Raw genomic sequence first — 57,671 nt, forward strand, 5'->3', positions numbered from 1 at the left:
CATGTTTGCTGGCCAAAGCCACGAGAATGGCCAGGTGATGAGAATCGAGACGATCAATGCCCAGGGATCGACGATTCCAACACAGGTGGTTCACTACACTTTCTTTCACAAGACGGCTGGAGGCAATCTCCAGCCGCTTTTGTCCGCATCTACCTGTACCCTGACGTCACGTACTGCCCACTTTTTTCTCGCAATAGAGGCAAGGCTCTACACCATAATTGCCTCAACGAAATATTCAGGATTTCCGCAGCTACAGTCCGCCCTATAAATACTATTGATGCAGCTGACGAGTGAGATTGCGGAACTTTTTTCGCATCTCTGGCTCCCAGCATAGTTGTGCACGATGGACGGCCTAAGCTATTTTTAGCAGTTCTTCGACCATAAATTTGTCGACTTCCCTGAAGACTACTTCTATTTCGCGCCATTCGTCACCATTCCAATCAAGTACGGAGTCACGCAAAACCTCAAGATATACCTGGAGATCCTTTCTTGGCAATCCTGGAAGAGCCGCATGCACAAAGACGATTTTTTGGCATGGAATCCAGCCGAGATCTCTCAAGCAGTCATATAAGGCATTCCAGTTAAATCCAAAACACCCTGGCAACCAAAGCAAATAATACAGCGCCTTTATCAATTCCTCTGCATTCCCAATGGCAGGGTCAACCCGCACATAAAAGACCTCAGCCGCATCATATGAAGGTGGGATATCCACAAACGTGAATGGCAACATTTTCGACCGACCTCAATTTTTTATATGAATGAAGGTTTTGTAGTGATCGGCTGTGTAATACATTTCGCCACTTTTTCCTACGACGATTCGCTGCCCCCTGGTCTTGCAATACTCGGCATAGAATGAACGTCTTCAGTTTAGTAACTGGCAGGTTTCTCAGGTAACCGCCGCTTTTCGGCTGCGCTACCTGATTACGCTGGTCACCGCCACTGGTCAGCGAAACATTACCACTCGTCTTGACCTGGCTGCCGACGCCCACTATCTGGGTGAATTCGCCGCGTTAGTGTTCGGCGCCCAGCGTAAATTGATCCGCCAGCCGGTGCAGGCACTGTCCTTCCACCACCCTGGCTGACTGAAGGCTTCGGAGTTCGCCCGCCACCAGCCGTCACCACAGCCAGCAACACCTGGCCGAGCCCTTGCTTAAACTCGGACTCTTGGCTCAATGCAGACGTAACATCCTACATTGTATCTTCATTGCTCTGTCCATCGACAAAGCTAATGACGGCTCCGACCTGGACCTTACCATCCGCTTTTAATTCTTTAACTTCCCCCTGAAATCTCAATTATTTTCTATCTGCTTTACCGGATCCCAACCATCAGGTTTGAGCTGATGCTTACTCCACCATTGCATCCCCTCAAAAATCCACTTTTCTCGTAATTCAGAATGAGCGACTGTCGAATCATCGTACCCAAACTCTGTCCCGCAACACGGGCAGATATTATACGAAGCGCATCCAAAACCATCATACGCTGGCTCATCGAGACCAGGGTAAAAGCACACTGGACAAATATGTATTTGATCATTACTGGGCATTAAAATAATCCAAATTTGAACCCTTGCCGTGCACTGCAGGATCAGGTTTGTAGTAGGTCCTAATACTTCCCCCACTGGATACGACGCCAAACTCATCGGTGCCTGGGTTGTAGCGTACGATATCTCCATTAGGTCGTGTTTTTTCAAGCACGCCAGCGGACTTAGAGGCTGTTAAAAATTTATCAGCTTGTGCTTGATATTCAAGCGAACTTTTAGCTCCAAAGTCGCTGCCATGACGAGCAAAATGGTCATCAAGCTTGGCTTGGTCGGCAAACTTCGCCCCACTACCAACGCCTGTTCCCCCCGCGGGCCCCGTCTTTCCACCACCCTGGCTGACTGAAGGCTTCGGCGTTCGCCCACCACCACCCGTCGCCACACCCAGCAACACCTGGCCGAGCCCTTGCTTAAACTGGGACTCTTGGCTCAATGCAGACGCAATCTCCTGCATCGCAGTTTCATTGCTCTGTCCAACGACAAAACCAATGACAACGGCGATCTCGACCTTGCCCTCCTTCTTTAATGCTTTGACTTTTTCCTGCAACAAGGGTTGGTCTGCAAGCAATTTCGTGAGCAACACGTCACACAGCTCAGGCGATTGCCTGCAGGTGTCTCGCAACCTCTTATTGCGCTCTTCATCGAGCTGAGCGTACTCCTCCCTGATACCCTCTTTGCATTTCTGATCCAGGCACTCGTCCTGGCGCTTCAGCATCTCCTCCACTTCCTCGTGGAGCAGATAGTTGTACTGCGTAGCCGTCCCCGCCACCCAAGCCCCAGTCTGCAGCGCCGCCTCGTCTCCACCTTGAGCAGCGGCCGCCAGCACCCCGATCACCTGCGAGTTCATCGTCAGCAACCGTTTCTTCTGCTCGGGGTCCATCGTGCCGTACCACTGCGACAGGCTGCCAACCAGCGCTTCGTTCACCCCTGCGGCCAGCGCCCCTGTCTTGAAATCACCGCCCGCCGCTTCCGCCGCCAAGCCTCCCATGATGGCGTGCAGTCCGATCTTGGCGACGCTGCCTTCCTTCAGGTTCCACCGGTCAGGACTGGTCTGGTCACCCACCCAGTTGAAGCCTGCGGCGGCAAATGTGTTGGCAAGGCTGCTGCGCAAGGCATCACTGAACGAGCTGTCACCGCCCAAGGCGCGATCGAGCACGGTAGAGGTGCCGTTCTGCAGCAACTGATTGCCCGCGAAGCGGCCTATGCCTTCCAGTTTGGAGAGGCTTTCGGTAGTGACTACTTTTCCGCCGTTCTCCAGTGCCCCGGCCGGACCTGTTTTAGTCCCCATCCAATCGTCGAACAGCCCAGCGGTAAGACCGGCCGTAATCCCGGAAACAAGGTAACCGCGCAGGGCATCGCTCGATGTCAGGTCCTTGAATACCGCGCCCAGGTCGCCCTTGTTGTTGATGGTGCTGATCGCTGCGCTGCTGGCCGCCGAACTGGCCACAGCGGTAGTCGCGGCACTGGCGGCCGTACCGATCGTGGTGGCTGTCGTGGTGCTGATGCCGGCGGCACTGGCAACACTGGTGGCGGAAGACCCGACACTGGTGGCCAAACCACTCACCGCGCCTGCGGTGAAGTACGCCACCACGATGGCGATGATCATCGCCGACGCAGCACCCAGCCCCGAATTGCTGTACTTGAAGGAGTCGTGAACTTCCTTCACCTGCCGCCAATCCACATCCCCACGCTGTTCTGCAGCCTTGATCCAGGCCAGCTGCGGATCGGCCGCGACCATTGCATCGATGGTCTGGCTTACCGTCTGCTGGTCTACCTGCCTGAGATCGATGCGTAGCCCTTCGACCGCCTTGATGGTGATGCTACCGGCCGCCTGCATCTGCGTCTGGCGCAACGTTTCGTCCGTGCGGCCTTTGCCGCTGGCTGAACTCCAAAGCGCGTTGTTGTTGGTCTTGGTGTGGCTTTCGTCATGCAGGTCTTTCACGCCTTCAAAGACAATTTCACCACCGCTGTCCAAGGTCAGGTCGCCACCGCTTTTGAGCTGCGCCACCTGATAACGCTGGTCACCGCCACTGGTCAGCGAAACATCGCCCCCCGCCTTGACCTGGCTGCCAACATGGGTCACCTGGGTGACTTCGTCGCGCTTGAGCTTCAAGGCACCGAAGCCACCCTTCTCCTGCATGTCGTATAGGGTGTGGTCGGTGTTCTGCTGCGCCAGAAACTGCAGGTTCTTGCCCGCCTTCAGCGCCAGGTCGTCGCCAGCGGTGAGGTTGCTGGAGACCACGGTCACATCGCGCTTGGCGTCGACGGTAAGTTTGCCGCCGGCACTGAACTCGCTGGCTGCCTGACGGGTATGGTTGTCTTCCTCGTTGATGCGTTTCTTGCCCCGCTTGGTGCGGGTCTCGACGCTGTCTTCATCGGTGGCCGAGCCCAGGTACAGGTCACGACCGGCGCTGACGGTCAGGTCCTCGCCTGCCCTTGCCGTGCTGGCGACAACGTTGATGTCACGCCCCGACTCGATCGTCAGGCCACCCCCACTGGTCACGCTGGAGCCAAGGTTCTTGACCTGGGTGTTCACGCTGTACTTGTGACCACCGTTGCGGCTGACATGGATCTCGCTGCTGTCGGCCACCGACAGCAGGTTGATGTCACGCCCTGCCTTGAGCGTGGCATCGCCCACACTGCTGATCTGGCTCTTGTTGGTCAGGTCCCGGCCAGCGTTCAGGCTCAACTTGCCGGTCGCGCTGATGCCGGCGCCATCGTCGAGCACGGTTCTATGGCCGGAGCCTTCCGCGACCAGAATCGCCGTACGATCGTTGACGATATCGCCGCTCAGCGCGGTCAGGCTGACGTTCTGGCCACGAATATCACCGGCCATTGCGTTGCGAATGCTGTCCTGGGCCAGCATCGACAGGTTTCTGCCAGCCTCGACCAGGCCGCCTTGATAGATGCTGCTACCCGCCACCACGCTCAGGTCGTTGCTGGCCCGCAGAACGCCGACGCTGACCAGGTTGTTGCCGCTCAGCACATTCACATCGCGGCCTTGCACCAGGCTGCCACCACGAATATCACGCGAGTCGACCTTGGCCAGGTAGAGCACCGGGGCCAGGACCTTCTCGCCCTCGACCTCGCGTTCCTCCATCCAGACGATGTCATGGGTGAGCGCCGCCACCTGCGCAGCACTCAGCTTCACCCCCATGGTCAGCCCAAGCTGGTCCTTCGAGGCAATGGCGTTGTCCATCAGGTAGCGGAACTGTTCGTACTCGCTGGTCAGGCCATTGGCCAGAAAGCGCTGCCCGGTCTGCGCCAGAACGGCATCGCTCACCAGGCGCGTCTCGTAACCACCATCGCCCAGGCGCCGCCAGGCCTGCTGCGTGTCAAAGCCGCCCAATTGATCCAGCAGGTAGTCCGAACTGAAGAAGTTCTTCAGGTTGGTCAACTGCGGGTTGGTCTCGACCAGGTAACGGCCCTGCGGGTTACGCGCCTGGGTGAACATGCCGTAGTCGCCCTGCGGCAGGCGGAACGTCGGCAATGCCGTCGGGTCCACCGCAACGAACGGCGAGCCGCTGAAATCAGCCGGCACGAAGCTGACCTCCACACTGCCATCGGCGCCGACCTGCTCGACCCTCGTCACATCCTTCGGGGGCTGCGGGGCTGGGCTGCTCGGGTTGATCGCGATCTCGATACCGCCGACTCTGGAGGCGGTGGTCTGGTCATCGCCCAGGCTCCCGGTCAATTGCGCCAGGGTGTTATCGACCAGGCTGCCGTTCTGAATGTTCTTGGCAACAGTCAGTTTGACCTGGCCACCGGCCTGGATGGTCGCGGCGTAAACGGTATTGCCGTTCGGGCTCCAGGTGGTGACGTCGCTCATGCTGCTGAAGCGGTCATCGGCTGAGCGACTGATCAGCTCGTTGAAACCCGCCTCGTCGAAATGACCGCCCGCTACTGCGGCGTTGAACGCGGGGACGTCGACGAACTCCATCTGGTCCCAGTACCCGGTAGCGATCCTTCCCGGTGTGCCGCGCTGGATGATCTGGATGCCTGAACGGGAAACGGCCCCCTGGTTGAGCAGGCTGTCGGCGACCAGGGTCATGTCGCCGTTGGCCGCCATCAGGCTGTAGCGGTTTTCGATGTGCTGGGCATCTACCGTCAGGCCTTTACCTGCCACCAGCCGCGCCGACGGCGAGTTCTTGGTCGGTGTCTCGTCGAGCACCTTGGTGATGGTGATGGTGCCGCGCTTGAACGAATCCCCACCACCGCAGTGCTGCCCACACACCCAGGACAGGCTCCCGGACACCAGCCCCTTGCCCAGCTTGAACTCGGCTTTGGCGTTGGTCAGCTCGATGGCCTTGATGTCGATGTTGCCTGCGCTTTCGACACTGCCGGACAGGTTGCTGAACAGGCTGCCCTTTTCGCCATCCAGGCCGGCGAAGCTGAGGTCACCGCCACTGTAGATATCGCCGTAGTAATTGCTCAAGGTGTCGCCGCGCACACTGAGCCCGGTACCGCTGAACAGCACGCTGTCCTGGTCGTTGTAGACACCATCCGCAGCTGTCAGGTGGGCCGACTTCAAGGCGCCGAGGCTGCCGCGGTTGTTGATGCGTGCAGCTTCGATGGTCAAAGCCTGGTCGGCGACCAGGCGGCCAAGATTGTCCAGCGTGCCTTGCAGGGTCAGTCGGATATCGCCGCCACTGGCCAGGCGCCCGTTGTCCTGGGTGAGATTGATGGCGCCAATGTCGATCAGCTTCAGCGACGAAAGGGTACCGCTGTTGTTCAGGTCGCCAGCAAGCTTTAGGGTCAAGTCACCGTCGGCCACCAGCTCGCCAGCGTTGTCGAGGCTGGCCATGTCGAAGGTCAAGCTACCCGCACTGGCGATTCGCTCGCCCACGGCCAGCGTCAGGCCCTGATGGCTGGTGTAGGTCAGGCCACCGTTGAGCTGCCAATTGCCCGCACCCTCTACCTGGCCAACACGCCAGTCGCCCGTGCCAAGCCCCAGCAATTGACCGCGACTCCCCTGCAACGCCGCCAGATCGATAGAGAACACGCCTTGGCCGGCATGCTCGATATGGCCATCGCTATTGAGCAGGCTCACGACATCGAGCGTGAAGCCATGGCTGCCGATCGCCACGTTGCCACTGCGGTTGTCCAGCTCATCGTTCAGGACAATTCGACTGGCGTCACCGCCTAGCGCTCGTAGTTGTCCCCCAGCACTGTTGTCCAACCGCTCACCTTCGACCACCAGACCAGTGGCGGACTCCACCAGGCCTGCGCGGTTGTCGATCCGCTTCACGATCAGTTGAAGGTTGCCCTTGAGGCTGGCAATCAGCCCGAGCGTGCCCTCCAGGGCACTGTTGTCCAACGCTGCAGCGGTTACCTCTACACTGGCACCTTTGATGCTGCCGCCCTGGTTGTGCAGCTCGCCCTCATCCCCCATGCGCAGTACCAGCGCAGCGTCTTCGGCAAGCAAGGCGCCCTGCTGGTTCTGCACGGCTGCTGCAACCACTTCGAGCCCCTCGCTACCGGCCAGCACCTTGCCCTGCTCGCGGTTATCGATATCGGCCGCCTGCAGTTTCACCTGGGTGCCCAGTACCTGGCCGCCACGATTGTCGATTTGCCCCTGTTCGGCGGCCAGTTGCACCTGCTTGCCCACAACCACGCCGCCGCGGTTGTCGATGTTGGCCGCCTCTATCGCGATGGCGCCAGTGGTGGACTGCAGGCGCCCTCCCTGGTTGTTCAGGTCATCGCTGGCGATTATTTCGAGCTTGCCATTTTCGGCACTGACTCGACCCTGCAGGCTGTTGTCCAGGCTGGTCAGGTGCGCGGTCAGGTTGTCAGCAATGAGCGCACCGCCCTGGTTGAGCACTTCACCGCCAGTCAGCAGCAGTGAGGTACCGGCCAGTACCTTGCCTTCGCGGTTATCCAACTGCTCCTTCGCATGCACGGTCGCAGTACCGCCGCTGGCAGTGATTGCCCCCTTGCGGTTGTCGATGCGCGCGGCCGAAACGTCGACTTCGCTGGCCACCAGGCTGGCACCCTGGTTATCCAGAGTTTGTGTGGCACCGACGCCTATCTTGCGGCTGGCGATCACGCTGCCGCGGTTGACCACCTGATCAGCGGTTAGCGTTACATCCCCGGTGGCATTGCGGCTGCCGTTGAGGTTGACGCCAGCATCGATGCTACCGCCGTTGCTCAACCGGCCAGCGCTTTCGAGGCGAATGCTGTCATGGGCCGCCAGGCTCTGTCGGCTGTCGAGATCCCCCTGGGCCTTGATCGTCAGGTCTCGGCCCGCATAGACCGGGCCATCGAGCTGAACGCTGTCGGCGTTGACCTTGACCGCTCCACTGGAAACCGCCTGAGCCATTGTGAGCTTGCCATTGGCATCGATCTGGATGTCCCCGGCGCTGGTGGCCATGTTGCCCGCCAGACGCACGCCGACACCCTTTTCCGTTCCCACCAGGCGAATGGCGCCGGCATACATCCCGCCCAATGCGGAGCTGTCGATGGCCAGCTCCGGCGCCTGGCTGCCGTCAGCGGCTCGGGCGACGGCAGTGAGGTCATCGGCCTTGACGTCATTGCGCCCGGTGATGACGTTCAGCTTCTTGGCGTAGATCTCGGCGTTGATCCGGGCGCTGCGGGTAATCACGTCGAATTGCTCGACCTTGCCCGCCCGGAACCCATCGCCCTCGAAGCTGACGCTGCCGCCGTCGACCTGGAAGCGCTCGACACGGCCTTGCTCGATCACAGGCTTGCCCGTAGTGAGCGTCACCCGCGGAGTGTTGATGAAACCGCAGCCGTTGCACGTGATGCCATAAGGGTTGGCGACGATCACATGCGCCGACTGCCCCGCCACTTCGGTATAACCACGCAGTTGGCTGGGGCTGTTACCGGTGACTTCGTTGAGAATGACCGATGCAGCCCCGCCCTTCAGGTTGGGGTTGCCCAGGATGATCCCGCCCAACTCGGTGGGCTGGGTTCGGTTGGGGGCATTGTTGAGGATCAGCCCCTGGCTGCCGACGTTGTAGTCCTGGAACTGGTTGTGTGACAGCCCGCTGCCATTGGGCGTGGCAATGTTGACAATGGGTACGCCATTACCCGCCTGTCCAAGCGTCGTGCCTGGAGCGCTGACTACCAGCCCCTCGGCCTGTACCAGCAACGGTTGCCAGAACATGGCATTCGCCAGAATGAACGCCAGCCCACGCTTGGGCAGGCCGAGGAAGTGTTCCCGGCATGTCAGGGCAGCTGAAGGCTGGCGTGCAAGGAAGGCGAACTGGCGAACGTCCATGGTCGAGAATCTCGTATCGGTCTAAACAGAAAGCGCAACGGCTAGAGGAAGAAATCGAGGCGGAAGTAGGTGGGTGTCTCCCGCGCTTCGATCGGCCCGGGCCGCTCCAGTGAATGCGCGAACGTCACGCTGGCGGCCATGTTCTGCCCCCGGGCGAACAACTCCAGCGAGTGACTCGACATACGTCCGTGCATTTCGGCGTTGTAACGGTCATGGCGAATGACGCCCTGGTCGTAGCCAAGGCCGACGCCGTACTCGGCCAGCACCGGCCGCAGCCAGTCGATGCTGACCGGGCGACTCCAGCGCAGGTCGCTGCGCCAATAGCTGCCACTGTCACCTGACAGGCTCTGGTCCTTGTAACCACGAATCGACGACTGGCCGCCCAGGCTCATACGCTGCGGGCTGAACAGCACATCCTCGCTACGCTGGCCGGTCACCAGGCTGCTCAGGCTGAAGGACTCACCCAACAACTGGAAGGGCTGCAGGTAGCTCAACGTCGCGGTGTACTTGCGATAGCGGGCATCTTGTTGTCCAGGGCGAGGGGCGTGATTGCCCTGGGCGTCCAGGGCGCCGATACCGTTCTGCATGCCCAGGTCAAGGTTGATATAGGCATTGCCGACCCGTCGGCCATGGTTGATGCCGAACTGTGCCTCGCTGATGCGATTGCTGCTGTTCCTGAGCTTGCTGTCTTCGATGAAATTGTTGGTGCGCAGGTGCGCAAGCCCTGTGCTTACCGAGGTCTTGCTGACAGCATCGCGAAAGATCACCCGCTCCAGGTACAGCTGATGATTCTGGCTTTCACCGCTCTGCTTGAAGTCGAAACCCAGGGCCTGAATCTGCGAGCGGTATTCACTTTGGCTGTACGTGTAACTGAGGTTCCACCAACCAAACGGCACACTGTAGCGAAGCATCGCGTTGTTCGAGGTTTTCTGGCGATCGCTGACCGCGTCATGTCCGCCGCGCAACAGCAGTTGATCGGACAAGCCCAGGGGGCTGTCCCAATCGAATGAGGCCCCCCACTGCTGCTCACCGGTACTCGCCTGCCCATCGTTATGCCGTGACAAACCCACCCGCCATGGTTTCTGTCGGGTATTCCTGACCAGCACCTCACTGCCGCCAATACGCTCGCCGGGCGCCAGTTCCATCTTCGCGTTGTTCGACGGCAGGCGATTGAGCTGGTCAACCATCTGCTCGATTTCGCGCAGGTTCAGCAGGTCACCGGGCTTACCGGGAAAGCTCATGGCCAATTCGCGTTCGGACAACCCACTGTCCTCGGCGCTACGAACACGCTCAAGGCGCCCCTCGACGACAAGCACCTGCAAAGCGCCGCTGGACAGATCCTGTTGCGGCAGATAGGCACGGCTGGTGACCAGCCCCTTGCCGAGGTAATGATCGGTGATTGTCTTGAGCAACAGATCGAGCTGCGCCACCCCCAGGCACTGGCCAGTGAAGGGAGTGAGCAGGCGTTGGCGCTCGGCACTCGACAGACTGTCAGCCCCTTCCAGGTCGATGGAACTGATCGGGAAGCAACGCTCATCGTTGGACGCTGAAGGGGTTACCGGGTTGCCGGACTGCCCCGGCAGGTTCTTGAGATCCTCCAGGCGACGGCTCTGCTCCTCGAGCAAGCGGTCCTGGCGCTCGCGGATAAGATCCGTATCGCCAGGAGTCGCCGCCGATACAGTGCTTGGGAACAACAAGGCGCCAAGGATCCCTGTGGTTCGTAAGAAGTGATTCGTCCTGGAAAACATTGAATGGTCACATGCGCGTGATATCACTACGACATCACTGGGCGCGCGATTCTACCAGTCGGCTTGTTGACGTCAAATTTTTGCACTTGTCAGGACGGCCCTGACAACGACGTCCACCCGCCATGCCTTCAATAGCGACACCCCGGCGCCACCTTGTCCGTGTAGGAGCGGCCTTGTGTCGCGAAAGGGCTGCGAAGCGGCCCCAGGATCTATGGGTTCCCACAAGATTGCTGGGGCTGCTACGCAGCCCTTTCGCGACGCAAGGCCGCTCCTACAGGGGATCGCGCAGGCTCAGCAAATCAATCGCGATAGCCTGGCGCCACCTTGTCCAGCAAGCGCAACAACGCCGCCCAGGCCAACTGCATCGCGTCCGGATCGGCCAACTGCCCCTCCTGCAACGGCCGCCCGGGGTCATTGAACTGCCGCTCGGTATGCGCGCACACCGCATGGGGCGGCAACACCAGCTTGCCGCTGGCCTGGGCGGCGAGCTGGATCTCGCAGGCTTTCTCCAGGTAATACATGCGCATGAACGCCTCGCTCACGCTGCGCCCTACGGTCAGCAGGCCGTGGTTGCGCAGGATCATCACCGGCTGCTGCCCCAGATCGGCCAGCAGCCGCTGCTGTTCGCTCAGGTCCAGCGCCACGCCCTCATAGTCGTGGTAGGCGACCTTGCCGTAGAACTCCATCGAGATCTGATTCACCGGCAGCAACCCGCACTCCAGCGCCGCCACCGCGCAACCGGCGCGGGTATGGGTGTGCAGCACGCACTGCGCATCTTCCCGGGCACCATGGATGGCGCTGTGGATCACGAAACCCGCCGGGTTTACCGGATAAGGCGAAGGTTCGACGGCATGGCCGTGCAGGTCGATCTTCACCAGGTTGGAGGCGGTGATGTCATCGAACATCAAGCCGTAGGGGTTGATCAGGAAATGATGCTCGGGCCCCGGCAGGCGCACTGAGATGTGGGTGAAGATCAGGTCAGTCATGCGAAAGTGCGCGATCAGCCGGTAGCAGGCCGCCAGTTCCTCGCGCAGGTGTCGTTCGGTAGGCATGGTCACGGGTTCCAGGTTTTTAAGGGGTGGCTGGAGAGTAGAAGACTGTCCAGCCGCGATGGGTTACTTGCTGGCCGCCCAGGCGTTGAAGCGTTCCTCCAGTTCTTCGCCATGATCAACCCAGAACTCGACGTTCATGGCCAGGGCGCCCTCAAGGTTCTGCTTCGAGGTTGGCACCCACTTGGCCAGCTCCGGCGCCAGCGCGGCGGCCGCCTGGGTGTTGGTCGGGCCGTAGGGGATCTGTTCGACGTAACGCACCTGCGCCTCGGGCTGGTTGGTGTAGGCGATCAGCCGCTCGGCCTGCTGCACATGCTTCGAGCCCTTGATGATCGCCCAGTAGTCCATGCCGTACAGGCTGCCGGGCCACACCAGCGCCAGCGGGCTGCCGTTCTGTGCGGCGGCGGCGATGCGGCCGCTGTAGGTCGAGGTCATCACTACGTCGCCGGCAGTCAGCCATTGCGGCGGCTGGGCGCCCGCCTCCCACCACTGGATGCTGGGCTTGAGCTGGCTCAGCTTGGCGAACGCACGATCAACGCCTGCCGGGGTGGCCAGCACCTTGTACACGTCTTCAACCTTGACCCCGTCGGCCAGCAGGGCGAACTCCAGGTTGTACACCGCGCGCTTGCGCAGGCCGCGCTTGCCCGGGTACTTCTTCACATCCCAGAAGTCGGCCCAGGAAGTCGGCGCCTGGGCCAGCTTGTCGCGGGCGTAGGCGATCGCCACGCTCCACACCAGCGCCGCCGAACCGCATTCCTGCGCGGCGTCGGCAATCAGCTGGTCCTTGTGGCCCAGCTTGTTCCAGTCCAGCCGCTCGTACATGCCTTCATCACAACCGCGCAGCAGGTCGGGTCCTTCGATCTGCACCACGTCCCAGTCGACACTGCCGGTGTCGACCATGACTTTGATCCGCGCCATCTCGCCGTTGTACTCGGTCTGGATCAGCTTGCTCTTGTCCTGGGCGCTGAAGGGCTGGAACAACGCCACGTCCTGGGCCTTCTGACCGGCACCGCCATAGCCCACCACGACCATGTCCGACCCCGCCTGGGCGCTGCCCAGGCCAAGCCACAACAGCACCGCGTACAACCCGGGTTTACGTGCAAAAGCGCTCATCGATGGACCCTCTTTGTTGTTTTTGTGAGGTTCACCCCTGAGGCGGGGGTGCTGTCGAAACTAGACAACGGACAGTAAAAAAACAAGTTGATTTTTTACTATAGGTACATTTTTATAAGAAAAAACAACAACACCCCGCTGGAGCCTGCCCGTATGTCGACCGCCTTCACGCACCTGTTCGAACCGCTGCAGCTCCGTGGCAAGCGTCTGAAAAACCGCATCATGTCCAGCGGCCACGACACCTCCATGCCCACCGACAACCTGGTCAACGAGCGGCTGATCGCCTATCACAAAGCCCGTGCCGAGGGCGGTGTCGGGCTGATCGTGCTGCAGGTGGCCGGGGTGCATGACAGCGCCCGCTACACCTCCCATGTGCTGATGGCCACCGACGATGCCTGCATCGACGGCTACCGGCGCCTGGCCGAGGTGTGCCACGCCCAGGGCACCGTGGTGCTGTCGCAGATCTTCCACCCGGGCCGCGAAATCATGGAGTCCGCCGACGGCCTGCTGGCGGTCGCCTATAGCGCCTCCGCCGTGCCCAACGAGCGCTTCCGGGTGATGCCGCGCGAGCTCGACCAATCGATGATCGACGAGATCGTCGCCGGCTACGCGGCTGCGGCGCGGCGCCTGCACCAGGCCGGCATCGACGGGGTCGAAGTGGTCGCCAGCCACGGCTACCTGCCCGCGCAGTTCATCAACCCCCGGGTCAACCGCCGCAGCGACGGTTACAACGGCGACCTGGAGCAGCGCCTGCGCTTTTTGCGCGAGATCCTTGCCGCCGTACGCGCCGCCACTGACGAGCAGTTCATCGTCGGCCTGCGCATCAGCGCCGACGAGCGCGATGCCGAGGGCCTTACCGAGGACGAATCGCTGGCCGCCGTGCAGGCCCTGCAGGCGAGCCTGGACTACGTGCACATCGTCGCCGGCAGCTCCGCCTCGCTGGGCGGCGCCATCCATATCGTCCCGCCGATGGCCATCGAGGCGGCGTACCTGGCCCGCGAAGCCGGCACCTTCAAGTCGCGCCTGCAGATACCGCTGTTCGTCACCGGCCGGATCAACCAGCCCCAGGAAGCCGAACTGATCCTCGCCCGTGGCCAGGCCGATGTATGCGGCATGACCCGCGCGCTGATCTGCGACCCGCAGATGCCGAACAAGACCGACAGCGGCCGCGCCGAGGATGTGCGCGCCTGCATCGCCTGCAACCAGGCCTGCATCGGCCACTTCCATCGCGGGCTGCCGATCTCCTGCATCCAGCACCCGGAAACCGGGCGCGAACAGCAGTACGGCAACCTGCCCCCGGCCAGCGTGCGCAAGCGGGTCATGGTGGTGGGTGGCGGCCCCGCCGGCATGAAGGCCGCCGCCGTGGCGGCGGCACGCGGGCACCAGGTGACGCTGTATGAGGCCAGCGCGCAACTGGGCGGCCAGGTGCTGCTGGCACAGTTGCTGCCCCGGCGCAGCGAGTTCGGCGGTGCCAGCACCAACCTGCAACGGGAGATGCAACTGGCCGGGGTCGAGGTGGTGCGCAATACCCGCGTCGACCGCGCCCTGGTCGAACGCGAACGCCCGGACGCGGTGATCGTCGCCACCGGTGCCGAGCCGTACTGGCCGGCGTTCGAGCGTGGCGGCGAGCTGCAGGTGGTCGATGCCTGGCAAGTGCTGCGCGACCAGGTGAAGCTCGGCCGTTCGGTGCTGGTGGTGGACTGGCGCTGCGACTGGATCGGCCCCGGCATCGCCGAGCGCCTGGTGCGCGCCGGGCACCAGGTGCAGCTGGCGGTCAACGGTACCCATTGCGGCGAGAGCCTGCCGCTGTACGTGCGCGACCAGCTGGCCGGCGAGCTGCACAAGCTGGGCATCCCGATCACGCCCTATGCCCGCCTGTATGGCTGCGACGACAACAGCGTCTACCTGCAGCACACCGCCAGCGGCGAGGCGATGATCTTCGAAGGCATCGACACCCTGGTGCTGTGCCAGGGCCATCAGCCGGTCGACACCCTGGCCGAGCAGATCAAGGACCTCACCCAGGTGCAGCGCATCGGCGACTGCCTGGCCCCGCGCACCGCCGAGGAAGCGATCCATGAAGGGTTGAAGGTCGCCGCCGCCTTGTGAGCCTGTTTATACTCCGGGACTTTGCAGGGCCGACTGGAAACCGCCATGAATCGCCACATTGCCAAAGCGCCGCCACCTGCCGAGGACGGTAGCCCCGCGCCGCAGTTCCTCGGCACCCGCATCCGCGGCCTGCGCAAGCGCCGCGGCATGACCCTGGCCGAGCTGGCCGAACAGAGCGGGCTGACCGCCGGCTACATCAGCCAGCTGGAGCGCAATCTGTCCTACCCGTCGATCCCGGCGCTGTTCAACATCGCCCGCACCCTGGGCGTGACCATCCAGTGGTTCTTTGCCAGCGAAGCGGTCACTGCCCCGGAAGACGAGGGCTATGTGGTGCGCAGGAACAGCCGGCTGAGCGTGCATTACGAAGACGGCATCGTCGACCAGCTGCTCACCCCGCAGCCCAGCCGCGAGCTGGAAATGCTGCATTCGCGCTTCCCCCCGGGCACCTACAGCGAGCAAAGCTACAGCCATGACGGCGAAGAGGCCGGCTACCTGCTGTGCGGAACCTTCGAGCTGTGGGTGGGCGAGCGTCACTTCCAGCTGAGCGAAGGCGACAGCTTCAGTTTTTCCAGCCAGGAGCCGCACCGTTACGGCAACCCTGGCGACGTCGATGCGGTGGTGATCTGGGTGATCACCCCGCCGACCTTCTGAGCCCACCACAAGAACAACACAAGGTGCCGCCCCATGACCGATCTGATCCTGCACGAACTCGACGAGGGCCTGCTGACCCTGCGCCTGAACCGCCCGGACAAGCTCAATGCGCTGACCAACGCCATGTACACCCGGTTGGCCGAGTTGTTCGAGGCAGCCAATGACGACCCGCAGGTCGAGGTGATCGTATTGACTGGCAGCGCCGAGTGCTTCACCGCCGGCAACGACCTGCCGGACTTTCTCGACCAGCCGCCCACCGACCTGAACAGCCCGGTGTTCCGCATGATGTGGGCGGTGCTGGCGCTGGACAAGCCGCTGATCGCGGCGGTTGCGGGCCCGGCGATCGGTATCGGCACCACCCTGCTGCTGCATTGCGACCAGGTGTTGGTCACCCGCGATACCAAGCTGCGCACGCCGTTCGTGCCGCTGGGCGTGTGCCCGGAGTTCGGCGCCAGCCTGTTGCTGCCACGCCTGCTGGGGCACGCGCGGGCCGCGCAGGTGTTGCTGTGCAGCCAGTTGCTCAGCGGTGAGCAGGCCGTGCAGTGGGGGCTGGCGACCGAGCTGTTGGAGGATGGCGCACAATGCCAGGCCGCCGCCGTGAAACTGGCCCGCCGCCTGCAGCGCCTGCCCAGCGATGCCCTGCGCATCAGCAAGCAATTGCTCAAGGATGCCCATCGCCAGGAGCTGGCGGCGACGGTTGAGCGTGAAGGCCTGGCGTTCATCGCCCGCCTGCAGACGCCCGAGGCAAAGGCGGCGTTGCAGGCGATGGTCAAGGGATGACCACCCCAAGAAGTATGCACGTCCTCTGTAGGAGCGGCCTTGTGCCGCGAAAGGGCCGCAAAGCGGCCCCAGCGTTACCACATAGATTGTCGGGGCCGCGCCGCGGCCCTTTCGCGGCACAAGGCCGCTCCTACGCCGACCGCGCTGAGCTCAAGCAATGCATGGCAGCCCCATGTCAAAAACAAACCAGACGTACCTTTGCGGAGACCTGAATGCTGCGTGTGTTCGAGCGATGGCTAGACCCCTTCCCACCCGATGAAGTCCCACCGCCACCGGTAGGGCTGCTGCGTTTCCTGTGGGCCTGCACCCGCGGCGCCCGCGGCTACATCCTCGCCCTTGCGCTGTTCAGTGCCGGCGTATCGATCTACGAAGCCTGGTTGTTCTCCTTCCTCGGCCAGGTGGTCGACCTGCTCCCGGCCTGGCAGGCAGGCACCGCCGCAAGCGGTGAAGAAAGCCGCGTGCTGTGGGGCATCGGCCTGGTGCTGCTGGCCAGTATCGGGCTGGTGGCGCTGCGCACCCTGATGCAGCACCAGGTGCTGGCGATCAACCTGCCGTTGCGCCTGCGCTGGGACTTTCACCGCCTGATGCTGCGCCAGAGCCTGTCGTTCTTCTCCGATGAATTCTCGGGCCGGGTCACCACCAAGGTGATGCAGACCGCGCTGGCGGTGCGCGAGGTGCTGTTCACCTTCATCGAGATCATTCCCGGCATCGGCGTGTACTTCATCGCGATCATCGCCCTGGCCGGCGGTTTCGCCTTGCAGCTGATGCTGCCGTTCATGGCCTGGCTGGTGCTGTTCGGGCTGGCGATGCTGTACTTCGTGCCGCGCCTGGGCAAAGTCGGCCAGGAGCAGGCCCATGCGCGCTCGTCGATGACCGGGCGCATCTCCGATGCCTACACCAACATCACCACCGTGAAGCTGTTCTCCCATTCCAAGCGCGAAGCGCACTTCGCCCGCGCGGCCATGGAAGACTTCAAGCTCACCGGTTTTCGCCAGATGCGCCTGGTCAGCCAGTTCGAGATCGTCAACCAGGCGCTGGTGGTCGCCCTGATTCTCGGTGCCGGCGGCTATGCCCTGTGGCTGTGGCACCAGGGCCAGGTCGGCGCCGGCGCCGTGGCGGCGATCACCGCCATGGCGCTGCGCATCAATGGCATGTCGCACTGGATCATGTGGCAGATGACTTCGCTGTTCGAGAACATCGGCACCGTGCAGGACGGCATGGCCACCCTCACCCGCGGCCCCAAGGTGCAGGATGCGCCGAACGCTGGCGTACTGCAGACCCGCGGCGGAGCGGTGACCTTCGACAAGGTGAGCTTCAACTATGGCGGCGAACGCCAGGTGCTCGACGACCTCACCCTGCACATTCGCCCCGGCGAAAAAGTCGGGCTGGTGGGCCGCTCGGGTGCCGGCAAGTCCACGCTGATCAACCTGCTGCTGCGCTTCTACGACGTCAACAGCGGCACGATCCGCATCGACGGGCAGGACATCGCCGAGGTCACCCAGGACAGCCTGCGCAGCGCCATCGGCATGGTTACCCAGGACACCTCGCTGCTGCACCGCTCCATCCGCGACAACATCGCCTATGGCCGCCCCGAAGCCACCGATGCGCAGATCCGCAGCGCCGCCGCCAATGCCCAGGCCGATGGTTTCATCAGCCAGCTCAGCGACAAGCAAGGCAACAACGGCTACGACACCCTGGTGGGTGAGCGCGGCATCAAGCTGTCCGGCGGCCAGCGCCAGCGCGTGGCCATTGCCCGGGTGATGCTCAAGAACGCCCCGATCCTGCTGCTGGACGAGGCCACCAGCGCGCTGGATTCGGAGGTCGAAGTGGCCATCCAGGAAAGCCTCGACGAGATGATGCAAGGCAAGACCGTCATCGCCATCGCCCATCGGCTATCCACCATCGCGGCCATGGATCGGCTGATCGTCATGGACGAGGGGCGCATTGTCGAGCAAGGCACCCATGCCGAACTGCTGGGCAAGAACGGCACCTATGCACGGCTGTGGCAGCACCAGAGCGGTGGGTTCCTGGGCGAGGACCAAGGGGTGGTCGAGAGCGTGGAGTAGGCCTGGCGGGGGCTGCGTTGCCCCCCCACCGGTCAATCAGGTCCGGAACCGTCGCACCAGCGTATCCAGCTCATTCGACAAGCCCGCCAGGCTCTGCGAATCCTGCCGCGCCGTCTGGGCCAGTTCGGCCACCAACTGCGCATCGCCGTGTATCTGGCTGATATGCCGATTGATCTCCTCGGCCACCTGGTGCTGCTCTTCGGCCGCCGTGGCAATTTGCGTGTTCATGTCGCGGATGACGTCCACCGACTCGCGGATCTGGCCGAAGCTGTCACGGGCCAGGCCGATGCGGCTGACCGACTGCTGCGAGACTTCCAGGCTGGCGTGCATCTGCTCGGCGACCTGCGCGGTACGGCTGGCCAGGTTGCCCAGCAGGCCGTCGATCTCTGCGGTGGAGTCGGCGGTGCGCTTGGCCAGCGCCCGCACTTCGTCGGCAACCACCGCAAAGCCCCTGCCCTGCTCACCGGCACGGGCCGCTTCGATCGCCGCATTGAGGGCCAGCAGGTTGGTCTGTTCGGCAATTGAACGGATCGTGCCGAGGATCGACTGGATGGCATTGCTGTCGCGCTCCAGTTGCTGGATCGACTGGGCCGACTGCTCGATCTCCTGGCTCAGCCGATCGACGCTGTGCACCGCGGCGTCGATCTGCTGCTGGCCGTCACGGGCCTGTTGCTGGCCGCTGTCGGCCGATTGCGCGGCCTGGCTGCACGAACGCGCAACTTCATTGGCGGTGGCGACCATCTCATGGAAGGCTGTGGACACCATGTCCACCGCTTCACGCTGGCGCCCGGCAGCCTCGGCCATGTCATGGGCAACACGTGTCGAACTGTTGGAGGTGCTGAGGATCTTGCCGGCGGCCGCACCAATGTGCTGGATCAGGCTGCGGATGGCACCGAGAAACTGGTTGAACCAGTTGGCCAACTGCGCCGTTTCGTCACGGCCACGGATGTCCAGGTTGCGGGTCAGGTCGCCCTCGCCCTGGGCGATGTCCTCCAGGCCGCGGCTGACATTGTTGATCGGGCGCACGATCAGGTTGGCGAACGCGGTACCGGCAACCGCGAACAGCGCAGCCAGCAGCAACGCGATAGCGCCGATCAGCCAGCTCAGGCGCGAGGTGCTGCGCATCACTTCGTCGTGGCGGATCAGGCCGATGAAGGTCCAGCCCAATTGCTCGTCAGGGTAGATGTTGGCCATGAAGTGCTCGCCATTGATCTCGACCTCGAGCAGGCCTTTGCCGGCCTTGGCCAGGTCGGCGTAGCCATCGCCGAAACTGGCAAGCTGTTTGAAGTTGTGGCTGGCGTCCCGGGGGTCGACCATCACGTTGCCGTTGTTCTCCACCAGCATCACGTAGCCACTGTCGCCCAGCTTGATCTGCTTGAGGATCTCGGTCAGCCCTTTGAGCGACACGTCGATGCTGACCACGCCGCCCGGGTTGCCCAGTGGGTTGGCGACGGCGCGCACGATGCTGACCTGCACGGTGTCATCGGCGGCCCAGTAATAGGGCGCCGTGCGCAAGGTCTTGCCGGGGTTGGCGATCGCCAGCTGATACCAGGGGCGCTGGCGCGGATCGTAGTCGGCGAAGTCTTTCGTGGCGGGCCAGCCCACGTAACCACCGTCTGCTAGCCCATAGGAAACGTAGGCATAGCTGGGGTGAGCGTCCGCCAGACGGGTCATGAACTGGAAAATCTGCTGGTCCCGGGCGCCCAGCTCATTGCCGGTGCTGGCGCCCAGGTACTTGTTGACCTCACTGCCCGTGGCCGTGACCAAAGGTTGCGCGGCCAGGTAGTTGACGTTCTGCTCGATGCCCTGGAAGAACAGGCTCATCGCATTGCCTACCTGGCGAATCTCCCGCGTGCTGTTGTCGACGAAATTCTCTCGCGCCTCACCGCGCAGGTTGAGGACAACCAGCATGGCAACCAGGCCTATCGGTATCACTGCGATCCCGGCAAAGGTCCACATCAGCTTGTGCTTAATGTTCATTCATCCCCCTTGAACCCGCGCAACGTTCACCCGGCCAATAGCCGTCGTTAGTGGGTCGCCATCTGGCGAGCATTGGTTTTTTCGCGACGCTGGTAGGCCAGCAGCAAGCCGGCGTACCAGAACGGCATGACGTACAGCGCAGTGCGGGTATCCGGCTCCAGGGCCAGCAAACACAGGACGAACAACAAAAAGACCTGCGACAGCGCTGCGCAGGCCTTGCCGCCCGGGAGCTTGAAGGTGGATCGCTGGTGGGCCTGCGGGTTCTGCCGGCGGTAGGCAAAGTAAGCCATCAGGATCAGTGACCAGGTGACGATGATCATCACTGCCGAAATGGTCGAGACCAGGGTGAACACCGTCATGACTTCTGGGATCACGAACAGCAGCGTCAAGGCCAGGGCCATGCATACACCCGAGAACATCAGCGCACGGACGGGCGTGCCCGTGCCCGACAAGCGCCCGAATGCCAAGGGTGCCTGGCGCTGATGGGACAGGCCGTAGAGCATCCGCGACCCCGAATACACGCCACTGTTGGCCGATGACGCCGCCGAGGTGAGCACGACAAAGTTGATGATGCCGGCAGCGGCCGGAAGCCCGCCTAGCAAGAACAGCTCGACGAACGGGCTGCGATTGGCGGGGACGTTGGCCCATGACACCACACTGATGATGCACGCCAGCGCCGCGACATAGAAAAGCAGGATACGCATCGGGATAGTGTTGATGGCCTTGGGCAGGGTTTTCTCCGGGTTCTTTGCCTCGGCGGCGGCAGTGCCGACCAGTTCTGTGCCGACGAACGAAAAAATCGCGATCTGAAAGCCCGCCAGGAAGCCCAGGATGCCGTGGGGCATGACCACGCCCGGGGCAACCAGGTGGCTGAAGGACGCCGTCACCCCCGCTGGCGATGTGTAGGCAGTGGCAACCATTACCAGCCCGGTGATCACCAACAGCACGATGGCAACGACCTTGATCAGCCCGAACCAGAACTCGACTTCGCCGAACGCCTTGACCGCGAGCATGTTGAGGCCCAACAGCAGGAACATCGTGGCGAAGGCCGGCAGCCAGGTGGGCAGATCGGGGTACCAGTACTGCATGAAGCCCGCCACCACAACCACATCACCCACGGCCGCCACCACCCAGCTGAGCCAGTAGGACCAACTGAGAATGTACCCGGCGCGTGGCCCCAGATAGTGGTGCACGAGGTCGGCGAACGAGCCCATTTCGAGGTTGGCGAGGAGCATCTCGCCCATCGCCCGCATGATGCAGAAAACGAAGAAGCCGATGATCGCGTACACCAGGATGATCGAGGTGCCCGACAGCGCGATGATCTTGCCTGAGCCCATGAACAGGCCGGTGCCTATGGCGCCACTGATCGAGATGAGTTGGATGTGGCGATTTTCGAGCCGCCGCTTGAGCACACGGCCATCTTCTGCTGTCGCGTCAGGCGCGTCACAGGTGTGTTGCATCATTAACCTCTTATTCTTTTTGGTAAAACCTGGTCTTTAACCACACCCTTGTAAAACTGGCACGCACGTACAGTTCTCTTGAGCACTTGAAAGTTGCAAGACAGGGATGGGAAACCACACAGACGACAATAAAAATCCAGTGACGTAATTTCACCGGACTGGCTAGCTTTTCGAAACTCGGAACTATTGAGCCGACTTATTCTGCCAGTCGACCTGGCCAAGCGGAACATAACAAACTGCGCACACCGCACCCCGCTTCATACAGAGTGCCAGCCTCGGCTGACAGAGTGTCCAGTGGCACGGCCAGAACCTGCAGGCCGAGTGATCACATTTTGAACGTGGACAGCAAAATGCTGGTTTCAGTGTTCTCGATATGGGGGATCGAGCGAATGGAGTTCAACACCCGGTCAAAGCCTTCCAGCGTGTCGGCACGCAGTTCCGCCATCAGGTCCCAGCGGCCGTTGGTGGTGTGGATGGCGACCACATTGGGGTGCCCGCGCAGCGCACGCTTGACCTCGGCAGCATGGTGGCCACTGATGGCGATGCTGGTGATGGCCCTTACCCCTTGCTCGGGAGCATCCGAGCGCAGGCGAATCGTGTAACCCAGAATCACGCCCTGCTCTTCCAACTTGGTGATCCTGTTCTGCACCGTTGCCCTGGCGACCCCCAGTTTTTTTGCGAGCGTCAGGACTGGCGTGCGCGCATTGTCCCGCAGCAGCGCGACCAGCGCCCGATCAATATTATCCATGTTGAATACCAGGCTGTTCAGATTGTCATTCGAGGGGCGCAGATTGTGTAGAAGTCTTTCAAAACTGGCAACCTGCACGCTTCATATTGACGCCTTCTTTCATCACAATTTTCCGGCAGTTGATATTGCACGCCCGGCGATTAAAACGCGCTTGCCAAGTGCACTGTTTAATTGACACCCCCGACACGCTCGGACTTGATTCGTGCCTTGGGTGCATTTCCATTAAAACAAACCCGACGCGCAGCCGATGTTGCTGCACGCACTCAACCCCGGTAATAACAAGATGGCATTTCCAATACGTTCGATTCAGGCACCTGCGGCAGTGGTCATGGTCCGGCCACATGCCTTCACCCCCAACCCGGAAACCGCAGCAGACAACGCGTTCCAGAGCGCCAACCCTGACATCGCCACGGCAACCCTCGCCGAAGTGGCGCGTGACGAAGTCACCCAGGCGGCGCAGCGGCTCATGGCCGAGGGTGTGCGGGTTCACCTGTTCGATGACCTGGGCGAGCACGACACCCCTGACTCGGTGTTCCCCAACAATTGGTTCTCCACCCACCCAGGTGGCCATATCGCCATCTACTCGATGTACTCGAAGAACCGTCGCCGCGAGCGCCGGGCCGATGTCATCGAGATGCTCAAGCACGAGTACCGGGTGCAGGACGTGATCGACTACTCGGGCCTGGAGCAAGACGAGCTGTTCCTGGAGGGCACGGGTGCGATGGTGTTCGACCACTTGTCCAGGGTCGCCTACACCGCACGCTCGAACCGCGCCGACCCGATAGCCCTCGAGCGGTTCAGCACCCATTTCAATTTCGAGCCGATGGTGTTCGATACGGCGGATGAAAAAGGCTCGCCGATCTACCACACCAACGTCTTGATGTGCGTGGCGACCGAGTTCGCCCTGGTGGGGTTCGACACCTTCACCAACAAGGCACGGGCCGAAGAGGTACGCATGCGCCTGATCGAATCCGGCCGAGATGTGATTGACCTGACCAACCAGCAGATCAACGAGTTCGCGGGCAACGCCATCGAGCTGTCTGGGCGGGATGGGCGGCTTCTTGCGCTGTCACGCCGAGCATGCAACAGCCTCACGGCCGAGCAGCGCCAGCGCATAGAGCGCTCGGCGCGGCTGGTACCGCTGGACGTGCCGACGATCGAAATGGCGGGTGGCTCGGTGCGCTGCATGATCGCGGGCATTCATCTTTCCCCTCGCCAATAGGGCCCAGCGCGAGCTGTCGTGACTGCGTCTGCAACGACTCGATCGGTCGCAGCCCAGCCCCATCACGACAGGTTTCATTGCGGTCTATCCGGGACACTTCCGAGGGCGGGTTGCGGTGCCGAGGGCGCCGCCAGCCCGCCCTACCAACAAGAACGGAAACCCCGACATGACCCGACACGCCCTTAGCCGCATCGCCATCGCCCTGCTGCTCGCCAGTGGCGCAAGTTTCACCCTCGCCGCCCCCTTGCTCGACACCGGCCGCAGTGACGCCCCCGCTGCCGCGACCCTGGCACACAGCAACGCATGGCTGGAAATCGACCAGCTTGCCTTCGAGCACAACATCGCGCGTATCCAGAAACTGGTCGCCGGCAAAAGCCAGGTCTGCGCCGTCATGAAGGCCGACGCCTATGGCAACGGAATTGCGCTGCTGGTGCCGGCAGCCATGCGCATGGGCGTCAGCTGCATTGGCGTTACCAGCAACGAAGAGGCGCGCGTGGTCCGCGAAAAAGGCTTCAAGGGGCGGCTCATGCGCCTGCGCATCGCCAGCCTGGGCGAGGTGCAGGATGCGCTGCCCTATGCCATGGACGAGTTGGTCGGCAACCTGGAGGTGGCGCAGCAACTGGATGCCCTGGCCAAGCGCAGCGGCCAGCGGCTGAAGGTGCACCTGGCACTCAACTCCGCCGGCATGGGCCGCAACGGCGTGGAAATGGGTACGCCCCAAGGGCTCAAGGATGCCATTGCCATGGCTACCCTCGGGCATCTGGAGGTGGTCGGCATCATGACCCACTTCCCAGTGGAGGAACGTGAGGATGTGCTCAAGGGCCTTGCCCGATTCAAGGAACAGTCGGCGCTGCTGATCCGCCAGGCCAAGCTCGATCGCAGCAAACTGCTGCTGCACTGCGCCAACACCTTCACCACCCTGGAGGTGCCTGAAGGCTGGTTGGACATGGTGCGCCCGGGCGCGGCGCTGTACGGCTACCCCGTGGGCGGCCACGAGGAGTTCGAGCGTGTCATGCAATTCAAGTCGCAGGTGGCAGCGGTCAACAGCTACCCGGCCGGCAGTGGCATCAGCTACGACCACACCTACACCCTGAGCCGTGACTCGCGGGTGGCCAACATTCCCGCAGGCTACTCGGACGGCTATCGTCGGGCTTTCTCCAACAAGGCTTCGGTGCTGGTCAATGGCAAGCGCGCGCCGGTAATTGGCAAGGTCACCATGAATACCCTGATGGTCGACGTCACCGACATTCCGGGGGTCAAGGCGGGCGATGAAGTGGTGCTGTACGGCAAGCAAGGGGCTGACGAGATCACCCAGGCAGAACTTGAGACCATCAATGGGGCGTTGCTGGCCGACCTCTACACGGTTTGGGGCAACTCGAACCCGAAGGTGTTGAAAGCCAAGTGATGGCGCGTAGCATCGCCTGATGCTGCAGTGACTGTCAGATCGAACGCCGCGCGGGCGGCGCTCGACCTGGCAAGCACTGCAAGTGCTACCGCCTTGCGTTCAGCGCACCTGCCCCGCAATCAACCCCAGCGCGATCACGATCATTACCATCCCCGACACCCGCCCGACCACCTGCGCCGCCGCCGGCCGGGTCCGCAGCACCGCCTTGGCGCCATACCCCACCATCAGGTACACCACCAGCGAACTGGCCAGGTGTACCAGCCCCAGCAGCAGGATCTGCAACCACACCGGCCAGCTCGCCTGCGGGTCGGTGAACTGCGGCAACAGCGCCAGGAACAGCAGGAACACCTTGGGGTTGAGGCCGCTCACGCAAAAACCCTTGAACGCCCAGCGCGACCCGGAATCCGTCACGCGACCCTCCCCGACCTCGGGCACCGCCGGGCGCAGCAGCAGGTTGCCGCCCAGCCACAGCAGGTAAACGCAGCCCGCCAGGGTCAGCAGGGTCAGCGCCAGCGGGTGCCCGGCGATAAGGCTACCGACCCCGGCCGCGACGACCAGCGTCACCAGAAAATGCCCCGAGAGCATCCCCGCCACCGCCGGCATCACCCAGCGCCCACGCATCCCGGCAGAAATGGCATAGGCCCAGTCGGCACCGGGAGTGATCACGAACAGCAAGGACACGGCCCAGAACGCCGCCAATACACTCATGGTCACTTTGAATCTTCCTTCCACAGGGGTTTCGTTGAAAGCAAGATTACGGATATCGCCCGGGGATTTTCTTTCGTATATTCCCCATCTTAGCCACCAACCTGGAAGATTCTTCCCTCATGGACCGAACCGATCGAAAAATCCTTGCCGAACTGCAAAAAGACGGGCGCCTGTCGGTAACCGAACTGGCCGAACGCGTGGGCTTGAGCCTGTCGCCCTGCCACCGCCGGCTCAAGGCGCTGGAAGAGTCCGGCGCCATCCTCGGCTACCACGCCCGCCTGGCCCCCAGCGCCCTGGGCCTGAACTTCGCCGCGCTGGTGTTCGTCACCCTGCGCGAGGTTACCCGCCAGCCGGTGGCGGACTTCGAAGCGGCGGTTTCGCAGATACCGCAGATCGTCGAGGCGCAGCGGCTGTTTGGCGACCCGGATTACCTGCTGCATGTGGTGGCCAAGGACCTGCCGGCGTTCCAGAAGCTGTATGACGAGCAGCTGACCAGCATTCCCAATGTGAAGCGGTTGAGCTCGACGTTGGTGATGAAAGAGGTGATTCAGGATCGGTTTTTGCCGATGTAGGCATTTCGGTTTTTCGGTTGCCTGTAGCGGCCTCTTCGCGGGTAAACCGCCGCTCCCACAGGTACACCGCCATCACTGTGGGAGCGGGTTTACCCGCGAAGAGGCCGGCATTGCCCCTCAAAATCCATGCTCCATTCATGTGCATGCCGCACCAACAACGGCCATGCCGGCCTCAGTCACCAACCCTATCGCGCCGCCTCCCGCCGCCTCCCGCCACTTGGCACCCACCTTGCTACCGTCCCCCGCTTAACCTTTTGCCAGCCTTAGCTTTTTTAAGGTTCATGAGCACAAATTTACTAATTTCCCCTTGCCTGCCCCGCCGCCATCATCGCTCCAACAAGAACGCGTCGCCCCTTGTCGGCACGCGCCCGGCAACTTCGGTTGCGCCCTCCTTGCCTTGGAGTCATTCATGACCAGTGCAGCCAATTCGGCACCCCTCATCGAGAAACACACGATCGGCTACGTGCCGCCGCAAGACCGCCATGGAAAGGTAAGGGATCTGTTCACACTGTGGTTCGGCGGCAACATCGCGCCGCTGCCGATCGTCACCGGCGCCTTGGGCGTGCAGCTGTTCCACCTCAACCTGGTATGGGGCATCGTCGCCATCCTGGTCGGCCACCTGCTTGGCGGCGTGCTGATGGCGCTGCATTCGGCCCAGGGCCCGCAGATGGGCATCCCGCAGATGATCCAGAGCCGTGCCCAGTTCGGCTCGCTCGGCGCGCTGCTGGTGGTGGTGATCGCCGGGGTGATGTACATCGGCTTCTTCGCCTCCAACATCGTCCTGGCCGGCAAGTCGCTGCACGGCGTGGTCGACAGCGTGCCGGTACCGGTGGGCATCGTCGTCGGCGCGCTGGGCTCGGGCATCATCGGCATCATCGGCTACCGCTTCATCCACGTGCTCAACCGCATCGGCACCTGGGTACTGGGCATCGGCATCGTGGTCGGTTTCGGCTACATCTTCAGCCATGTGCAGAGCGATGACTTCCTCACCCGCGGCGGCTTCAACCTGGCCGGCTGGCTGGCCACCGTGTCGCTGGCGGCGCTGTGGCAGATCGCCTTCGCCCCCTACGTGTCGGACTACTCGCGCTACCTGCCGGCCGATGTGAAAGTGTCGTCGACCTTCTGGACCACTTACCTGGGTTCGGCGCTGGGCTCGAGCCTGTCGTTCATCTTCGGCGCCGTCGCCGTGCTGGCGATCCCTGCGGGCATGGACACCATGGACGCCGTCAAGCTCGCCACCGGCACCCTCGGCCCGGTGATGCTGGTGTTGTTCCTGCTCAGCGTGATCAGCCACAACGCCCTCAACCTGTATGGCGCGGTGCTGTCGATCATCACCCTGGTGCAGACCTTCGCCCACCGCTGGATCCCCACCGCCAAGAGCCGCGCCGTGCTGTCGCTGCTGGTGCTGGCCGCCTGCTGCGTGGTGGCGGTGTTCGCCTCGGCGGACTTCATCGGCCACTTCGTCGACATGGTGCTGGTGCTGCTGGTGGTGCTGGTGCCGTGGACCGCGATCAACCTGATCGACTTCTATGTCATCCATAAAGGCGACTACGACATCCAGTCGATCTTCAAGGTCGATGGTGGCATCTACGGCCGCTATAACCCGCAAGCGCTGCTGGCCTACGCCATTGGCATCGTGGTGCAGATCCCGTTCATGAACACCCCGCTGTATGTCGGCCAGGTGTCCGCCTACATCAACGGCGCCGACCTGTCCTGGCTGGTGGGCCTGGCGGTGACCACGCCGCTGTACTGGTGGCTGGCCAGCCGCGACAGCGCATATCGTCGTCGCCAGGTGAGTGCGAAGATGGCGGCTGCCGTCTGAGCCAGTGGACATCGCGGGGCAAGCCCGCTCCCACACATGAAGGAGCAACTGACTTTGTAGGAGCGGCCTTGTGCCGCGAAAGGGCTGCGCAGCAGCCCCGGCAATCTATGTGGTAACGCTGGGGCCGCTTTGCGGCCTTTTCGCGGCACAAGGCCGCTCCTACAGAGGACGTGCAAGTCCATTGTGTGGGAGCGGGTTTACCCGCGAAGGGCCGCGCAGCGGCCCCGGGGTCTGCCAGCACAGACTCAATGCCCACTACGCAGCATTTCCTTCGGCACATACTTGCCAATCTCATACTTGCCAATCGCCGCCCGGTGCACTTCATCCGGCCCATCGGCCAGGCGCAGGGTGCGCTGCATCGCATACATGTAGGCCAGCGGGAAGTCGCCACTGACCCCCGCGCCACCATGAATCTGGATCGCCCGGTCGATCACCTTCAACGCCACGTTCGGCGCCACCACCTTGATCTGCGCGATCTCGCTGCGCGCCACCTTGTTGCCCACGGTGTCCATCATGTACGCGGCCTTGAGCGTCAGCAGCCGGGCCATGTCGATCTCCATCCGCGAGTCGGCGATCTTGTCGATGTTGCCGCCCAGCCGCGCCAGTGGCTTGCCAAAGGCGGTGCGCTCGACCGAGCGCTTGCACATCAGTTCCAGGGCGCGCTCGGCCATGCCGATCGAACGCATGCAGTGGTGGATACGGCCTGGGCCAAGGCGGCCCTGGGCGATCTCGAAGCCACGACCCTCGCCGAGCAGCACGTTGTCATAGGGCACGCGCACATTCTCGAACAGCACCTCGGCGTGGCCGTGGGGCGCGTCGTCGTAGCCGAACACCGGCAGCGGGCGGACGATCTTCACCCCCGGCGCGTCCGTGGGCACCAGGATCATCGAGTGCTGCTGATGGCGCGGGCCGTCGGGGTTGGACAGGCCCATGAAGATCATCACCTTGCAGCGCGGGTCGCAGGCGCCGGAAGTCCACCACTTGCGGCCGTTGATCACCCACTCGTCACCGTCGCGCACGGCAGTGGCGGCCATGTTGGTGGCATCCGACGAGGCCACGTCCGGCTCGGTCATGGCAAACGCCGAGCGGATCTCGCCGCGCAGCAGCGGCTCCAGCCACTGGCGCTTCTGCGCCTCGCTGGCGTAGCGCACCAGCACTTCCATGTTGCCGGTGTCCGGCGCCGAGCAGTTGAACGGCTCCGGCCCCAGCAACGAGCGGCCCATGATCTCGGCCAGCGGCGCGTATTCGAGGTTGGTCAGCCCCGCGCCGTATTCCGACTCGGGCAGGAACAGGTTCCACAGGCCCTCGGCGCGGGCCTTGGCCTTGAGTTCCTCCATGATCGCGGTGGGCTGCCAGCGGTCGCCTTCGGCAACCTGGCGCTCGAACACCGGCTCGGCCGGGTACACATAGGCGTCCATGAATGCGCTGACACGCTCGCGCAGTGCCTGGACCTTGGGCGAATAGGCGAAATCCATCGGGGCTACCTTCAGTCAATGAAGAACATGGACGCAGCCTAGAACAGCCACCCTTCATCCACCTAGTCTATTTTCACTGTGTATTAACATTCATAACCGATATATGATCGGCTGATAATTCCAATGAAGAGCGGCGCCATGAACCTCAGCAAGGTCGACCTCAACCTGTTCATCGTCTTCGACGCCATCTACACCGAAGCCAACCTGACCCGCGCCGGGCAGATTGTCGGCATCACCCAGCCGGCGGTGTCCAACGCCCTGTCGCGCCTGCGCGAGACCTTCAACGACCCGCTGTTCGTGCGCACCGCCCAGGGCATGGTGCCCACGCCCATGGCGCAGAACATCATCGGCCCGGTGCGCAACGCCCTATCGCTGCTGCGCACCTCGGTGCAAGAGAGCCGCATCTTCAACCCGCTGCAGGCCAGCAAGACCTTCCGCATCAGCATGACCGACCTCACCGAGGCGGTGATCTTGCCACCGCTGTTCCAGCGCCTGCGCCGCCTGGCCCCGGCGCTGGTGATCGAGAGTTTCCCGTGCAAGCGCCGCGAAACCACCAAGGAGCTGGCCGCCGGGCGCCTTGACTTCGCCGTCGACGCACCGCTGAACACCGACCCGCAGGTGCGCCACGTCAAGCTGATGCAGGACCGCTACGTCTGCGCCATGCGCCCCGGCCACCCGCTGGCCGACAGCGCGCTGACCCTCGACAGTTACCTGGGCATGACCCACATCCATATTTCCAGCCGCCGCAACGGCCTGGGCTACGTTGACCTGGCCCTGGGCAAGATGGGCGTGCAGCGCCGCGTGGCACTGCGTTCGCAACACTACCTGATGGCTTCGCAGGTGCTGCAGCAGACCGACATGGTCATGACCGTGCCCGAGCGCTTCGCCCGCCGTCACCAGTTGCGCCACCAGCCGCTGCCGGTGGAAGTGCCGGCCCTGGAAACCCACCTGTACTGGCACGAAAGCACCGACCAGGACCCGGCCAACCGTTGGATGCGCGAGCAGATCATCGAGCTGTGCGAGCGGGTCGCCAGCCAGGAGCAGAAGGCGCTGGAAAACGCCTGAGCACTGCGGCAACGGCCCCGCCGCGCTTGCAATGCCCCGACCTTTCGGTAAACCTTGCGCCGCCCTGCCCCGGGCATTCCAGATTCACGGCACAAGGAACGCAGCATGGCTATCAGGACCCTGGTGATCGGCGCCTACGGCAACTTCGGGCGCATCATCAGCCGCCACTTGAACCAGATGCCGGACGTGCAACTGGTCATCGCCGGGCGCAACGCCCGGCAGCTCGCCCAGCTCGGCGCACAGCTGAGCAGTACTGGCGCATCGCTGCACGGTAGCTGGTGCGGTGATGCCATGGCCCCCGGTTTCGCCGAGGCCCTGCGCGAACTGGGCATCGACTGGGTGATCCACACCGGCGGGCCATTCCAGGGCCAGCCTTACCGCGTCGCCGAGGCCTGCATCGAGGCCGGCGCCAGCTATTGCGACCTGGCCGACTGCCGGCTGTTCGTCAACGACATCGCCCAGCTCGACGCCCGCGCCCGCCAGGCGGGTGTGGCGCTGCTCAGTGGCTGCAGCTCGGTGCCCAGCCTGTCGTCGGCGATCCTCGACGAACAACGCCAGCGCTTCAGCCACATCGAGTCGATCGAGCACGGCATTTCCTCCTCTGCCAAGATGCCCGGCTTGTCCACCATCGAAGGCGTGCTCGCCTATGCCGGGCGGCCGATCCGCCAGTGGCGCGATGGCCAGCCCTGCGAGGTCGACGGCTGGCTCGGCCTGCAGCTGCGCCACCTGCCAGGCCTGGGCTGGCGCTTGCTGAGCAATGTCGACGTGCCGGACATGGACATCTTCGCCAGCCGTTACGGCGCGCGCACCCTGGCGTTCAAGGCCGGTGCCGGGCTGATGGCCGGCGGCCTGGCCAACGCGGCACTGGCGCTGCTGGTGAAGTGCGGGCTGGTACGCGACCCATTGCCCTGGGCGCGGCGCCTGCATCGGCTGGGCCTGCGTTTCGAACGCTGGGGCGATGGCAAGAGCGCGATGTACCTGGACGTGCGCGGCCTGGACGAAAATGGCCAGCCCCTGCGCCTGCGTGCCCAGGTCAGCGCAACCAATGACAAAGGCCCCGAGATCCCCAGCTGCGCCGCAGTCGCGCTGATGGCCAGGCTGACCGAAGGCTATCAACCAGCAGCAGGTGCCCGCCCCTGCGTGGGCGAGATCAGCGTTGCGCAGTACCTGGCAGCCATCGACGCGCCGGACAAGATCCGCTACAGCGTCAGTTTCCAGCAGGGGCGCGACTGAGATGGATTACTTGCTGCTGAAATACCTGCATGTGATCGCCGCCGTGTTCCTGTTCGGCTTCGGCATGGGCTCCTACCTGTACCTGATCGCCGCCCACCGCACAGGCGATGCGCGGGTGATCGCCGCCGTGGCTAGGATGGTGGTGCGCTTTGACGCCTGGATCACCACCCCGGCCGGTGTCCTGCAACTGCTGACCGGCTACGCCATGGTGCGCATGGCAGGCATGGACTGGTCGATGGACTGGCTGCGCGCCGCGCTGGCGATCTTCTTCGGTGTGGGTGCGCTGTGGCTGCCGGTGCTGTTGTTGCAAACCCGCCTGCAGGCCCTCGCCGCCCAGGCCGCCGAGGCGCACTCCCCGCTTTGCCCGCGCTATCACCGGCTCTACCGTTACTGGATGTGGATGGGTGTGATCGGATTCGCCGGGATGTTCCTGATGGTACTGCTAATGGTGAAAAAACAGGCACCGTGGCAATGGCTGTGACTTGAAAGGCAGCAAGAGGAGAATTTTTTTCTCATAACCTCGCGCATCACAGAAGGAATTATTCCGAAACAACCTAGCGGGCGAGCAATAGGAAAAACCTTTACTCATCGGGCCTCGTAACATGCCGTACATGGATGCCGACTGGCGGCGTCCCGCACGGACAAGCCCTCGCTATGCACAACGCCCCCCTCTATTTCGATTACGCCGCCACCACCCCTGTCGATGACCGGGTCATCGAGGCCATGCTTGGTTGCCTGGGCCGTGCCGCCAACTTCGGCAACCCCGCCTCCAGCGGCCACAGCTTCGGCCAGGCCGCCCGCGAAGTGGTCGAGCAGGCCCGCCGCCAGGTGGCCGAACGGGTCGGCGCACAGCCCGACGACCTGGTGTGGACCTCGGGCGCCACCGAATCCAACAACCTTGCCCTCAAGGGCGTCGCCCAAAGCTACCCACAGCCCGGGCACCTGATCACCAGCCAGTTGGAGCACAAAGCCGTGCTCGACACCGCGGCCGAGCTGGAACGCCAGGGCTGGGCGGTAACCCGCCTGGCACCTGACGCCCAGGGCCTGATCCAGCCCGACGCCGTGCAGGCAGCGCTGCGGGCGGACACCCGGCTGGTGTCGCTGATGGCGGTGAACAACGAACTGGGCACCGTCACCGACTTCGCCGCCATCGGCGCGCGGGTACGCGAACACGGCGCCCTGCTGCATGTGGACGCGGCCCAGGCGGTGGGCAAGGTGCTGATCGACCTGGCCAACCAAGCGGTAGACCTGATGTCGTTCTCGGCGCACAAGGTGTATGGCCCCAAGGGCATCGGCGCGCTTTATGTCGGCCCCCGCGCCCGCAATGGCCTGCGCGCGCAGATGCATGGCGGTGGCCATGAGCGCGGGCTGCGCTCCGGCACCCTGGCCACCCACCAGATCGTCGGCATGGGCAGCGCCTTCGCCCTGGCCGGGCAGCCAGGGGACAGCGAGCACCAGCGCCTTGAGCAACTGGCCCGGCGCCTGCGCGACGGCCTGCTGGCGCTGCCGGGCGTGTCGCTCAATGGCTGCGCCGTACAACGCATTCCCCATACCCTCAACCTGTGTATCGACGCCAGCGGCTTCAACAGCCGCCTGCTGGCCAACGAACTTGCGCTGTCCACTACTTCGGCGTGCAACTCGGCGAGCAATGTGGCCTCCCATGTGCTGCTGGCCCTCGGACTGGATGAGCGCCGGGCGCGCAACAGTGTGCGCCTGAGTATCGGCCGCTACAGCAGCGAGGCTGAGGTGGACCAGGCGATCGCGGTGTTCGGGCGGGTGATTGGGGCGGCCGCTGCGACACTCTGGTAATCAGTGAGCGCGGTTCGCCGGCAAGCCGGCGAACAGGCACACGCAGCCACCGCCGGCGGTCTGCGCCCAACTGGCATCGCGACACCGTTGCCCCGCACAGGACGTGCCCCATGGCGCTGCCCCTCTGGCTGACCTTCTCGCAGGCCTGCCTACTCGGCAACCTCACCACGCAGCTGCTTCCGTTCAGCTGCGTAGCCATGGGGGTCGGCGCGTTGCTGGTGCTGGCCAGCCCCCCAAGACCCTGGTGTTCTTCTGCGCCTTCCTGCCGCAGTTCCTCGAGCCCGGGTGGCCGATTTTCAGCCAGTTCGCGGCGATGTACCTGAACACGGCGTTGATCGTCTGCCTGGTGCAATGCGGCGATTATCGAGACAGGCGCTGTCCAAGACCTGATAAAAATGCCAGTAGACGTGGGTTTTGAGGGCCTCATAACCTGTCGGCAGCTGTATCGACATCCCCTTGCAAGCGGAGCGTGCAACATGTCAAAGACAGATTTGGAGACCCTGATCCGGGAAAACCCGGAGTATGGTGGGGTAGCGCAAAAAAGCAGCGCAAGCGCAATATTCAAAGGCAAGATGATCTGGCCATCAGGGCGAATGGTGACCCTCAAACCAGTAAGCGTCTACCTGAAAGACAGTGAGAGCTTAAAGGACTATGTCCAGGCGGTTGCCATTCTTGACGCACCCCTTGATCGCGTCGTCGTATCCATTCGCAAAGATAGCAAAGACAACGTCTACCCTGTGACCAGTTTGCCAGCTGGCGATGTGGCCATGGGTATCATTTATGAAGGCTTACCAGCCAAAGAAGTAACAGGGAACGTCGGGTTTCGTCACAACGCCGGAAACCTTGAGATCTATATGATTGAGGTCGCCTTCAAACTCGAGTTCAGTAAGATCCAGAACAAGGACCTGATGGCGGAATGGGGGAAGAACCCCTCCCCTGGCGAGATGTTGACATTCAAGCTTTCTGAAGGTCATTTCATGTTTTAAGTGCCTGGACTAGGGCTTGTACGAAAAGTCGCCGAGCGGAGAACAGGCAAGGCGAAAACAGGCGAGAAACGGCCGGGGTCGCGTTCGAATTTACGTGTTGTAAATGAGCATTTTCGACCGGGCTGGCGCACTAGCCTGTTTTCAACGCAGCATGATCGTCGCGCAGGCACTTTTCGTACAAAGCCTAGGCTGCTCTATGGCTACCGATACTGCATGGTGAGAACTTCAATTTAAATAGCGCTGGGCAGGAAGCAGATTTAGCCACCTCCTGCCCAGACGTATTGCCAGAACACTGTTCATTGATCCGCTGTACACCCGAGACGGCGTGAATATTCAGCCCAGATTGAATAACACCGCTGCCCGAATCAGCGCCATGAACGCCCGCTCATTGAGGCGGTCGCCTTCGAACAGATCGATGGCGCGTCGCGTGCCGCCTTCGAAACTGGCATTGAACAATCCAGCCGGGTCCGCAAGTTCCGTGCCTTTGAGGAATGTCAGCTTCAGCTTGTCCTTGTAGCATTCGCCGGTACAGAGGACACCGGCATGGAACCAGACGGGCGTGCCGCGCCATTTCACTTCCTCGCGCACGATCGGGTCGGCCCGACGGATCAAGGCGCGCACTTGCGCAAGGCGGTGGCCTCGCCAGTCGGTCAAGGCGGCAATACGGGCATCGATCAGCTGCGAGGCGGTGGGGTTGGACAAGGAAAGATCCTCCAACAGTGAGGGCATGAGTATTTACCATACCCTGCAATTCTTTCGGCCCGCAGCCGCACTTTTTCAGAACCGTCTTGCCTGTGAACGCCCCGCATCCGTAAGACATGTCCGAGTTTGAAACTAATTGCTTCAGCCTGGCCAGCCTAGAAACGATCCCACGCGCATGCTGGAAGTTGCTGCATTGTCGGGGAAAAACCTCAGGGATGGCTTCACCGGGTCATCGCATTAGGCCCAGGCGTCTGCGACCCGGACGCCTTCAGCGCCCTGGCCAAGGCGTTGATCGAGATATGGAGGGGGAATGAACAGGACGAGCGAATAGGCGTCACTGGGGCCGCGATGCGGCCCATTCGCCGGCAGGCCGGCCCCCACAACGACCGCGCGGCCCTGAAGGCTGATGTTGTACCCGTGGGAGCCGGCTTGCCGGCGAAAGCGCCGCACGGCGGCGCCTCTACTTCAGAGGAAAGTGAACACCTCGGCCGCTGGCAGACGCGACTTGCCCAGCCCGGCATTGAAGTCTTCCTCGCTGTGGTAGCCCAAGCTCAACACCACCACGCTGGTAAAGCCACGTTCGCGCAGGCCCAGCTCGGCATCCATCACCTTCGGATCGAACCCTTCGATCGGCGTGGCGTCCAGCCCGTAGGCGGCGGCGCCCAGCAGCGCGGTGCCCAGGGCCAGGTAGGTCTGCTTCTCCATCCAGTGCTGCAGGTCCTTGTTGTCGTGGCGGTGCAGGTTGACATAGAAGCGGCGGCTCTGGTCCTGCCCGGCCTTGGCCTCGTCGCTGCGGAAACGCCCGTCCTTGCCTTCCTGCTCCAGCACCGCCTGCAGGTGCGCCTCGGTCATGTCGGTGCGCGTAGCGAACACGATCACATGGGAGGCATTGAGGATCTTCGGCGTGTTGTAGGCAAAGCCCACCTCGGTGCTCTTGGCCAGGCGCGCCTTGCCTTCATCGGTGTCGGCAACGATGAAGTGCCAAGGCTGCGAGTTGACCGAGGACGGGCTGTGGCGCAATTGCTCGAGCAGCGCATCGATGGTGGCCTGGGGGATGCGACGGCTGGCGTCGTAGGCTTTGGTGGTGTAGCGGCGCTTGGCCAGGGCAACGGTGTCCATCAACGGTGACTCCTTGGATGATCGGGATTGAGGCGCATCTTATCTTCCCGGCTGCAAAGAAAAACCAGCACAATGCAGCAACACTTTCATCCCTGGAGTGAAAATGCTGCGCATCACCGACCTGGAACTGTTCGCCCGTGCCAGCGCCCTGGGCAGCTTCACCGCCGCCGCCCACGAGGCCGACCTGCTGCCCGGCCAGGTGGCGGCGGCGATCAAGCGCCTGGAGCGCGAGCTCGATGTGCGCCTGTTCGCCCGCACCACCCGCAGCCTGCGCCTCACCGCCGAGGGCGAGCTGTACCTGCCCACCGCCCAACGGGTGCTCGACACCCTGCGCCAGGGCCGCGAAGACCTGCACGGCAACCACAGCAGCCTGCGTGGCGTGCTGCAAGTGGCCGCACCCTCGGACCTGGGGCGCAACCTGCTGCGGCCCTGGCTCAGTGCGTTTCGCCGCGAGCATCCGGGCTTGAGCCTGCGCTTCCTGCTCTCCGACCAGATGGCCGACTTCTACCGCGACCCGGTGGACGTCGCCATCCGCTACGGCCTTAACGAAGACGCCAACTACATCGCCCTGCCCCTGGCGCCGTGGAACCGCCGGGTGGTGGTGGCCGCCCCCGCCTACCTGGCCCGCCACGGCCGGCCGCAGACACCCGAAGCACTGCAACAGCACGACTGCCTTTTGTACTCGCAACAGAGCCGGGTGTACGACAAATGGCGCCTCGGCAACCGCACCGTGCAGGTGCGCGGGCCACTGTTCAGCGACGACGCCGACGTGGTGCGGCGCTGGGCCCTGGAAGGCGAAGGCATCGTCTACAAGTCGTGGCTGGACGTCAGCGCCGACATCGCCGCCGGCGCCCTGGAGATCCTGTTGCCCGAACACCCCGGCGAGCCGACCCCGGTCACCCTGGTGTGCCCGCACCGCAAGCAGCTCACCCCCGCGGTGGCGCAGCTGCACGGCTGGCTGCGCGAGCGCTTCGCCACGCTGCGCCCGGAGGGTGTATTGCAGCCGGTCGGCCCCGGCGTATAGTGGCGCTTCCCCCGACTGCAAGGAGCTGTCACCCATGCCGAGCCTGGAATTTCTGCTCACCGCCCTGATCATCGTGCTGATCCCCGGCAGCGGGGTGATTCTTACCGTCTCCAGCGCCCTGGTGGCCGGGCGCCGGGCCTGTTTGTGGACTGCCCTGGGCTGCACCCTGGGGATCGTGCCCCACCTGCTGGCCTCGGTGCTCGGCCTGTCGGCGCTGCTGCACGCCAGCGCCCTGGCCTTCCAGGGGCTGAAGTTCGCCGGGGTGGCGTATCTGCTGTACCTGGCCTATGCCACCTGGCGTGATCGCGCGGCCTTCGCCGTGGACGAAAAGGCCCCGCCGGCCGCTGCCACTCAACTGGTGCTCAAGGCCTGCCTGCTGAACATCCTCAACCCCAAGCTGACCCTGTTCTTCCTCGCCTTCCTGCCGCAGTTCATCGACCCCCACGCCGGCTCCGCCGTGGTGCAGATGCTCGGCCTGAGCGCGGTGTTCATGCTGATGACCTTCGTCGTGTTCGTGCTCTATGGCCTGCTCGCCCACCTGTTCCGTCGCGCGGTGATCGACTCGCCCAAAGTGCAGGCCTGGCTGCGCCGGGGCTTTGCCGCCTCGTTCGCAGGCCTGGGCATCAACCTGGCATTCGCCCAGCGTTAAGCGCTGCACAATCGTTCTAAACCCTGGGGCCGGTTCTGCGATATGGTGCGATTTTTCCTTAACCACAGCCCTTTGCAGGTGTTCGGAATTCGCGTCCGATTCATGCCCGCTGGGGCTGCTACGCAGGCCTATCGCGACACAAGGCCGCTCCTACAGTGAACCTCGATCACCTGTAGGAGCGGCCTTGTGTCGCGATAGGGGCGCGCAGCGGCCCCAACAGGCTCAGACTGAATGCACATTCAAAACACCTTGAACAGGCTGCAACTTGATCGGCCCTCACCATGAGCCACTGGATCGACCTCAAACAGGACGCCGACACTGGCATCGAGTCGGTCCGCGCCCATTTCACCGGCCACGCCTACGACCCGCACTGGCACGACAGCTTCCTGGTCGGCGTCACCGAACAGGGCGTACAGCAGTTCAACTGCCGCCGGGTGCGCCACCAGAGCACACCTGGCCAAGTGTTCCTGCTCGAGCCCGGCGACCTGCATGACGGCCTGGCGCCCACCGCCGAAGGCTTCACCTACTCCACCCTGTACCTCGACAGCCACTGGCTGGAAAACCAACTGCGCACGCTGTTCGAGCAGGCGCCCAGCGACGCCCTCCCCAGCTTCGCCGCCACCCTGCACTGCGATACGCGGCTGGCCGGCGCCACCAGCCGCGCATTCAACGCCTTGCACCAGCAGGACCTGCGCATCGTCCGCCAGACCGCCATCGACGACCTGCTGGCCTGCCTCACCGGCCACCTGCAGTGGCGCCGGCGCCTCGACCCTGACCCGCGCCTGCCGCTGACCGCGCAAGTGGCCCGCGACTACCTGCATGCGCACCTCGACCAGGACATCGGCCTGGACGACCTGGCGCGGGTCTGCGGCGTCGATCGATTCCGCCTGACTCGCGCCTTCAAGGCCGCCTACGGCCTGGCCCCGCATGCCTACCTGATCCAACTGCGCCTGGCCCGGGCGCGGCAGCTGCTGGCCCGTGGCCAGAGCCCGGCCGAGGTCTCCACGGCCCTCGGTTTCGCCGACCAGAGCCACCTGGGCCGCTGGTTCCGCCGCGCCTACCGGCTCACGCCGGCGGACTACCGCAAACGCTGCTCAAACCTTCCAGACTGAAGCCAGGGCGGTTGCGAACATGAGGCCACGATCAACCGGAGCCTCGACCATGTCCCACAGCCTTTTACCCTTTGTCCTCTTCGCCCTGGCCTCCAGCATCAGCCCGGGGCCGACCAACCTGCTGATCCTCGCCCAGGGTGCCCAGCGCGGCGTGCGCGCCAGCCTGGCGCCCACCGTGGCGGCCTGTGGCGCGGCGGCCGTGGTGGTGCTGCTGGTTGGCCTGGGCCTGGGCGAACTGCTGCTTGGTCACCCGCTGGCGCAACAGCTACTTGGCTGGGCGGGTGCGCTGTGGCTGAGCTGGCTGGCCTGGCGCATGCTGCGTAGCGCCGGTGCGCCGCTGCAGGCCGGTGGCAACGCAGGCTTCGGCCCATTGCAGGCGGCCACCCTGCAGCTGGTCAACCCCAAGGTCTGGCTGATGGCGCTGGCGATGATCAGCCTGTTCGCCACCCCGGCCCTGCCGCTGTGGTGGTTGACCCTGGTGTTTCTGCTGATCGCCCTGCCGAGCATGACCGCCTGGGCGCTGCTGGGTGCTGGCAGCGCGCGCTGGCTGAATTCGCCCCGGGCATTGCGCCGGTTCAACCAGAGCCTGGCGGGGTTGTTGCTGGTGTCGACCTGGTCGGCGCTGCTGCTGTAGCGCCCCCAGGGCCTGACTCACTTCAATCAAAGTAATAACGATCAAGGCTGCCCTTGCCGAAGTACCGCTCGTACTCTTGGATCGCGTAGAGGTCCATCATTCCAGCAATGTAGTCGGTCACCACGCGTTGCTGGCTGTCATTGATCGTGCGTAGTTCCGGCGGCAGAAGCATGTTGTTCTTGTTGTACTGCGGGTCGCTGTAGACCTCGAACAGCTTTCTGATTACCTGCTCGCCCTTCTTTTCGTACAACTGCACATCCTTTTTTCGCAGAATTGCTTTGAAAAGCAGTTTCTTCAGGCCCTCAGCCAACTTGGCGTGTTCTTTGTAGCCCAATTTGCCGTCGACCAGTCCGATATCGGAACAGAGGATGTGAACGATCTTGGAGGTCAGCTCCTTTTTCAGCACCATGGCGTACTCTTCCGAAGTGCCTAATCGCTTAGCCTGCATGGCATCGGTTTGAACCTCCTTGGCCAAGGTCTCAATAACTGGGTAGGCCTCGCAGAAACGCTCGCTGATTTTGAATTCATGAAGAATCTCGCCAAGGCTGATCAGGCCGAAGCTCAAGGCATCCTCAAGGTCGTGAGCGGCGTAGGCAATCTCGTCGGCCAGGTCCATGATTTCGGCGTCGATGCTTTTCACGATTTGTAGGTCGTGCTTTTGCAACTCGGCACTGAGGAACGCGTAGTCATCGTCATAGAGGAATTTCTTCGGATTGCTCCGGCGCAAATGAAAATACTTGGTCACCGCCATGAGTGTGCGTACGTTCAAGTTCAGGCCGTCGTAAGCATGGTGCTTGCGCTCCAGGGTGCGCAGGATGCGAAACGCCTGAGCGTTGCCCTCATAGCCTCCACACTCACTGCAAAGTTCGTCGAGCACGGTCTCGCCATGATGGCCGAACGGGGGATTGCCAATGTCGTGAGCCAGCGCAGCCGCCTCGACGACTACGGTTTCCTTCATGTCCAGATCGCTGGCAATAGAGCGGGCAATTTGGGCTACCTCAAGACTGTGGGTCAGGCGATTGCGATTGAAGCGCCCCGCATCGATTCCCAACAACTGCATCTTGCCTTGCAGGCGTCGGAACGAGGATGAGTACAAGATTCGCGCATAATCTCGCATCAATGCCTGGCGCCCAGTCGAACGTCCATGGTCAACAGCATGGACGCGGTATTCCAGTACCGCGACCCGCGCTTCCTGCTCCTTGGCATAGTCAATAACTTCTCTGTCGTACATGGCCTCGTCCTTTCATCCAATGTTATCTCCGAAGGACATAACTAGATGACCACGTAAAAGTCGTCAAACAACTTTATGTTTGCCGCAGGCGTCTTCCTTGCTTTGATCCCAATGCACCTGTCCAGATCGCATGCAGTACACTCGCCCCTTCACTGCGCCCAAGGCCCCTGCCCCATGCCCCGCTTGCCAAGACTGCTGTTGCCCCTGCTGCTGCTCACCGCCCTCGCCGCCTGCGACCAGGCACCCAGCCGCGAAGAAAAGATCCGCTCCAACCTGCCCCTGCAGGAAGCCTACGAGCACAATATCGGGCGCATGGCGCAGCTGTTGGCCGTAACCCACCCCAAGCTGCCCGAAGAACAGATCAAGACGGTGCTGCGCAAGCACCTGACCGTCGAGGACCAGCGCCAGGACCTGTATCGGCTCTACAGCGAAAAGAACTTCGACGATGGCGAATTCGACACCATCGTCGCCGCCACCCGCGACCCGGCCAAGGCCAAGGCGCTGGGCGAGACCGAGGAAGGCAAGCGGCTGAGTGAAAAGCTGACCGCGCTGATGCGCGAGAGCGCCAGGGACCCGAAAGTGCAGGCCTTGGTCGAAGCGCGCATGCAAGAGGTCGAGGACGAACTCCAGGCGTTGCAGCAAGCCGCTCCGTGACAGCGCCCCGGTACGCCCCCGTGCACGACGCAGGCGGGACATGTAACAAGCCTTGTCTTAAAACTGTCACCTTTCGGTCATAGGATTGACCCTGATCTGCCATTTTCCCTCAAGGATGATTCAGCCATGCGTCGTGTCGTGTTCAACCAGAAAGGCGGTGTAGGCAAGTCCAGCATCGCCTGCAACCTGGCCGCTGCCAGTGCCGCCGAGGGTTATCGCACCCTGCTGGTGGACCTCGACCCCCAGGCCAATGCCACCTATTACCTGACCGGCCTGGTCAACCAGGACATCCCGGCGGGCATCGCCGACTTCTTCCGCCAGACCCTCGCCCCCGCGCCGGCCACCGGCAAGAAGCACCGCGTGGCCATCACCGAAACCCGCTACGCCAACCTGCACCTGATCACCGCCAGCCCCGACCTTGCCGACCTGCAAGGCAAGCTGGAGAGCAAGTTCAAGATCAACAAGCTGCGCAAGTTGCTGGTGGAGCTGTCGGCGGACTACGAGCGGATCTACATCGACACGCCACCGGCGCTGAACTTCTACACCTTCAGCGCCCTGGTGGCCGCCGAGCGCCTGCTGATCCCCTACGACTGCGACAGCTTCTCGCGCCAGGCGCTGCTCAACGTGATGGCCGAGGTCGATGAACTGCGCCAGGACCACAATGCCGCGTTGCAGGTCGAAGGCGTGGTGGTCAACCAGTTCGCCGGGCGTACCGCCCTGCACCAGACCCTGGTCGACCAGTTGCGCGGCGAAGGGCTGCCGGTACTGCCGGTGTATCTGAGCAACTCGATCAAGATGCGCGAGTCCCATGAAGCGGCGGTGCCCCTGGTGCACCTGGCGCCGCGCCACCGGCTGGCGCAGGAGTTTGTCGAGTTGCTGGATGTGCTGGAGCGGGCGGCGTGAGGGGGGGTGTGGGCGGTAGTGGTCGGCTTGAGGTCGCGTGTGGGCGGGCAGGTGTAGGACGATAGCTTTGCAGCGCTCTTGAGATCGAGCGCCGCGCGGGCGGCGCTCGATCTGATAGGCGCTGAAGATGTCGAGCCGAACATACTGCAGCCCCTACCACCGCCGCCCCTGGTCACGCTCACCGCTACCACCGCTGTAACGCGTGTCCTGCCCGCCCTGGATATTCGACCGACTACTGGAAGAGCTGCCATCGCTGTAGCGCGTATCCTGCCCACCCTGAATATTCGCCCGGCTGCTGGAAGAGCGGCCATCGCTGTAGCGCGTGTCCTGCCCACCCTGGATGTTCGAGCGGCTGCTGGAAGAACTGCCGTCGCTGTAGCGCGTATCCAACCCACCCTGAATATTCGAGCGGCTGCTGGAGCGGCGCCCGTCGCTGTAGGTGGTATCGAAGCCGCCCATGATATTGGCGCGGCTGGTTGAGGTGGTGCCGTCGCTGTAGCGGCAATCCTCGCCGCCGTGGATGTTCTTGCGGCAGCTGTCGGCCAGGGCCGAGGCGCACGGCAACGCCAGCAGCAATGCGGCCAGTAGCAGATGGGTGGGTTTCATGGCAGTCCTTGTCGGCAAATTACATTCAGCATCACGCGGCCTGCATGTATCCACCAAGGCTCGCTAAAGCACAAGTGTTTCGAGCAGGCCAATCGCCACTAGATGGCACTCGCTGTTGACGGGCATGCAGATTTACCCACCCGAGCCTCTGTTCAGCACAAGACAAATCGTTATAAGATAACGTTTCATTTGACATTCATTCCTGCCTGCGACCCCTTGCCGATGACCAGCGCCACCGCTTCCCCCACCCTGCTCACCCAGCGCCTGCAGAGCATCGATGCCCTGCGCGGCCTGGTGATCCTGTTCATGCTGCTCGACCACGTGCGCGAAACCTTCTTCCTGCATCGCCAGGTCAGCGACCCGATGAGCATCGACGTCACCGACCCCAGCCTGTTCGCCAGCCGCACCCTGGCCCACCTGTGCGCGCCGGTGTTCGTACTGCTGACCGGGCTGTCGGCCTGGCTTTACGGCGAGAAGTACCAGGGTCGTAGCGACGTCTCGGCGTTCCTGTTCAAGCGCGGGCTGTTCCTGGTGGCGCTGGAGTTCACCATGGTCAACTTCGCCTGGACCTTTCAACTGCCGCCGAGCGTGATCTACCTGCAGGTGATCTGGGCCATCGGTATCAGCATGATCGCCCTGTCGCTGCTGGTGTGGCTGCCGCGCCCGGTGCTGCTGGCACTGGGTGCGCTGATCGTGGCCGGGCACAACCTGCTCGATGGCCTGAATTTTGGCCCGGAGTCGGCGCTGCACGTACCCTGGGCGATCCTGCATGACCGTGGCTGGCTGCAAGCGACCGACAGCCTGCGCCTGCGCACCTCCTACCCGGTGCTGCCGTGGATTGGCGTGATCGCCCTGGGTTATGGCCTGGGTCCGTGGTTTGCCCGCACCAACAATGCCGCCGAGCGCCAGCACCGTTTGCTGTTGGCCGGCACCGCCGCACTGCTCGGTTTCGCCGTGCTGCGCCTGCTCAACGGCTACGGCGAAGCGCCGTGGAGCAGCTACCCGAGTGTCACGCAAACCCTGATGAGCTTCTTCAACATCACCAAATACCCGCCGTCACTGCTGTTCCTCGCCCTGACCCTGGGCACCGGCCTGTTGCTGCTGCGCGGCTTCGAGCGCGCAGGTTGCGCCCGCTGGATCAGCATGCTGGCGGTGTTCGGCGCCGCGCCGATGTTCTTCTACCTGCTGCACCTGTATGTGCTCAAGCTGCTGTACCTGGCCAGCGTGGCACTGTTCGGTCTCAACCATGGCGACTATTTCGGCTTCGACGGTATTGCCGCGGTGTGGCTGAGTGCTGTGCTGCTGGCGGCGGCGCTGTACCTGCCGGTGCGTGGGTTCGCCCGCCTTAAAGCACGCCGGCGCGACATCGCCTGGCTCAAATACCTGTAAAGGCGTTTTCACCCGGCGGGTGATGGTCTACCATGCCGCCCGCCGGTTTCCACTCGGAATTAATAGGGAATCCCCAGGCCGCCACACGCGCGCCAAAGGGAACTGCCCCCGCAACTGTAGGTGCCGAGCCCGCGCCATCGATGCCACTGGACCTTGTGTCCGGGAAGGCTGGCGCAGGGCCAGGACGCACCAGTCAGGAGACCTGCCGGCACATGTTCACCAACCGGCGGGGTGTCCGGGATGGCCATCCGTTAGTTGCCTCGGGCGCCCTGCCCGAAGCCTGGCGATGCCTGTCCGTGCTCATTCCGTGCACCCTTCGACAGGAGATCGCCCGACCATGCTGCCCCGTATCGCCACCCTGCTCGCCGCCATGTCGCTGACCGGCCTGGCCCAGGCCGCCGCCACGCACTACCCGCTCACCGTCGAAAACTGCGGCGTGCCGCAAACCTTCGCCCAGGCGCCCGCGCGCGCCGTGACCATCGGCCAGGCCGGCACCGAGATGCTCTATGCGCTGGGCCTGGGCGACAGACTGGCTGGCACCTCGCTGTGGTTCAACAACGTGCTGCCCGAGTTCAAGACGCAGAACGACAAGGTCGAGCGCCTGGCCGACAACGACCCCAGCTTCGAAGCGGTGGTGGGCAAACGCCCGCAACTGGTGGCCGTACAGTTCGAATGGATGGTCGGCGCCCAGGGCGTGGTCGGCACCCGCGAGCAGTTCGCCGAGCTGAATATCCCCACCTACCTGCTGCCGTCCGACTGCGAAGGCAAGGACAACCTGGTCGGCGCCGACGGCACCCGCCTGCAGCCATTCAAGGTCGAGACCATCTACAAGAGCGTCAGCCAGCTGGCCGAGATCTTCGACGTGCAGGACCGTGGCACGGCGCTGAACGCGCAACTCAAGGGCCAGCTGGAGCATGCTAAACAGCAACTGGCCGGCAAGGATCTTTCCGGCACCAGCGCACTGTTCTGGTTCTCCAGCGCCGACCTTGAGATCGACCCCTACGTCGCCGGCCGCCAGGGCGTGGCCGACTTCATGCTGCAGACCCTGGGCGTGCGCAACGTGGTCGAGTCCAGCGAAGAATGGCCCACCGTGGGTTGGGAAACCCTGGCCAAAGCCAACCCCACCTGGCTGATCATCGCCCGCATGGACCGCCGCCGCTTCCCCGCCGACGACTTCCAGAAGAAGCTCGAATTCCTGCGCAGCGACCCGGTAACCAAGAACATGGACGCCGTGAAAAACGGCCGCATCATCGTCCTCGATGCCGACGCCATGCAGGCCGGCATTCGCCTGTTCCGTGGCCTTGAGCGGTTGTCCGCAGCCTTCGCCAGCGGCCAAGCGCCACAACCATGAGCCGCCTGCTGCCCCTCGCCATTGCCGCGCTGGCCGCCCTGCTGCTGGCCATGCTCGCCGGCATCGCCATCGGCGAAACCCGCCTGAGCATCGACCTGGTCTGGCAGGTGCTGGCCAACCAGCTGTGGCAGGCCGGCCACGCCCTCGACCCGATCGACGCCGGCATCGTCTGGAACTATCGTCTGCCGCGCACCCTGGTCGCCGCCGCCTGCGGCGCGGGCCTGGCCACCTGCGGCGTGGTGCTGCAGGCGTTGCTGCGCAACCCGCTGGCCGAGCCCTACTTGCTGGGCCTGTCCGCAGGCGCCTCGACCGGCGCCGTGGCGGTCGGCCTGCTTGGCCTGGGCGGTGCAGCGCTGTCGCTGTCCGGCGGCGCCTTCATCGGCGCGCTGGCGGCGTTCGGCCTGGTGCTCTTGCTGTCGCGCGCCAGCGCCAGCAGCCACAACAACGCCCAGGTGATCCTGGCAGGCATTGCCGGGTCGCAACTGTTCAACGCCCTGACCGCCTTCCTGATCACCAAGTCGGCCACCGCCGAGCAGGCACGCGGCATCCTGTTCTGGCTGCTGGGCAACCTCAGCGGCGTGCGCTGGCCGTCGGTGTGGCTGGCACTGCCGGTGGCCGTGCTTGGTCTTGCGGTGTGCCTGTGGCACCGCCGTGCCCTGGACGCCTTCACCTTCGGCGCCGATTCCGCCGCCTCGCTGGGCGTGCCGGTACGCCGCACCCAGCTGCTGCTGATCAGTTGCACGGCGCTGGTGACCGCGGTGATGGTGTCGATCGTCGGCGCCATCGGTTTCGTCGGCCTGGTCATCCCCCACGCCCTGCGCCTGCTGCTCGGCCCCGGCCACAGCCGCCTGCTGCCGGCCAGCGCCCTCGGGGGCGCGCTGTTCCTGATCGTCGCCGACATCCTTTCGCGTACCCTGATCGCCGGCCAGGTGATCCCCGTGGGCGTGGTCACCGCGCTGATCGGCGCACCGGTGTTTGCGCTGATCCTGGTCAGCCGCCGGGGGCGCCCATGACCGTGATCAATTCGCTGCAAGTCGCCCCGCTCGCCTGCCAAGGCTTGAGCCTGCGCCTGGGCGAGCGCCAGGTGCTGCAGGGTATCGACCTGGCCGTGCGCCCCGGTGAAACCCTCGGCATCGTCGGCCCCAACGGCTCGGGCAAATCCACCCTGCTCAAGCTGCTCGCCGGCCTGCGCACGCCCACCACGGGCAAGGTGCACTTGCTCGGCGAACCCTTGGCGACACTGCCACGCCGGCGCATCGCCCAACAGCTGGCACTGGTCGAGCAACAGGCCGACACCCAGGACGCCATCAGCGTCTTCGAAGCCGTGGCACTGGGTCGCACGCCCTGGCTGTCGGCACTGGCCCCCTTCGGCAAGGCCGACCGCGCCATCGTCGAACAGGCCCTGACCGACGTCGACGCCAGCCACCTCAGCCAGCGCATCTGGCGCGAGCTGTCCGGTGGCGAACGCCAGCGCGTGCACATCGCCCGCGCCCTGGCCCAGCGCCCGCAACTGCTGCTGCTCGACGAGCCGACCAACCACCTGGATATCCAGCACCAGCTGAGCCTGCTGCAACAGGTCCAGGCCCTGCCGGTGACCACACTGGTGGCCCTGCACGACCTCAACCAGGCGCTCACCTGCGACCGCCTGGCCGTGCTCGACCAGGGCCGCCTGGTGGCCCTCGGCAAGCCCGAAGCCGTGCTCACCCCAGAGCGCCTGCTGAGCACCTTCGGCGTACACGCCCACTACCTCACCGACCCCTTCGACGGCGCGCGCATCCTGCGTTTTCGCGCCCCCTGAACCAGGAAGTTCCGCCCATGCCGCCCCGCACCGCCGCCCTGCTGCTTGCCGCCTTGCTGACCACCACCGCCACCCAAGCCGAGGTGTTCGAAGTGAAGATGCTCAACCGCGGCGCCGAGTGGGCGATGGTCTACGAGCCGGACCATCTGCGCATTGCCCCGGGCGACACCGTGCGCTTTCTGCCGACCCAGGCCGGGCACAACGCCGCGAGCATTCCTGGCCTGCTGCCGGCAGGCGCCGAAGCGTTCAAAAGCAAGCTCAACCAGCCGTTCGAATACACCTTCAGCCAGCCCGGGCTGTATGGCATCCAGTGCATCCCGCACCTGGCGATGGGCATGGTGATGCTGGTGCAGGTGGGCGAGCCCACGCCGGCGCAGTTGCCAGACGCCCTGCCCGCCCGCGCGGCCAGCCGCCTCGCCGCGCAGCTGCAAAAGCTGGAGGCCGGGCAATGAAACCGCTGTTCATCGCTTTGCCGCTGCTCGGCCTCAGCCCGCTGGCCCTGGCCGAGTCCGCCCAGTCCAAGGCCAATGGCATCGTCGAAGACAGCAACTGGAGCCTGCTCAACCGCACCGTCTACGACCAGCGCGACTACCGCAACGGCGGGCGCAACAGTGCCGCGCGCAACGCCTACAAACCCCGCCCCGAACGCAGCGGCAAGGCCGAGGAATGGGCCTATGGCCTGATGGGCACCCTCAGCTCCGGCTTCACCCAAGGCCTTATCGGTGTGGGCGTCGATGCCCACGCTTACCTTGGCGTGCAGCTCGACAGCGGCGGCGGCCGCGCCGGCAAGGCGCGCCTGCTGGCCATCGACAACGACGGCCACCCCAAGCGCGAATACAGCCGGGGTGGCGCGGCGGTGAAACTGCGCGCATCCAACACCGTGCTGGCCTACGGCGAGCAGCGGGTCAAGACCCCGGTGTTCAGCTCGTCGGACAGCCGCCTGTTGCCCGAGACCTTCACCGGCTGGTTCCTCACCAGCAACGAGATCGACCGGCTCAAGCTGGTGGCCGGGCACTTCAACGAAGGTACCGACCGCAATGCCTCCAGCCACGATCAAGGCTTCGTGGTGAACTACTCCAACGGCCGCCAGGGCGACAGCTTCGACCTGGCCGGCGCCGTGTGGAACCCGACCGCCAACGTCAGCGCCAGCCTGTACAGCTCCCGCTACCAGGACACCTGGAACCAGCACTACCTCGGCAGCACCCTCAGCCACGCCTTCGACGACCGGCGCAGCCTGAGCCTTGACCTCAACCTGTACCGCACCACCGACACTGGCAAGGCCCTGTCCGGGCGTATCGACAACACCACCTGGAGCCTGGTCTCGCGCTACGCCCAGGGCCCGCACGCGTTCAGCCTGGGCTGGCAGCAGGTGGACGGCAACACGCCGTTCGACTACGTCAGCCGCGGGGCGATCTACCTGGGTAACGCCGTGCAGTTGTCGGACTTCAATGCGCCGAACGAGAAGTCGTGGCAGGCCAGGTATGACCTGAACATGGGGGCCTATGGCGTGCCGGGGTTGAGCCTGACGGCGTTGTATGTGCGCGGGTTTGATATCGATGGCACGCATGTGGATCCGCGTGGGGGGTATGCGTATCTGGGGTATGGCAAGGATGGCAAGCACTGGGAGCGGGACCTGGAGGCGCGCTATGTGGTGCAGAGTGGGGCGGCCAAGGGGGTGGCGGTATCGGTAAGACATAACGTGCACCGGGGGGATACGGCACAGGCGGAGTTGGATGGGGATCAGGTCAGGGTGGCGGTGGAGTGGCCGATCAGCGGGGGGTTCTGAAGGTCCTTTGACGACCGGATGTGGGCCACAAGGTGCAGGGCGACAGGTTTGCAGCGCTCTTGAGATCGAGCGCCGCCCGCGCGGCGCATCGCTGGCAAGCCAGCTCCCACATCTGTTTCGGGCCAGTCACTCCTGCATGGTCATCACTGTCCGCCTTGTTGGTTCGACTCACTATTGAGGTGGGCACCACTGGCGCCTCGCCCGACTTGAGACATGCACCAAGGCGGGCAGCGGTACCCTCACAGGCATAATTGGCCCGAAACAAATGTGGGAGCTGGCTTGCCAGCGATGCGCCGCGCGGGCGGCGCTCGATCTCATAGGCGCTGCAAAAACACCGGCGAACCTCAGCGAACCTCACCGCCTGCGCCGCAGGTAGCTCTCCAACGGATCCTTGCTCAACCCTTCCTGGGCCTGGGCCACCGAGGCGATGAACAGCGAGAACAGCTCCGACTGCTTGGCGATGTCCAGCTTGCTGTACACATGCTTGCGGTGGGTCTTGACCGTGTCTTCGCTGATCCCCAGCCGTTCGGCCAGCGAGCGGATGGAGTGCCCGCGCAGCATGTACTGGGCCACCAGGCACTCGCGCTCGGTCAACAGCGACGAGCCGAACTGGGTCAGCGCGGCGTTGATCTGGCGCCCCAGCGCACTTTCGAAGCGCCCTCCCAGCGCATCCGCATCCAGGTCCCCCCAATGCCGGCGCACCACGGCCAGCACCCAAGGGGCGATGCGCTTGAGTTCGTCGACCTGCTGCCGGCCCAGGCGGCGGGTACTGGCCAAGGCCACGGCGATGGTCAGCTTGGGCCCCAGTGGCACGATGTAGTTCAGCTCATCCTCAAGCCGCGCATGCTGGTAGAACGACACGTAATATTCGCTGCGCTTGAAGTGGTCCGGTGCCACATCGCTCAGTCGGTAGCAGCCAGGGGCAATGCCCTCGATGCAGGCCCGGTAGAACGGGCACAGCAGGTAGAAGCCTTCCAGGTACTTGCCGATGCTGCCCTCGGGCATCCACGGCCCCTCCTCGTCCCGTTCGAACAAGGCCGAAGGCAGCCCTTGATGGGGGAACAGGAACACGGTGATGGCGTGGGAAGGCGCCAGGTAGTTCAGCGCGGCGAACAGCGACTCGACGAACGCCGACGTGCCGATGCAATCGACCACGTGGGCGATCTGCTCGAACCACTCCGCGGATTGAAGGCGGTCTCTGCTCATCTGCTTGCTTGCCTCTTGAATCGGAAAAAGCCGTTGCATCGCTGCAACGGCGTTTCCCATCTTTCCATGCCCGGGGCGGGCTCACCAGCGCGCAGTAGCGCAGGGGTCAGCGCGCCGCCCAGGCATTGAAGCGCTCTTCCAGCTCTTCGCCGTGGTCGACCCAGAACTCGGCGTTCACCAGCTGGGCCTCGGCCAGGTTGGCCGGGGCCGTTGGCAGTTGCTGCTGGATGTCTGCCGGCAGTGCATTGACCGCATCGGTACGCACCGGGCCGTAGGGAATGTGGCTGGAGAAGGTTTTCTGCGTGGCGGCTTGGCTGGCGAAGGTGATGAACTGCTGCGCCAGCTCCTTGCTCTTGGAGCCGCGCACGATGGCCCAGTGGTCCGGATCGTACAGGCTGCCTTGCCAGACGATGCCAAGCTTGGAGCCGTCCTTCTGCGCCGAGGCGATGCGCCCGTTGTAGGCGGCGGACATCACCACGTCACCGGCCACCAGCCATTGCGGCGGTTGCGCGCCGGCCTCCCACCACTGGATGTTCTGCTTGATCTGGTCGAGCTTTTTGAAGGCCCGGTTGACGCCCTCTGGAGTGCCCAGCACGGTGTACAGGTCCTGGCGTGGAACGCCATCGGCCAGCAGCGCGACCTCGAGGGTGTACTTGGCGCCCTTGCGCAGCCCGCGCTTGCCCGGGAAGCGCTGGGTGTCCCAGAAGTCCGCCCACGACGTCGGCCCATTGGCGAGCTTCTGGGTGTTGTAGGCCAGCACCATGGACCAGACATAACTGGCCACGCCGCACTCGCTCACGGTACCGGGCAGGTAGTTGGCCTGGTCGCCCAGCAGGGCCGGGTCGATGCGCTCGAACAGGCCCGCCTCGCAGCCGCGGATCAGCTCGGGGCTTTCGACCTCCACCACGTCCCAGGACACATGGCCGACATCGACCATGGCCTTGACCTTGGAAAGTTCGCCGTTGTATTCGCCGGCCACTACCTTGCCTGCCCCGCTCTGCTCGAAGGGCTGGAAGTAGGCGGCCTGCTGCGCGGCCTTGGTGGCGCCGCCAAAGGAGATGACGGTGAGGCTGGAAGTGCCGGCAAGGGCGGGAAGACTGGCAGCGGCGAGCACTGCAAGGCTGAGTGACGCGGTGATGGTACGCATGGAAACTCCCTCACGATTTATGGTTGTGTGTATCGAGGCAGTTGGGCCAGTCGGCCCGAGCCCGCAGTGCCCGGGGGGATGCGGGGGGATTTCTTGTTGTGGGTGGTTCCTGGTGCATGACAAGACAGCGGTAGCGCCTATGAGATCGAGCGCCGCGCGGGCGGCGCTCGATCTCCCAGGCGCAACACATCCAAAGGCAAACACCTCCCAGCCCCAACCCCTTACCGCAACTGGAACCAGGTGGTCTTCAACTGCGTGTACTTGTCGAACGAGTGCAGCGACAGATCGCGGCCGAACCCGGACTGCTTGCCGCCACCAAACGGCACCGTGGTATCCAGCGCATCCATGGTATTGACCGAAACCGTACCGGCCTTCAGCGCCTTGGCCACACGGTGGGCGCGGTTGAGGTTGTCGCTCCACACCGACGCGGCCAGCCCATAGATGCTGTCATTGGCCAACTGCACCGCCTGCTCTTCGCTGTCGAACGCGCTGATGGCCAGCACCGGCCCGAAAATTTCATCGCGGGCCAGGCGGCTGTCGCTGCTGACGTTGCCGAAAATCGTCGGCGTGATGAAGTTGGAAGAACCATTGAAGGTCAGTTGCTCGCCACCGCTGAGCAACGTCGCGCCCTCCTCGCGCGCCTGGCCGATCGCCCGCACGATGCGCGCGGTCTGCTCGCTGTCGACGATCGCGCCAGCGGCACTGGCCGGGTCGAGCGGGTCGCCCGGCAGCCAGGCCTGAGCCTTGGCGATCACCCGTTCGACGAACTCGTCGTGGATCGAGCGCTGCACGTACAGGCGCGAGTTGGCCGAGCACACCTCACCCTGGTTGAAGAAGATGCCGAACGCGGCCTTCTCGGCGGCCAGGTCAAGGTTCTGGCAATCGGCAAACACCAGGTTCGGGCTCTTGCCGCCGCACTCCAGCCACACCTGCTTGAGATTCGACTGGGCCGAGTACTGCATGAAGTACTTGCCTACCTGGGTGGAGCCGGTGAACACCAGGCAATCGACGTCCGGGTGCAGCCCCAGGGCCTTGCCGGCCTGCTCACCCAAGCCCGGCACCACGTTCAGCACGCCCTCGGGGATGCCCGCCTCCAGTGCCAGCTGGCCGAGGCGCAGGGCCGAGAACGGCGACTGCTCGGCGGGCTTGAGCACCACGCTGTTGCCAGCGGCCAATGCCGGCGCCAGCTTCCAGGCGGCCATGTCCAGCGGGAAGTTCCACGGCACCACGGCGGCAATCACGCCCAAGGGTTCGCGGGTGATGGTGGCCAGCGCATTGGCGGCCGTGGGCGCGACCTGGTCGTAGACCTTGTCCAGCGCCTCGCCGTACCAGGCGAACACCCCGGCCGCGCCGGGCACGTCGATGTTGTAGGCATCCATTACCGGCTTGCCCATGTTCAGCGAGTCCAGCAGCGCCAGTTCTTCGCGGTGCGCCAGCAGCAGGTCAGCCAGCTTGATGAGGATTTTCTTGCGCTGGGTGGGGGCCATGCGCGCCCAGGGCCCTTGCTCGAATGCGCGGCGGGCGCTGCGCACGGCCAGGTCGACTTCGTCTTCAGCGCAGGCCGCCACCCGGGCGAGCAACTGGTTGGTGGCCGGGTTGATGGCGTTGAAAGTCGCCCCCGAGGAGGCCTTCACCGAGTGGCCGCCAATCAGGGCGGTGTCGATGAATGTTTGGCGGTTGGCCCGCTGTTGCCAGAAGGAAAGGTCGAACACGCTGCGCTCCCACATCGACCGCGTTCGCGGTCAGTTGTTATTGATGTGAGCCGATGGTGCGCCACTCTGGACGGCGGGAAAATTAGTAAAAATGTTCTCCAGACCTATGAAAAAACTCTCTAGGCGATCAGTCAGGCAACTGATAGCGCTCGGCAAAGTACTGGCGGAAGAACTCCACCGCCACCCGCACCTTGGCCGAGCCGGCCAGCGGCGCGGTGTACACCGCCCAGATGTCCGCCGCCTGCTGGTAGTCGGGCAGCACCTGCACCAGCCGCCCGTCCTCGATGCTGTCGTGAACATCCCACCATGAGCGCAGCAGGATGCCCCGCCCGTCCAGGCACCACTGGTGCGCCACCTCGCCATGGTTGCTCGACAGGGCGCCGGTCACCCGCACGCTCTCCTCGCCTTGCGGGCCTTCCAGGTGCCACAGCCCGAACGGGTGGTCGCGCTCCTTGATCACCAGGCAGTCATGGCTGGCCAGGTCGGCCAACACCTTGGGCGTGCCCCGCTCGGCCAGGTAGCCGGGCGCTGCGCACAGCACCCGGCGATTGCGCGCCAGCGGCTTGGCGATCAGGTGCGGGGCGATGACGTTGCCGACGCGGATGTCCAGGTCCACCCCTTCGGCGATCAGGTCCACCAGGCGGTCGTGCACGTCCAGGCGGATGTCCAGCCGTGGGTAGCGCGCCGCCAGCTCCGACAAGGCCGGCGCCACGAAGCGCCGGCCCAGGCCCAGGCTGCTGGCGATGCGCAGTTGCCCGGCAGGCTCGCGCTGGCCGGCATTGAGGTCGTCGCCCATGCGTTGCAGGGTCTCGAAGATCTGCTGCGCCCACTGGTAGACCCGCTCGCCCTCTTCGCTCACCGTCACCCGCCGGGTGGTGCGGTGCAGCAGGCGCACCCCCAGGCTCTCCTCGAGCAGGCGGATGCGCTTGCTGACGAACGCCGCCGACATACCGCGCTCGTCCGCCACGGCGGCAAAGCTGGCGCGGCGCGCTACCTGCAGGAAGATATCGAGGTCGTCGAGGTTCGGCAGATTATTCACGATTCGTGCACCAAGAATTGATCGAATAGCGGATTATCTCCGCAGCGCGCCCTTATAGCATGAGTGCATCCTCCCTGAACACGAGATGCGCCCCCATGAGCAAGACCTTCAAAATCGCCGCCATCCCCGGTGACGGCATCGGCAACGAAGTCCTCCCGGAAGGCATCCGCGTGGTCGAGGCCGCCGCCCGCAAGCACGGCCTGAACCTTGAGATCGAATTCTTCGAATGGGCCAGCTGCGACTACTACCTGGCCCACGGCAAGATGATGCCGGACGACTGGTTCGAGCAGCTCAAGGGCTTCGATGCCCTGTATTTCGGCGCCGTCGGCTGGCCGGACAAGGTCCCGGACCACATCTCGCTGTGGGGCTCGCTGCTCAAGTTCCGCCGCGACTTCGACCAGTACGTCAACATCCGCCCGGTGCGCCTGTTCCCCGGCGTGCCCTGCCCGTTGGCGAACAAGCAGCCAGGCGACATCGACTTCGTGGTGATCCGCGAGAACACCGAAGGCGAATACTCGTCGCTGGGTGGGCGCATGTTCGAGAACACCGAGAATGAATTCGTCCTGCAGGAGTCGGTGTTCACCCGCCGTGGCGTCGACCGCATCCTCAAGTACGCCTTCGAAGTCGCCCAGACCCGCGAGCGCAAGCATGTCACCTCGGCCACCAAGTCCAACGGCATGGCCGTGAGCATGCCCTACTGGGACGAGCGCACCGCCGCCATGGCCGCGCACTACCCCGAGATCAGCTGGGACAAGCAGCACATCGACATCCTCTGCGCGCGCTTCGTGCTGCAGCCGGAGCGCTTCGACGTGGTGGTGGCTTCCAACCTGTTCGGCGACATCCTCTCCGACCTGGGCCCGGCCTGCGCCGGCACCATCGGCATCGCGCCGTCGGCCAACCTCAACCCTGAGCGCAAGTTCCCGTCGCTGTTCGAACCGGTGCATGGCTCGGCGCCGGACATCTACGGGCAGAACATCGCCAACCCGATCGCGATGATCTGGTCGGGTGCACTGATGCTCGAGTTCCTCGGCAAGGACGGCGACGACGCCCGCTACCAGGCCGCCCACGACGACATCCTCAAGGCCATCGAAACCGTGATTGCCAATGGCGACACCACCCGTGACATGGGCGGCAGCCGTTCGACCCAGGACGTGGGCAAGGCGATTGCCGAGTTGCTCGGCGCCTGACCTTTCGGCACCTTCGCGGGTAAACCCGCTCCCACAAGGCTTGCACGACCGTTGTAGGAGCGGCCTTGTGCCGCGAAAGGGCTGCGCAGCGGCCCCGGCGGTCTTGCAGTGTCACTCAGATCCCGGAGCTGCTAAGCAGCCCTTTCGCGGCACAAGGCCGCTCCTACAGGAAGACAGTTGCTCCCACAGGTCTAGTGCAAGCCTTGTGGGAGCGGGTTTACCCGCGAAACAGGCGAAACCAATCATCCGGATTGTCCGACGATTCTATTGCCACTCGCCCAGATTCAATGCAGAATCTGTTAACTAAAAGATATTTGTCATCTAATAGTTAACAGAAAGGAAAAACAACACCCGATACGGACTTCCCAACGCCTGACTCCAACTACAAAAAAAATGCCCCTGGAGACAATTGATGTCCCCCAACAATAAAAAGATTGATGTGTTCCTGATTGCCGTGAGCCTGGTTGCCGTGCTGCTCACCGTGATCGGCCTTGCTGTCTTCCCCGCGCAAGCGGAAAGCCTCGCCAACCAATTGTTCGAAGTGGCCACCCGCACCTTCGGTACCAGCGTGCAGGTCCTGGTGTTCGGCAGCTCGCTGGCGGTGCTGTATCTGGCCTTCAGCAAGTACGGCAACATTCGCCTGGGTGCCGGCAAGCCGGAATACTCCACCACCACCTGGGTGTTCATGTTCATCTGCGCCGGCATGGGTTCCTCGACCCTGTACTGGGGCGTGATGGAGTGGGCCTACTACTACCAGACCCCTGGCCTGAACATCGCGCCGATGTCGGCCCAGGCGCTGGAATACAGCGTCAGCTACTCGTTCTTCCACTGGGGTATCAGTGCCTGGTCGATCTACGCCCTGGCCTCGCTGGCCATGGCCTACCACTTCCATGTGCGCAAGAAGAGCGGCCTTAACCTGGCGTCGGTAATCGAAGCAGTCACCGGCTTCAAGGCCACCGGCCCGGTCGGCCGCGCTGTCGACCTGATCTTCCTGCTGACCATGATGGGCGCGCTGACCGTATCCCTGGCGCTCACCGCCTCGACCCTGACCCGTGGCCTGGCGGACCTGGCCGGCACCCCCAACACCTTCACCGTGCAACTGCTGGTGATCGGCGCGGTGGCGCTGCTGTTCTCGCTGAGCTCGTACATCGGCATCGACGGCGGCCTGCAGCGCCTGTCGAAGATGGTCTGCGTCGGTGCCCTGCTGTTCGCCGCCGTGGTGCTGCTGGTCGGCCCGACCCAGTTCACCCTGAACAACACGGCCAACTCCATCGGCCTGATGCTGCAGCACTACGTGCAGATGAGCCTGTTCACCGACCCGGCCGGCGACGGTGCCTTTACCCGCAACTGGACGGTGTTCTACTGGCTGTGGTGGGTGTCCTACGCGCCGGGGGTGGCCATGTTCGTCGCTCGCGTGTCGCGCGGGCGGTTGATCAAGGAAGTGGTATTCGCCCTGCTGCTGGGCGGCAGTTTCGGTTGCTGGTTCTTCTTCGGCGCGCTGGAAAGCTACAGCATGCACCAGTTCATCAACGGCCAGATCGACGTGCCCAAGCTGCTCAGCACCGCCGGTGGCGAAGCGGCGGTGACCGACCTGCTGCTGGCCCTGCCGTGGGGCACGCTGTTCCTGGCGGCGTACCTGTTCATCA

Annotated in this window: 46 protein-coding genes and 1 riboswitch (1 of these 47 running past the window's edge); of the genes, 28 read left to right on the plus strand and 18 right to left on the minus strand. The window is 63.6% G+C overall.

The features are described 5' to 3' along the window. Window positions 1-268 (plus strand): hypothetical protein (locus ABE459_RS11135; protein ID WP_323833506.1); only part of this gene is annotated, 268 nt, incomplete at its 5' end. Between the two features lie 84 nt (window positions 269-352). Here the strand turns inward: ABE459_RS11135 and ABE459_RS11140 are convergent. The 5 genes from ABE459_RS11140 to ABE459_RS11160 form a co-directional block, all read right to left on the minus strand. Beyond that, the gene (locus ABE459_RS11140; protein WP_258641985.1) at window positions 353-730 is read right to left on the minus strand and encodes a barstar family protein; all 378 of its coding nucleotides are present in this window, start codon (window positions 728-730) and stop codon (window positions 353-355) included. A gap of 803 nt (window positions 731-1,533) precedes the next feature. Continuing rightward, window positions 1,534-8,778: a DUF637 domain-containing protein gene (locus ABE459_RS11145; RefSeq protein ID WP_346648026.1), complete on the minus strand. Its 7,245-nt coding sequence runs from the start codon at window positions 8,776-8,778 to the stop codon at window positions 1,534-1,536. 41 nt (window positions 8,779-8,819) lie between these two features. Next, window positions 8,820-10,526, minus strand: coding sequence for a ShlB/FhaC/HecB family hemolysin secretion/activation protein (locus tag ABE459_RS11150; protein WP_346648027.1), 1,707 nt, complete (start codon window positions 10,524-10,526; stop codon window positions 8,820-8,822). A 299-nt stretch (window positions 10,527-10,825) separates the two neighbouring features. Further along, window positions 10,826-11,578, minus strand: coding sequence for a class II aldolase/adducin family protein (locus ABE459_RS11155; protein ID WP_323833510.1), 753 nt, complete (start codon window positions 11,576-11,578; stop codon window positions 10,826-10,828). 63 nt (window positions 11,579-11,641) lie between these two features. Then, the gene (locus ABE459_RS11160; RefSeq protein WP_323833512.1) at window positions 11,642-12,688 is read right to left on the minus strand and encodes an ABC transporter substrate-binding protein; all 1,047 of its coding nucleotides are present in this window, start codon (window positions 12,686-12,688) and stop codon (window positions 11,642-11,644) included. A 153-nt stretch (window positions 12,689-12,841) separates the two neighbouring features. Between ABE459_RS11160 and ABE459_RS11165 the strand changes: the two genes are divergently transcribed. From ABE459_RS11165 to ABE459_RS11180, 4 genes are all read left to right on the plus strand, one after another. Continuing rightward, the gene (locus ABE459_RS11165) at window positions 12,842-14,794 is read left to right on the plus strand and encodes an FAD-dependent oxidoreductase (protein ID WP_323833514.1); all 1,953 of its coding nucleotides are present in this window, start codon (window positions 12,842-12,844) and stop codon (window positions 14,792-14,794) included. 45 nt (window positions 14,795-14,839) lie between these two features. Further along, window positions 14,840-15,445, plus strand: a complete 606-nt coding sequence (locus ABE459_RS11170) for a cupin domain-containing protein (protein WP_110992860.1) — start codon at window positions 14,840-14,842, stop codon at window positions 15,443-15,445. A 33-nt stretch (window positions 15,446-15,478) separates the two neighbouring features. Then, a complete protein-coding gene (locus tag ABE459_RS11175; RefSeq protein ID WP_125464357.1) occupies window positions 15,479-16,225 on the plus strand; it encodes an enoyl-CoA hydratase-related protein in 747 nt (248 codons plus the stop codon). A 212-nt stretch (window positions 16,226-16,437) separates the two neighbouring features. Next, window positions 16,438-18,291, plus strand: coding sequence for an ABC transporter ATP-binding protein (locus ABE459_RS11180; RefSeq protein WP_125464358.1), 1,854 nt, complete (start codon window positions 16,438-16,440; stop codon window positions 18,289-18,291). A 36-nt stretch (window positions 18,292-18,327) separates the two neighbouring features. Here ABE459_RS11180 and ABE459_RS11185 read toward each other — a convergent pair whose 3' ends face one another. The 3 genes from ABE459_RS11185 to ABE459_RS11195 all read right to left on the minus strand — a co-directional run bounded on the left by ABE459_RS11185 (window position 18,328) and on the right by ABE459_RS11195 (window position 22,479). Next, complete coding sequence (locus ABE459_RS11185) at window positions 18,328-20,271, minus strand: methyl-accepting chemotaxis protein (protein ID WP_323833516.1); 1,944 nt, start codon at window positions 20,269-20,271, stop codon at window positions 18,328-18,330. A gap of 47 nt (window positions 20,272-20,318) precedes the next feature. Continuing rightward, the gene (locus ABE459_RS11190) at window positions 20,319-21,731 is read right to left on the minus strand and encodes an amino acid permease (protein ID WP_258706619.1); all 1,413 of its coding nucleotides are present in this window, start codon (window positions 21,729-21,731) and stop codon (window positions 20,319-20,321) included. Window positions 21,732-22,056: 325 nt separating this feature from the next. Next, window positions 22,057-22,479 carry an Lrp/AsnC family transcriptional regulator gene (locus tag ABE459_RS11195; protein ID WP_110992856.1) on the minus strand — a complete coding sequence of 141 codons (423 nt, stop codon included), beginning with the start codon at window positions 22,477-22,479 and terminating at the stop codon, window positions 22,057-22,059. 328 nt (window positions 22,480-22,807) lie between these two features. Here ABE459_RS11195 and ABE459_RS11200 point away from each other — a divergent pair, with 328 nt between their 5' ends. After that, on the plus strand, window positions 22,808-23,701 hold the full coding sequence (locus ABE459_RS11200) for an arginine deiminase-related protein (protein ID WP_346648030.1): 894 nt from the start codon (window positions 22,808-22,810) through the stop codon (window positions 23,699-23,701). A 166-nt stretch (window positions 23,702-23,867) separates the two neighbouring features. After that, entirely contained in the window at window positions 23,868-25,106 is a 1,239-nt protein-coding gene (gene alr, locus ABE459_RS11205) for an alanine racemase (RefSeq protein ID WP_323833520.1), read from the plus strand. A gap of 99 nt (window positions 25,107-25,205) precedes the next feature. Here the strand turns inward: alr and ABE459_RS11210 are convergent, their stop codons facing one another. Beyond that, window positions 25,206-25,820 (minus strand): LysE family translocator, encoded by a 615-nt coding sequence (locus tag ABE459_RS11210; protein WP_323833522.1) that lies wholly within the window; start codon window positions 25,818-25,820, stop codon window positions 25,206-25,208. Window positions 25,821-25,933: 113 nt separating this feature from the next. Here ABE459_RS11210 and ABE459_RS11215 point away from each other — a divergent pair, with 113 nt between their 5' ends. Together ABE459_RS11215 and ABE459_RS11220 are read left to right on the plus strand one after the other, a co-directional pair. Then, entirely contained in the window at window positions 25,934-26,386 is a 453-nt protein-coding gene (locus tag ABE459_RS11215) for an Lrp/AsnC family transcriptional regulator (RefSeq protein WP_258704479.1), read from the plus strand. Between the two features lie 409 nt (window positions 26,387-26,795). After that, entirely contained in the window at window positions 26,796-28,208 is a 1,413-nt protein-coding gene (locus ABE459_RS11220) for a cytosine permease (RefSeq protein ID WP_125464362.1), read from the plus strand. A 245-nt stretch (window positions 28,209-28,453) separates the two neighbouring features. Here ABE459_RS11220 and ABE459_RS11225 read toward each other — a convergent pair whose 3' ends face one another. After that, window positions 28,454-29,683 (minus strand): acyl-CoA dehydrogenase, encoded by a 1,230-nt coding sequence (locus tag ABE459_RS11225; protein WP_279845693.1) that lies wholly within the window; start codon window positions 29,681-29,683, stop codon window positions 28,454-28,456. A gap of 138 nt (window positions 29,684-29,821) precedes the next feature. Between ABE459_RS11225 and ABE459_RS11230 the strand changes: the two genes are divergently transcribed. The 5 genes from ABE459_RS11230 to ABE459_RS11250 all read left to right on the plus strand — a co-directional run bounded on the left by ABE459_RS11230 (window position 29,822) and on the right by ABE459_RS11250 (window position 34,776). Then, window positions 29,822-30,748, plus strand: a complete 927-nt coding sequence (locus ABE459_RS11230; protein WP_125464364.1) for a LysR family transcriptional regulator — start codon at window positions 29,822-29,824, stop codon at window positions 30,746-30,748. 105 nt (window positions 30,749-30,853) lie between these two features. Next, window positions 30,854-31,981 carry a saccharopine dehydrogenase NADP-binding domain-containing protein gene (locus ABE459_RS11235; RefSeq protein WP_323833527.1) on the plus strand — a complete coding sequence of 376 codons (1,128 nt, stop codon included), beginning with the start codon at window positions 30,854-30,856 and terminating at the stop codon, window positions 31,979-31,981. A gap of 1 nt (window position 31,982) precedes the next feature. Beyond that, complete coding sequence (locus ABE459_RS11240; RefSeq protein ID WP_125464366.1) at window positions 31,983-32,462, plus strand: DUF2269 domain-containing protein; 480 nt, start codon at window positions 31,983-31,985, stop codon at window positions 32,460-32,462. Window positions 32,463-32,635: 173 nt separating this feature from the next. Continuing rightward, the gene (locus ABE459_RS11245; protein WP_346648028.1) at window positions 32,636-33,790 is read left to right on the plus strand and encodes an aminotransferase class V-fold PLP-dependent enzyme; all 1,155 of its coding nucleotides are present in this window, start codon (window positions 32,636-32,638) and stop codon (window positions 33,788-33,790) included. A gap of 476 nt (window positions 33,791-34,266) precedes the next feature. Continuing rightward, window positions 34,267-34,776 (plus strand): hypothetical protein, encoded by a 510-nt coding sequence (locus tag ABE459_RS11250; protein WP_125464368.1) that lies wholly within the window; start codon window positions 34,267-34,269, stop codon window positions 34,774-34,776. A gap of 333 nt (window positions 34,777-35,109) precedes the next feature. Here the strand turns inward: ABE459_RS11250 and ABE459_RS11255 are convergent, their stop codons facing one another. Further along, on the minus strand, window positions 35,110-35,478 hold the full coding sequence (locus tag ABE459_RS11255) for a DUF1801 domain-containing protein (protein ID WP_323833532.1): 369 nt from the start codon (window positions 35,476-35,478) through the stop codon (window positions 35,110-35,112). 465 nt (window positions 35,479-35,943) lie between these two features. Beyond that, window positions 35,944-36,597, minus strand: coding sequence for an oxygen-insensitive NAD(P)H nitroreductase (nfsB, locus tag ABE459_RS11260; RefSeq protein WP_110992841.1), 654 nt, complete (start codon window positions 36,595-36,597; stop codon window positions 35,944-35,946). Window positions 36,598-36,700: 103 nt separating this feature from the next. Here nfsB and ABE459_RS11265 point away from each other — a divergent pair, with 103 nt between their 5' ends. The 4 genes from ABE459_RS11265 to ABE459_RS11280 all read left to right on the plus strand — a co-directional run bounded on the left by ABE459_RS11265 (window position 36,701) and on the right by ABE459_RS11280 (window position 40,016). Beyond that, a complete protein-coding gene (locus ABE459_RS11265) occupies window positions 36,701-37,621 on the plus strand; it encodes a LysR family transcriptional regulator (protein WP_323833534.1) in 921 nt (306 codons plus the stop codon). A 34-nt stretch (window positions 37,622-37,655) separates the two neighbouring features. After that, window positions 37,656-38,270, plus strand: coding sequence for a LysE family translocator (locus ABE459_RS11270; RefSeq protein ID WP_125464371.1), 615 nt, complete (start codon window positions 37,656-37,658; stop codon window positions 38,268-38,270). A 281-nt stretch (window positions 38,271-38,551) separates the two neighbouring features. Further along, window positions 38,552-39,382: an AraC family transcriptional regulator gene (locus tag ABE459_RS11275; protein ID WP_323833537.1), complete on the plus strand. Its 831-nt coding sequence runs from the start codon at window positions 38,552-38,554 to the stop codon at window positions 39,380-39,382. Between the two features lie 49 nt (window positions 39,383-39,431). Further along, the gene (locus ABE459_RS11280) at window positions 39,432-40,016 is read left to right on the plus strand and encodes a LysE family translocator (protein ID WP_323833539.1); all 585 of its coding nucleotides are present in this window, start codon (window positions 39,432-39,434) and stop codon (window positions 40,014-40,016) included. Window positions 40,017-40,038: 22 nt separating this feature from the next. Here ABE459_RS11280 and dgt read toward each other — a convergent pair whose 3' ends face one another. Next, window positions 40,039-41,247 carry a dGTP triphosphohydrolase gene (gene dgt / locus ABE459_RS11285; RefSeq protein WP_125464374.1) on the minus strand — a complete coding sequence of 403 codons (1,209 nt, stop codon included), beginning with the start codon at window positions 41,245-41,247 and terminating at the stop codon, window positions 40,039-40,041. A 174-nt stretch (window positions 41,248-41,421) separates the two neighbouring features. Here dgt and ABE459_RS11290 point away from each other — a divergent pair, with 174 nt between their 5' ends. Both ABE459_RS11290 and ABE459_RS11295 read left to right on the plus strand, forming a co-directional pair. Further along, the gene (locus ABE459_RS11290; protein ID WP_323833541.1) at window positions 41,422-41,901 is read left to right on the plus strand and encodes a hypothetical protein; all 480 of its coding nucleotides are present in this window, start codon (window positions 41,422-41,424) and stop codon (window positions 41,899-41,901) included. Between the two features lie 126 nt (window positions 41,902-42,027). Further along, entirely contained in the window at window positions 42,028-42,804 is a 777-nt protein-coding gene (locus tag ABE459_RS11295) for a ParA family protein (RefSeq protein ID WP_323833543.1), read from the plus strand. A gap of 153 nt (window positions 42,805-42,957) precedes the next feature. Here ABE459_RS11295 and ABE459_RS11300 read toward each other — a convergent pair whose 3' ends face one another. Further along, entirely contained in the window at window positions 42,958-43,410 is a 453-nt protein-coding gene (locus ABE459_RS11300; protein ID WP_323833545.1) for a hypothetical protein, read from the minus strand. Window positions 43,411-43,632: 222 nt separating this feature from the next. On the opposite strand from ABE459_RS11300, the gene ABE459_RS11305 reads away from it, so the two are divergent. From ABE459_RS11305 to ABE459_RS11330, 6 genes are all read left to right on the plus strand, one after another. Next, the gene (locus tag ABE459_RS11305; RefSeq protein ID WP_323833547.1) at window positions 43,633-44,799 is read left to right on the plus strand and encodes a DUF1624 domain-containing protein; all 1,167 of its coding nucleotides are present in this window, start codon (window positions 43,633-43,635) and stop codon (window positions 44,797-44,799) included. Window positions 44,800-44,825: 26 nt separating this feature from the next. Then, window positions 44,826-45,024: riboswitch (cobalamin riboswitch) on the plus strand. Window positions 45,025-45,136: 112 nt separating this feature from the next. Next, on the plus strand, window positions 45,137-46,150 hold the full coding sequence (locus ABE459_RS11310; protein ID WP_323833549.1) for an ABC transporter substrate-binding protein: 1,014 nt from the start codon (window positions 45,137-45,139) through the stop codon (window positions 46,148-46,150). Next, window positions 46,147-47,163: an iron ABC transporter permease gene (locus ABE459_RS11315; protein WP_125464380.1), complete on the plus strand. Its 1,017-nt coding sequence runs from the start codon at window positions 46,147-46,149 to the stop codon at window positions 47,161-47,163. Before ABE459_RS11310 ends, ABE459_RS11315 begins: the two co-directional genes overlap by 4 nt. Next, the gene (locus ABE459_RS11320; RefSeq protein ID WP_323833551.1) at window positions 47,160-47,948 is read left to right on the plus strand and encodes an ABC transporter ATP-binding protein; all 789 of its coding nucleotides are present in this window, start codon (window positions 47,160-47,162) and stop codon (window positions 47,946-47,948) included. Before ABE459_RS11315 ends, ABE459_RS11320 begins: the two co-directional genes overlap by 4 nt. Before the next feature lie 17 nt (window positions 47,949-47,965). Beyond that, window positions 47,966-48,400 carry a pseudoazurin gene (locus ABE459_RS11325; RefSeq protein ID WP_323833553.1) on the plus strand — a complete coding sequence of 145 codons (435 nt, stop codon included), beginning with the start codon at window positions 47,966-47,968 and terminating at the stop codon, window positions 48,398-48,400. Next, the gene (locus tag ABE459_RS11330) at window positions 48,397-49,734 is read left to right on the plus strand and encodes an OprD family porin (protein WP_323833555.1); all 1,338 of its coding nucleotides are present in this window, start codon (window positions 48,397-48,399) and stop codon (window positions 49,732-49,734) included. The genes ABE459_RS11325 and ABE459_RS11330 overlap by 4 nt, the downstream gene beginning before the upstream one ends. A gap of 354 nt (window positions 49,735-50,088) precedes the next feature. On the opposite strand, the gene ABE459_RS11335 is transcribed toward ABE459_RS11330, so the two are convergent. From ABE459_RS11335 to ABE459_RS11350, 4 genes are all read right to left on the minus strand, one after another. Further along, the gene (locus ABE459_RS11335; RefSeq protein ID WP_110992827.1) at window positions 50,089-50,940 is read right to left on the minus strand and encodes a helix-turn-helix transcriptional regulator; all 852 of its coding nucleotides are present in this window, start codon (window positions 50,938-50,940) and stop codon (window positions 50,089-50,091) included. 106 nt (window positions 50,941-51,046) lie between these two features. Next, the gene (locus tag ABE459_RS11340; protein WP_110992826.1) at window positions 51,047-52,087 is read right to left on the minus strand and encodes an ABC transporter substrate-binding protein; all 1,041 of its coding nucleotides are present in this window, start codon (window positions 52,085-52,087) and stop codon (window positions 51,047-51,049) included. A gap of 221 nt (window positions 52,088-52,308) precedes the next feature. After that, a complete protein-coding gene (locus tag ABE459_RS11345; protein WP_323833228.1) occupies window positions 52,309-53,799 on the minus strand; it encodes an aldehyde dehydrogenase in 1,491 nt (496 codons plus the stop codon). Window positions 53,800-53,926: 127 nt separating this feature from the next. Further along, window positions 53,927-54,838: a LysR substrate-binding domain-containing protein gene (locus tag ABE459_RS11350; protein ID WP_125464386.1), complete on the minus strand. Its 912-nt coding sequence runs from the start codon at window positions 54,836-54,838 to the stop codon at window positions 53,927-53,929. Window positions 54,839-54,933: 95 nt separating this feature from the next. Between ABE459_RS11350 and ABE459_RS11355 the strand changes: the two genes are divergently transcribed. Beyond that, window positions 54,934-56,025, plus strand: a complete 1,092-nt coding sequence (locus ABE459_RS11355) for a tartrate dehydrogenase (protein WP_323833226.1) — start codon at window positions 54,934-54,936, stop codon at window positions 56,023-56,025. Window positions 56,026-56,437: 412 nt separating this feature from the next. After that, on the plus strand, window positions 56,438-57,671 hold the 5' portion of the coding sequence (locus ABE459_RS11360; RefSeq protein ID WP_125858942.1) for a BCCT family transporter. 365 nt of this gene lie beyond the right edge of the window; the window shows 1,234 of its 1,599 coding nt (coding positions 1-1,234); the start codon lies at window positions 56,438-56,440; its stop codon lies off the right edge, out of view.

This window comes from Pseudomonas sp. TWI923 (assembly GCF_039673365.1).
Lineage (GTDB): Bacteria > Pseudomonadota > Gammaproteobacteria > Pseudomonadales > Pseudomonadaceae > Aquipseudomonas > Aquipseudomonas sichuanensis.

Coding starts and splice junctions, on each gene's coding strand:
- ABE459_RS11140 (WP_258641985.1), bottom strand. CDS start 730: ATGTTGCCATTCACGTTTGTGGATATCCCACCTTCATATGATGCGGCT.
- ABE459_RS11145 (WP_346648026.1), bottom strand. CDS start 8,778: ATGGACGTTCGCCAGTTCGCCTTCCTTGCACGCCAGCCTTCAGCTGCC.
- ABE459_RS11150 (WP_346648027.1), bottom strand. CDS start 10,526: ATGTTTTCCAGGACGAATCACTTCTTACGAACCACAGGGATCCTTGGC.
- ABE459_RS11155 (WP_323833510.1), bottom strand. CDS start 11,578: ATGCCTACCGAACGACACCTGCGCGAGGAACTGGCGGCCTGCTACCGG.
- ABE459_RS11160 (WP_323833512.1), bottom strand. CDS start 12,688: ATGAGCGCTTTTGCACGTAAACCCGGGTTGTACGCGGTGCTGTTGTGG.
- ABE459_RS11165 (WP_323833514.1), top strand. CDS start 12,842: ATGTCGACCGCCTTCACGCACCTGTTCGAACCGCTGCAGCTCCGTGGC.
- ABE459_RS11170 (WP_110992860.1), top strand. CDS start 14,840: ATGAATCGCCACATTGCCAAAGCGCCGCCACCTGCCGAGGACGGTAGC.
- ABE459_RS11175 (WP_125464357.1), top strand. CDS start 15,479: ATGACCGATCTGATCCTGCACGAACTCGACGAGGGCCTGCTGACCCTG.
- ABE459_RS11180 (WP_125464358.1), top strand. CDS start 16,438: ATGCTGCGTGTGTTCGAGCGATGGCTAGACCCCTTCCCACCCGATGAA.
- ABE459_RS11185 (WP_323833516.1), bottom strand. CDS start 20,271: ATGAACATTAAGCACAAGCTGATGTGGACCTTTGCCGGGATCGCAGTG.
- ABE459_RS11190 (WP_258706619.1), bottom strand. CDS start 21,731: ATGCAACACACCTGTGACGCGCCTGACGCGACAGCAGAAGATGGCCGT.
- ABE459_RS11195 (WP_110992856.1), bottom strand. CDS start 22,479: ATGGATAATATTGATCGGGCGCTGGTCGCGCTGCTGCGGGACAATGCG.
- ABE459_RS11200 (WP_346648030.1), top strand. CDS start 22,808: ATGGTCCGGCCACATGCCTTCACCCCCAACCCGGAAACCGCAGCAGAC.
- alr (WP_323833520.1), top strand. CDS start 23,868: ATGACCCGACACGCCCTTAGCCGCATCGCCATCGCCCTGCTGCTCGCC.
- ABE459_RS11215 (WP_258704479.1), top strand. CDS start 25,934: ATGGACCGAACCGATCGAAAAATCCTTGCCGAACTGCAAAAAGACGGG.
- ABE459_RS11220 (WP_125464362.1), top strand. CDS start 26,796: ATGACCAGTGCAGCCAATTCGGCACCCCTCATCGAGAAACACACGATC.
- ABE459_RS11225 (WP_279845693.1), bottom strand. CDS start 29,683: ATGGATTTCGCCTATTCGCCCAAGGTCCAGGCACTGCGCGAGCGTGTC.
- ABE459_RS11230 (WP_125464364.1), top strand. CDS start 29,822: ATGAACCTCAGCAAGGTCGACCTCAACCTGTTCATCGTCTTCGACGCC.
- ABE459_RS11235 (WP_323833527.1), top strand. CDS start 30,854: ATGGCTATCAGGACCCTGGTGATCGGCGCCTACGGCAACTTCGGGCGC.
- ABE459_RS11240 (WP_125464366.1), top strand. CDS start 31,983: ATGGATTACTTGCTGCTGAAATACCTGCATGTGATCGCCGCCGTGTTC.
- ABE459_RS11245 (WP_346648028.1), top strand. CDS start 32,636: ATGCACAACGCCCCCCTCTATTTCGATTACGCCGCCACCACCCCTGTC.
- ABE459_RS11250 (WP_125464368.1), top strand. CDS start 34,267: ATGTCAAAGACAGATTTGGAGACCCTGATCCGGGAAAACCCGGAGTAT.
- nfsB (WP_110992841.1), bottom strand. CDS start 36,597: ATGGACACCGTTGCCCTGGCCAAGCGCCGCTACACCACCAAAGCCTAC.
- ABE459_RS11265 (WP_323833534.1), top strand. CDS start 36,701: ATGCTGCGCATCACCGACCTGGAACTGTTCGCCCGTGCCAGCGCCCTG.
- ABE459_RS11270 (WP_125464371.1), top strand. CDS start 37,656: ATGCCGAGCCTGGAATTTCTGCTCACCGCCCTGATCATCGTGCTGATC.
- ABE459_RS11275 (WP_323833537.1), top strand. CDS start 38,552: ATGAGCCACTGGATCGACCTCAAACAGGACGCCGACACTGGCATCGAG.
- ABE459_RS11280 (WP_323833539.1), top strand. CDS start 39,432: ATGTCCCACAGCCTTTTACCCTTTGTCCTCTTCGCCCTGGCCTCCAGC.
- dgt (WP_125464374.1), bottom strand. CDS start 41,247: ATGTACGACAGAGAAGTTATTGACTATGCCAAGGAGCAGGAAGCGCGG.
- ABE459_RS11290 (WP_323833541.1), top strand. CDS start 41,422: ATGCCCCGCTTGCCAAGACTGCTGTTGCCCCTGCTGCTGCTCACCGCC.
- ABE459_RS11295 (WP_323833543.1), top strand. CDS start 42,028: ATGCGTCGTGTCGTGTTCAACCAGAAAGGCGGTGTAGGCAAGTCCAGC.
- ABE459_RS11300 (WP_323833545.1), bottom strand. CDS start 43,410: ATGAAACCCACCCATCTGCTACTGGCCGCATTGCTGCTGGCGTTGCCG.
- ABE459_RS11305 (WP_323833547.1), top strand. CDS start 43,633: ATGACCAGCGCCACCGCTTCCCCCACCCTGCTCACCCAGCGCCTGCAG.
- ABE459_RS11310 (WP_323833549.1), top strand. CDS start 45,137: ATGCTGCCCCGTATCGCCACCCTGCTCGCCGCCATGTCGCTGACCGGC.
- ABE459_RS11315 (WP_125464380.1), top strand. CDS start 46,147: ATGAGCCGCCTGCTGCCCCTCGCCATTGCCGCGCTGGCCGCCCTGCTG.
- ABE459_RS11320 (WP_323833551.1), top strand. CDS start 47,160: ATGACCGTGATCAATTCGCTGCAAGTCGCCCCGCTCGCCTGCCAAGGC.
- ABE459_RS11325 (WP_323833553.1), top strand. CDS start 47,966: ATGCCGCCCCGCACCGCCGCCCTGCTGCTTGCCGCCTTGCTGACCACC.
- ABE459_RS11330 (WP_323833555.1), top strand. CDS start 48,397: ATGAAACCGCTGTTCATCGCTTTGCCGCTGCTCGGCCTCAGCCCGCTG.
- ABE459_RS11335 (WP_110992827.1), bottom strand. CDS start 50,940: ATGAGCAGAGACCGCCTTCAATCCGCGGAGTGGTTCGAGCAGATCGCC.
- ABE459_RS11340 (WP_110992826.1), bottom strand. CDS start 52,087: ATGCGTACCATCACCGCGTCACTCAGCCTTGCAGTGCTCGCCGCTGCC.
- ABE459_RS11355 (WP_323833226.1), top strand. CDS start 54,934: ATGAGCAAGACCTTCAAAATCGCCGCCATCCCCGGTGACGGCATCGGC.